This is a genomic window from Nocardia sp. NPDC056952 (assembly GCF_042674185.1).
GTDB lineage: Bacteria > Actinomycetota > Actinomycetes > Mycobacteriales > Mycobacteriaceae > Nocardia.
This window is the reverse complement of the sequence record NZ_JBHURA010000003.1, coordinates 115,344-173,014: the sequence shown is the minus strand read 5'-3', so window position 1 is coordinate 173,014 and position 57,671 is coordinate 115,344. Positions and strand designations below refer to the sequence as shown.

Below are 57,671 nucleotides of genomic sequence, written 5' to 3'. Positions count from 1 at the left end.
CGTAGAACCCCGAGTACAGCCATGCGGCGGTGGATGATTGGTTGACGATCGAGCCGCCGCCTGCCGCGATCATCGGCTGCCAGACCGCGCGCGTCACATTGAGCGCGCCGTCGAAGTTCACGCCCATGAACTTCTTGTAGTAGTCCCACGGCACGGTGAGCAGCAGATCGAGCTTCATCTCGCCGTAGATGGCCGCGTTGTTGACCAGGTGGTTGATCGCGCCGAACTCGGCGACGGTGAACTCCGCCAGTGCGACAGCGGATTCGGGATCGGCGACATCGACGCGGCGGAAGGCCGCGACCCCGCCGTCGGCGACGATCTGCTTGGCCACCTCCTCGCCGCGCTCGGCATTGAGGTCGGCGACAACGACATTGGCGCCTTCGGCGGCCAGTGCGCTCGCGTAGACCGCGCCGATGCCCTGCGCGGCGCCGGTGACGATCGCGGTGCGACCGGTGAAACGTGCCATGGTGTTCAGCTCCTGAGTGTGGACGGTGTCGGTGAGGTCAGGCGGGGGTGGCGATCAGCTTGGTTTCGAGGTATTCCTCGAAACCGGCGACGCCCATCTCCCGGCCGATGCCGGACTGCTTGTAGCCGCCGAACGGCGCGTCCGCGTGGTACCAGAGGCCGCCGTTGACGCTCAGGGTCCCGGTGCGCACCCCCGAGACGACCCGGTCGAGCCGGTCGGGGTCGGTGCCCCACACCGAACCCGACAGTCCATAGGGCGATTCGTTGGCCAGCCGGATCGCGTCGTCGTCGCCGTCGTGTGGAATCACGACGAGCACGGGCCCGAAGATCTCCTCCTGCGCGACGGTCGCGGTGTTGTCGAGTCCGCTGATCAGCGTCGGTTCGATGAAGTACCCACGTTCCTTGTCCGCGGGCCTGCCGCCGCCGACCTCGATCCGTCCACCTTCGGCGCGTGCGATCTCGAGGTAGCGCTCCACCCGCGCCCGCTGACGCTCGGAAATCACTGGGCCGCACACGGTTCCGGGGTTGGTCGGGTCGCCGGCAGCCAGCCCCCGGAGCGCACCGGCCGCGGCGGTGACCGCGGCGTCGTAGGACTCGCGCGGCACCAGCAGCCGCGTGGTGAGGGCGCACCCCTGGCCCGCGTGGACGGCGACGGTGAACGCGGTGTAGCTCGCGGCGGCCGCGATGTCGGCGTCGTCGAGCACGATCGCCGCCGATTTGCCGCCCAATTCGAGGAAGGTGCGCTTGAGCGTGGCCGACGCGCCGACCATCACCGAACGGCCGGTCTGGGTCGAGCCGGTGAAGGTGATCATGTCGACCCGTGGATCGAGGACCAGCTGGGCGCCGAGGCCGTGATCGGAGGAGGTGACGATATTGATCACCCCGGCCGGGATGTCGGTGTGCTCGGCGATGAGCGGGCCGAGCACCGCCGCGCACCAGGGTGTGTCCGGGGCGGGCTTGAGAACCACGGTGTTGCCCGCGGCCAGTGCGGGCCCGATCTTGGCCAGGTTGATCTGGTGCGGGAAGTTCCACGGCGTGATGGCGCCGACGACACCGACCGCCTCGCGCCGGATCACCCGGCGACTGGCGATACCCATCAGGTCCCTGGTGCCGAGATCGGTTTCCCACGTGTAGTTCTCGGCCAGGTCGGCGGCGTAGGACAGATCCGCGATCGGCCCTTCCAGTTGCGGTCCGCTGGTCAGCATGACCGGTGTGCCGACCTCGGCGATGGTGATCGCGCGCAGTTCCTCGAGGTGCTCGCCCAGTACGTCGCGCAGCTGGCGCAGGCAGTGCGCGCGAAACTTCGGGTCGCGCGACCACTGCGTCTCGTCGAAGGCGGTGCGCGCCGCGGCGATGGCCGCCTCCATGTCGGCGCCGGAGGCGTCGGCGGCGTAGCCGAGCACCTCCTCGGTGGCGGGATTGATGGTCGCGAAGACACCGGAGCCACCCGGGATCAACTTGCCGCCGATCAACAGTGGTGTGCCTTCGGCGGGGACGAGGCCGTTCATAGCGAGGCTCCGATACGTGTCTGGACAGGTGTACGGAATATAGTTCGGTTCATCGATCAGACGCAAGACCATGGTTCGTTCATTGGTCCGTACACCAGGCTGTAGTACCATCCAGACACATGTCCGAAATCGCGCCTACCGGCATCGAAGCAACTCGCCGACGCTTGACCGAAAAGCAGGCCGATACGGTGGACCGCCTGACCGTCGCCGCCGTCGATGTGCTGTCACGCGAGGGCTATTCGGGGACGACGATCCGGCTCGTCGCCGCGTCGGCCGGCGTCGGCACCGCCACGGCCTACACGTATTTCTCCTCCAAGGAACACCTGATCTCCGAGGTGTTCTGGCGGCGGCTGGTCGCCATGCCGCCGCTGGCGACCGGCGAGGCCGACCGGACCGCGCGCGTGGTCGCCGTTCTTCGCCAGGTCTCGATGCTGGTGGCCGACGAACCCGCCCTGGCCGGAGCGGTCAGCAGCGCCATGCTCGGCGACGATCCCGATGTGCGGCACCTGCGGGTGCGCATCGGCCGCGAGATCCGCCACCGACTCGGCGAAGCCCTCGGCACGAAGGATCCGGAGAGCCTGGCCGCGCTCGAACTGCTGTACTCCGGGGCGCTTCTCCAGGGCGGGATGGGCCTGCTGTCCTACGCGCAAGTGGCCGATCTGCTCGAGATCTGCGCGCGCCGATTACTGGCCGCGCCCGCCACGGACAGCTAGCGCACCGTCCGTCGGATTCGGCCCGAACCTTGTCGCACATCCGGAAGCCGTAGTACTGTCCAGACACATGTCCATTTAGTGTCTGGACAGTATTCCGGGAAGGACTTTCCAATGACGCTGGTCAAACCGCAGCGCGTGTCCGGAGGCGAGGACGAACACGGGCACCTGGCCGAGTTCCGTACCGATCCGATCGCCCTGATGCGGCGCGTTCGCGCCGAGTGCGGCGATGTCGGATCCTTCGAGCTCGCCGGACGTGATGTCGTCCTGTTGTCCGGCGCCGAGGCCAACGAATTCTTCTTCCGGGCCGGCGACGACGATCTCGACCAGGGCGCGGCCTACCCGTTTATGAAGCCGATCTTCGGTGAGGGCGTGGTGTTCGACGCACCCCCCGAGCGCCGCAAGGAAATGCTGCACAACCAGGCGCTGCGTGCGGATCACATGCGCGGGCACGCGGGCACCATCGCCCGTGAAGTGGATCAGATGGTCGCGCAGTGGGACGACGAGGGCGAGATCGATCTGCTCGAGTTCTTCGCCGAGCTGACCATCTACACCTCTTCGGCCTGTCTGATCGGGGTGAAGTTCCGCAATCAGCTCGACGGACGTTTCGCGCATCTCTATCACGAGCTCGAGCAGGGCACCGACGCTCTGGCCTACGTGGACCCGTACGCGCCGATCGAGAGTTTCGTCCGGCGTGACGCGGCGCGCGCGGCGTTGGTCGAGCTGGTGCAGGCGATCATGGATCAACGCGAGGCGAATCCGCCCACCAGCAAAGACGATCGCGACATGCTCGATGTCCTCATCTCGGTGAAGGACGAGAACGGGGCGCTGCGGTTCTCGGCCAGCGAGATCACCGGCATCTTCATCTCGATGATGTTCGCCGGCCACCACACCACCTCGGGCACCGCGGCCTGGACGATCATCGAACTGCTGCGCCATCCCGAGACGCTGGCCGGGGTGGTCACCGAACTCGACGAGCTCTACGCCGACGGCGCTGACGTGAGTCACCATGCGCTGCGCCAGATTCCGAATCTGGAAGCGGCACTGAAGGAGACCCTGCGGCTGCATCCGCCGCTGATCATCCTGATGCGACTGGCGCGCGGTGAGTTCGAGGTGTGCGGGCACCGCATCGAGCCGGGCGACATGGTGGCCGCCACCCCCGCGGTCTCCAACCGGATTCCGGAGGACTTCCCCGACCCGGACGCCTTCGATCCCGCGCGCTATCTCGACCCGCGCCAGGACGACATCCTCAACCGCTGGACCTGGATTCCGTTCGGCGCGGGCAGGCACCGCTGCGTCGGCGCGCCGTTCGCGCTCATGCAGCTCAAGGCGATCTTCTCGATTCTGCTGCGGGACTGGGAGTTCGAGCTCGCACAGCCGTCGGACACCTACCGCAACGACCATTCCAAGATGGTGGTGCAGTTGCAGCAGCCCTGCCGCGTCCGCTACCGCCGCAGGCAGCGCTGAGCGCGAGCGGAGGTCACTGTGTCCGCGACATCCATCCCTGCCGGATTCGATTTCACCGATCCGGCCCTGTGGGAATCCCGCAACCCCGTCCAGGAATTCGCCGAGCTCCGCCGGACCGCACCGGTGTGGTGGAACGCCCAGACCGACGCGCAGTCGGGCGGCTTCCGCGACGGCGGCTACTGGGTGATCACCAAACACGAGGACATCAAGGAGGTTTCGCGTAATCCGGAGCTGTTCTCCTCCGAGCGCAAGGGCTCGGTCATCCGGTTGCCCGGCGAGGTGACACCCGAGCAGATCGAACTCACCGGCGCCCTGCTGCTGAACATGGATCCGCCCAAACACACCAAGATCCGGCGCATCATCGCCAAAGGGTTCACGCCGCGCGCGGTCGAGGGGTTGCGCGCGGCGTTGACCGAACGGGCAGGGGCGATCGTGGCCGCGGCGCGTGCGGCCGGTAGCGGTGATTTCGTCGAACAGGTGGCGTGTGAGCTTCCGCTGCAAGCCATCGCCGAACTCGTCGGCGTCCCCCAGCGGGACCGCCGCAAGCTGTTCGACTGGTCGAATCAGATGCTCAACTACGACGACCCGGAGTACGGCGACGCCACGACCACCGACGCCTCGTCCACCGCGGCGATGGAGATCCTCGGCTACGCCTGGAACATGGCCGAGCAGCGCCGCATCGAACCCAGCGACGACATCGTCAGCAGGCTCGTGCACGCCGATCTCGACGGGGAGGCGCTCGGCTCCGACGAGTTCGGGTTCTTCGTGATCCTGCTCGCGGTCGCGGGCAACGAGACCACCCGCAACGCCATCACCCACGGGATGAAGGCGTTCATCGACAATCCGGATCAGTGGGAGCTCTACAAGCGACAGCGGCCACGGACCGCGCCCGACGAGATCGTGCGCTGGGCGACGCCGGTGACGGTGTTCCAGCGCACCGCGACCGCCGACACCGAGCTCGGCGGACAACTCATCCGCGCCGGTCAGCGCGTCGGATTGTTCTACAGCTCAGCCAATTTCGACGAGGACGCCTTCGAGAGCCCGTTCCGCTTCGACATCTCGCGCGACCCCAATCCGCATCTGGGCTTCGGCGGTACCGGCGCGCATTTCTGTGTCGGCGCGAACCTGGCCCGGCTCGAGATCGAGCTGATCTTCAACGCCATCGCCGACGTGATGCCCGATTTGTCCCAGGTTTCGGAGCCACAGCGGCTGCGATCGGGTTGGATCAACGGCATCAAACACTGGCAGGTCAGCTACGAGTCGGGAACGGTGCACTGATGCGGATCGCGCTGCTGTCATATCGGAGCAAGGCACATTGCGGCGGGCAGGGTGTCTATGTGCGGTACCTGAGTCAGGGACTCGTCGATCTCGGCCACCAGGTCGAGGTGTTCTCCGGCCAGCCCTATCCCGAGGATCTCGACCCGCGGGTGCGGCTCACCGAGGTGCCGAGCCTGGACCTGTATCGCGACGAAGACCCTTTTCGCACACCGCATCCCCGCGAGATCCGGGATCGCGTCGACCTGCTCGAGCTCGCCACCATGTGGACGGCCGGGTTCCCCGAACCTCGCACGTTCAGCTTGCGCGTGGCCAAGCTGCTGGCCGCGCGCGCCACGGAATTCGATGTGGTGCACGACAATCAGTGCCTGGGCTACGGCCTGCTCGCCATCGCGGAGCGGTTGCCGCTGGTGGCGACCGTGCACCATCCGATCACCCGCGACCGCGCGGTGGACCTGGCGGCGACGCCGTGGCGGCGCAAACTGCTCGTGCGGCGCTGGTACGGATTCCTCGGCATGCAACAGCAGGTGGCACGCCGGATTCCGGATCTGATCACCGTCTCGTCGTCCTCGGCCGCCGACATCGCCGAGGACTTCGGAGTGCGCCCGGGGCACCTGCACACGGTCCCCCTCGGGGTGGACACCGAGCTGTTCCGGCCGCGCTCGTCACCACGGGTGCGTGGGCGGATCGTGGCGGTCGCCAGCGCCGACAAACCACTCAAGGGCATCGCGCATCTGCTCAAAGCCGTTGCCCGGCTGCGCCATACCCATGAGGTCGAGCTCCGGCTCGTCGCGAAGCTGGAGCCCAACGGCCCCACCGAGAAGCTGATCGCCGAACTCGGCATCGCCGATATCGTCACCCCGGTCAGCGGAGTCAGCGACGAGCAGCTGGCCGAACTGCTCGCCTCGGCCCAGATCGCCTGCATTCCCTCGATGTACGAAGGGTTCTCGCTGCCCGCCGTCGAAGCGATGGCGAGCGGCACACCCCTCGTCGCCAGCCGAGCCGGGGCACTGCCCGAGGTCGTCGGCGACTGCGCCGAACTGGTCGCTCCCGGCGACGTGGACGCCCTGACCCGGGTGCTCGGCGAGCTGCTCACCGATCCCGACCGGCGCGCCCGTATGGAAGCGGCCGGGCGTAGCCGCGTACTCGCGTTGTTCAGCTGGGCGGCCGTCGCGGCGCAGACCGTCGCGATCTACGAGCAGGCCGTCGCCCGGCGTTTCCCGACCACGATCCCTTCCCACCCCTTTCCGGAGGCCCCATGTTGACCGTCGATTTCGACCGCTTGGGCGTCGGCCATGGATCACGGGTGATCGACATCGGCTGTGGTGCGGGCAGACACTCCTTCGAGGCGTATCGCCGCGGCGCCGACGTCGTCGCCTTCGACCAGAACGCCGCCGACCTGGCCGACGTGGACGTGATGTTCCAGGCTATGGCCGAGGTCGGCGAAGCCCCCGAGTACGCGAAGGCCGAGACCGTGCGCGGCGACGCGCTCGACCTGCCCTACGGCAACGACGAATTCGATGTGGTCATCGCCTCGGAGATCCTCGAGCACATCCCGCAGGACAACCGCGCCGTCATCGAGCTGGTGCGGGTGCTCAAACCCGGCGGCGCGCTGGCGGTCACGGTGCCGCGCTGGCTGCCCGAACGCATCTGCTGGGCGCTGTCGGACGAATACCACGCCAACGAGGGCGGCCACGTGCGCATCTATCGCGCCGACGAATTGCGCGACAAGATCACCGCGCGTGGCCTGCGCTACCACCACCAGGACTTCGCGCATGCCCTGCACTCGCCCTTCTGGTGGCTCAAATGCGCTGTCGGCGTGCGCAACGACGACCATCCGCTGGTGAGCGCCTATCACCGCATGCTGGTGTGGGACATGATGTCGGCGCCCGCGCTGACGCGCACGGCCGAACGTCTGCTGAACCCACTGGTCGGCAAGTCCGTCGCCCTCTACTTCACCAAACCGGCGGTGCGCAGTGATGCCCGCTGACCTGCCCACCGTTGCCGGGGTCGTCTCCGCGAGCGAGATCCGGCGCACCGCCGAATCCATCGCCGCCGCACAGGAACCCGACGGTGCGATCCCCTGGTTCAGCGGAGGCCACACCGATCCGTGGGATCACATCGAGTCCGCGATGGCGCTCACCGTGGGCGGATTGTGGGACGTGGCCCGTGAGGCCTACATCTGGTCGGCGAAATCGCAGCGGTCCGACGGGTCGTGGCCCATGCAGGTCCGCGCGGGCGTGATCGAGAACCACGACTCCGACACCAATTTCTGCGCCTACCTGGCCACCGGTGTTCTGCACGCCCTCACGATCACCGGCGATACCGGGTTCGCCGCGGAGATGTGGCCGACAGTCCGCGCCGGCATCGACTTCGTCCTCGGGCTGCAACGGGGCGCCCACGGCGAGATCCATTGGTCGGCAAACGAATACGGGTCGTCGGGGGAGGCTCTGCTGACCGGCTGCTCCAGCATCTTCCACAGTCTCGGCTGTGCGGTGACCCTCGCCGAGCGGGTGGGCGACCCGCGACCGGATTGGGCGGTGGCTCGCGGCCGGCTCGGCAACGCTCTGCGCCGTCATCCGGAAGCGTTCCTGGACAAGAGCCGTTACTCCATGGACTGGTACTACCCGGTCCTCGGCGGCGCGGTGCGCGGCGCGGCGGCCGCGGACCGGATAGCGCGGCACTGGAACGAATTCGTGGTCCCCGATCTCGGCATTCGCTGCGTGTCCGACGCACCGTGGGTCACCGGCGCCGAGACCTGCGAACTGGTGCTCGCACTCGATGCCATCGGCGACACCGCCGCCGCGAGCACGCTGTTCGCCGCGATGCAGCATCTGCGCGAATCGGACGGATCCTATTGGACCGGACTCGTTTTCACCGACGGCAAGCGCTGGCCCGAAGAGCGCACCACGTGGACCGCGGCGGCGGTCGTGCTCGCCGCCGACGCCCTCAGCCGCACCACCGCGGGCAACGGCATCTTCCGCGACGCACTCCCCCGGTGATCCGGCTCAGTTACATGCGGCGGTTCGCTGCAGGATGCGCAGCGAACCGGTGACCGAGAGCTCGCGGAATTTGCCGCTGTCGATCGCGCGTCGATAGATGTTGAACGGCGCGCGACCACCGTCGGCGGGATCGGGGAAAACGTCGTGGATGGCGAGCAGCCCGCCGCCGGCCACCCAGTGCACCCAGTTGTCGTAGTCGCGCTGGGCGGCTTCCTCGGTGTGGCCGCCGTCGATGAACAGCATGCGCAGCGGGGCCCGCCAGAGGCGTGCGGCGGCACTCGACGAGCCGATGATCGCGGTCACCGTGTCGGTGAGATCCGCGCGAATCATGGTGCGCCGGAACGTGGTCACGGTGTCGAAGACGCCGGTCTCCGGGTCGATCATGCTGGTGTCGTGGTACTCCCAGCCCGGCTGATGTTCCTCGGAGCCACGGTGGTGGTCCACGGTGCACACGGTGGCACCGGTTTCGCGGGCCGCGGCGCCGAGATAGACGGTCGACTTGCCGCAGTAGGTGCCGATCTCCATGATGATTCCGTCACCCGCGTACGCGCGGGCGGCCGTGTAGAGCGCCTGTCCCTCCTCCGGCGGCATGAATCCGACGGTCTGTTCGGCGAGGGCGAACAGGTCGCTGGTACCGGCGGAGATCTCGTCTACAGCTCCCATGCGGGTGACGCTAACACATGACCTGGAATACAATCCGGACTACTGTCCGGAAACATGCTCGGATAGCCGGAACCCAAGGAGAACACCGATGAAGACTCGTCTCAACTGCCCCTGCGGCGTCAGCATTCGCGGCACGGACGAGGCCGATCTGATCAAGCAGACCCAGGAGCACCTGGCCGCGAACCACCCCGGCCACGACTACACCCCGGACGAGATCCTCTTCATCGCCTACTGATCATTTCGTCGGCAGGGCGTTCTGCAGGCCACCCACCTCGGTGATCTGCCAGCCGGAATTCCGGTCGACGGTGAGCGAATAGGTGACGGTGGTCCGCGTCCTCTCGGGCGTCTGGGCGCTGGTGGAGACCACGTCGAGGTAGGCGTTGACCTTGTAGATGCCACCGGCTTCCGAGATCACCTTCGCCGACAGCGGGTTCGCCTTCGACGTCCACTGCAGCGGGAGCAGGATCTGCTCCAATTGCGGTGCGGTGGCGTCGAATTTGGCGGCCAGAGACCCGGTGGTGCCGGTCTTGAGCCGGACGAACCAGGCAGGCACGTCGCGGTAGTCGATCGTGGACGCGCCGACGCCGTAGCCGGTCGCGATCTGCTCCACGCGCTCGGCATCGGCCGCGCGCGCGTCGCGCTCGGCGATCGTCGCCCGCGCCGAGAAATACAGCGCCGCGAACGTGACGACCGCGGCGACGAGCACCCCGATCGTGCCGCTGACCAGAACGGCCGAGAGCCGGACGGAGACGGTGCGCGGCGCCTGCTCGCCGGTAGCGGTGGCTTCTGCTTCGGTCGCTGTACTCATGGTCAGTTCCTTTGTCCGGCTATTTGACGCCGAGGCTGAAGTGCACGGTGCCGTCGGCGTCCACGTTCTGCAGTGCTTGGTCGATCAGGGTGCTGATGTCGATGGCCGGCGTCTGATGTACCGCATCGGTGACCACCGGGCCGAGAATCTGTCCCAGCGGGGCGATACTCGGGCCGATCTCGGTGATCAGGGCGGTCAGGTTGTCGAGGAAGGGAACCAGGCCGTCGCCGGTGAAGTAGTCGTCGACCGGACGGCTTTCCACGAGCTCCGAACCGGACTCGACGATCGCGTTCAGCGTGACACCGAACTCGCCGAACAGCGGGCCCGCCGTAGCGAGGGACGGTCCGAGCCACGCCATGTCACCGCCGAGGGCTTGGATGTCGGCGAACAGCTGCCGAATCGCTTCGGTGCGGCTGAGCAGCGTCGCCGCGAGCAGCGTCGATGACCGCTGCAGGGTCCCCATCGCGGCATCGGTCCCGGCCAGCGCGCGATCGAAGGTGTCGACCAGGTTCGCGATCACCTCGGGACGGATCTGGTCGAGCAGCTCGACCAGCCGGGCCGAGAGTGCGGTGATGGTCGTCGGCAGGTGAACGCGGTCCGCCGCGACGACCTGGCCGTCCTCGAGATACGGGCCTGCCCCCGACTCCGGTGCGAAGGCGATGTAGGGCTCGCCCAGCGCCGACAACTGCTCGATGCGGACATCGCTGGACACCGGGACGCGGTAGCGACTGTCGATGCGCAACCGGACGAGCACACCGTCGGCCTGTTTTCGCACCGACTCGGTGCGCCCGACCTGGACACCGGAGAGCAGGACCGGTGAGTTCGGCGCCAGCCCGCCCGAGTTCGCCAGCCGCAGATCCGCGGTGCGGTAGCTGATTCGCGGATCGAGCCGCAGCACACCGAGCGACATGTACCCGACCCCGAAGATCAGCACCGCCATGATCGCCGAGAGTGACACTGTCGCACGAAGATTCATCGCACCAGGCCGATCATTCGCAGGGAGTCGACGATCCGCTCGGTGTGTTCGCCGGGGGTGATCGACAGGTCGACCTTCGGTCCGTGTCGCGCGAACGGGACCAGGTCGGTGTTGATCAGGTCGATGAGCGCTTTCATGTTCGAGGGCGCGTCGGTGTCGAGGGGGTGGCTGCCCAGCAGCATGGGGACCACGGCGCGGGTGGTGTCGTCCAGGGAGGACAGCAGCGGGCCGAGCCACTGCACGCTCGGCGCGACCGGGCCGAGCGCGGTCAGCACGAAGATGACGCTGATCTGGGTGTTCACCGCATCGGTGGTGTGTTGGACGCCGTAGGGGGTGAGCAGCTCGTCGAGAATCGGCACGTTGTGCCGCATGCCGTCTTCGACGGTGGCTTCCATGCCGTCGAGCAGGGCGTCGACCGAGTTCAGGTGGCTGCCGAGGTCGGCGATATCGGCGCCGAGAATGTCTGCGATTCTGGCTGTTTCGCGCGGATCGTCGGGAAAGACCCCGTTCATCGTGCGCACGATGTCCTGGAAGTCGGTCACCGCGCCGCTGCCGATGAAGGTGGACAGCCCGGCCAGGATGTCCTCGATCGGCGGCGACTGGGTGGTGTCGGCGAGCGGAATGGTCGCGCCGGCTGTCAGCTCGCCCGCGGTCGTGTCGGCGGGATCGCTCAGGGCGATGTGGACGTCGCCGAGCGGCGTCTCCTGGCGCAGTTCGGCGGTGGTGCCCACCGGGAGCCGGACCGACTGCTGGATCTCGACATCGACGACGGCATATCCCGGCACGGCCGCCCGATCCGCCGTGGCGGGGACGGGATCGACCAGGGTGACCCCGGTGAGCCCGCCGACGCGAACACCCGCCGCGATCACCTTGGCCCCCTGCGGGAGATTGAGGACGTCGGCGAATTCGATCCGTAGCGGGTAGGTGGGTCCGCCGACCTCGGCGCCCGGCACGGGCAGATCGGCGGGCTGGAATCCGCAACCGGTGGCGGCGAGCAGCACCGCGAGGACGAGCAGGGCGGCACGGTTCATCGGGCGCTCACCGCTCCCAGCAGGACGGGCATCGCGGGAATCGTCATCGCACCACTTTCCGAAGGAACGCACACCTGCCCGGTGACCACCTGCACGGCCGCGCAGATCTGGGCCGAGTCCTGCTGGGCGAGTGCGAGTTTCGGTGGCGCATAGCCGATGGTCAGTGCGCCGGTGGCCGGGTCGACGGCGCCGGCGAAACCACTGGCGACAGCGGGCGCCATCGCGATGACGTCGGCCAGCGAGCCGACCCCCGCCGCGATCATCCGCGACAGATCGGGTACCGCGTCCAGTGCGCGCAGTCCGGGCGAGCCGAACATCATGATCACGTCGTTGAGCTGGGGCAGCAGATCGGCGAGGGTGGCGACGATCGCGATGACCGGGGGAAAGGCGATGGTGACGATGTCGTCGAATGTCTGCGGCAACCCGGTCACCGTCGTCTCCACCTGCGACCAGCCGCCGCGCGCGCGGTGCGCGAGCTCGGTGAGCGCGTCGAGCAACTGCCCGAGGTGACCGATCGCCGCATCGGGTGCGGCCAGTGCCCGGCTCAGCGCGACGATGATGTCGTTGATCTGCTCGCCCGTTCCCGCGGTGGCGCGATCGAGGGCAGTGATCCCGGCGCCGAGGGCGGTCCGCTGCGCCGGATCGCCCGTGCCGTTGAGCTGGTCGGCCAGACCGGCGAGGGCGTCGAAGGTCTGCGTGAGGCTCTTGGGCGTCAGGGTTTTGGTGATGCACGCGCTCGAATTCCAGCCCGGCCCGACAGGTTCGTTGCCGATGAGGGCCAGTCGGCGGTCGGCGATCAAGGTGTCGCTGACCGTCACCGCCCCGACCTCGAGCGGCAGTTTGCGGTCGGCGCGGACTGTGAATTCGACGCGCGCCGAAGCACCGGCGATGCTGATGTCGGTGACCCGCCCGACCGGCACCCCCAGCACCGTGACCGCGCTGCCTTCGTACAGTCCGATGCTGTCGGGCATGTCGGCGCAGTAGGCCCGCATCGGCGGGTTCGGTGTGCTCAGCCGCAGGCCGAGCGCGCCGGCGAGGACGAGCGTCAGGACCACCGCGACCGACATCAACCCCCGCGATCCGAGTACCTGTTTCGATATCAACAGCCACCCCCCGGCAGTGGCACGCAGACCGCGGGTAACTGGATCGCCGCCCCGGATTGATCGACGCTCACCCCGCCGCCCGGCGGAAGCAGCGGGAGCAAGCGCTGCTCCAGCGCGCGCACCGAATCGAACAGGGCGCCCAGGCGCGTACCGAGCTCTTCGAGCGCGGGGACCGCCGCGGCGAGCGGGGCCACCCGCTGCGCGATCGAGGCGTCCCACGCGCGCCCGAGCGGCGTGACCTGTTTCAGGACGACCGACAGATCGATCAGGGAATCCGCGACCACCACCTTGTTGGTCTGGATGATCTGCTCGAGCGTGCCGAGGGTGATGATCAGGTTCGCCAGCACCTCGGCGTTGGCCCGCAGTGCGCTGAGGTACTCGTCGGCGATGGACAGGGTGCGCGAGATGTCCGCGTTCTGCTCGTCCAGGATCGCGACCACGTCACCGGCGGCGCGCACGGCCGACCGCACCGCGTCCGGGCTCTTGTCGATCGCGGTGGACAGCGCGGCGAGGTCGCGTCGGAAGACCTCGCCGTCGATGCGGCGCACCGGCTCCACCGCGTCCTGGAATGCCCGGGTCAGGTTGTAGGGCACGATCACTCGCTGCGCGGGCAGCACCGCATCACCCAGCGGTCGCGTGCCCGCGGGCAGCACCGCCACGTAGTAGCCGCCGACAAAGGTCAGCATCCGGATATCGAGGGTGGTCTGATCGCCGATGAACGCGTCGGCGGCGACGGTGAACTTCATCCTGACCCGGTCGGGCAGCAGGTCCAGCGAGGCCACTTTCCCGACGGGGATCCCGGCGAGCCGCACATCGTCGCCGACGCGGACCGAACCTGCCTCGGTCAGGTCGGCGGAATAGGTTCTCTGCGCGGTGGTTCCGGTGACATAGACGAGACCGATCGCGACCAGGAGCAGTACCGCGGCGCACATTCCCGCTATCCCCCAGCACAATTCACCCACGCGGGGGTCGTTGACGACGCGTCGGCGCGTTATCGGTGACACAGCACGATCCCCTGTCCGGCGATGAGCACTTGCAGCGGTGGCGGTGCGGTGGCGTCACCGTGCGAGCAGGTGAGGTCGGGCCCGGTCTGGGGAATCGCGCGCGTCATCGACTGGATGAGGCCGGGCAGGCTCTCGAACGCGGCCACCGCCTCGTACGGATCGGGAAAGGCTCTGGTGAGCGCCGCGTCAAGATCGCTGTTCGGCTCGCCGGTGACCCCGAAGACGGTCAGCATGCTGCGCAGCGGTTTCAGCACACCGGGGATACCGATCGAGAAGTCCACCAGCCCGGGCAGTTTCGCGGTGATGGCCATGAACAGGTTGGTCAGATTGGTCAGCAGCGTGATGGCGTTCCCCGACTTTCCGTCGAGATGATCGGCGACCTCGGCGAGGTTGCGCGCGAGCGTCGACAGGACCACCTGACGGTCGGAAGCGAAGCGGCTGAGCTTGTCGATGGCGCCCAGTGCCTGCCCGAGACCTGTGCCGTCGCCCTGGATCACCGCGAGGATGCTGGTCGCGAACTGGTTGAGATCCTCGGGAGAGAGTTCGGCCAGCACCGGCTGCAAACCCTTGAACAGACGGGTGATGTCGAAGTCCGGCACCGTCTCCGCGGTGCTGAAAACCGACGCCGGATCACGTCGGCCCGTCGGCTGGTCGGGTTGTTCGACGCCCAGATACCGGAAACCCGTGAGGTTCTGGTAGCGGATGGCGATCCGGGAGTTGATGAACAGCGTCCGATCCCGCGCGACGGTGAAGCGCACGCGGGCGAGCGCGCCGTCGAGTTCGACGGCCACCACCTTGCCGACCTGCACCCCGTAGAGGCGCACGTCGTCACCGCTGCGCAGCCCGTTCGCATCGGTGAACAGCGCTGTATAGGTGTCGGTTTCGCCGTCGACGGGTCGCTCGATCACGCGCAGGACGCCGACCAGCACCACTGCCATCAGCGCGACCGCGGTGGCTACCCGGATCAGCAGGGCACGCGTTGTCATCAGTGCCCGCCCCCGAGCATCGCGGCCAGCGGCGCGGCCAGACCCGGCACACCGTCGAGCGCGACGTCGGCTCGGAGCACCGGGCCCTCGGTTGTGTCCTGGAAGGCGGTGTCGAGTCGGGTGAGCAGCTCGCTCAGTTGCTGCGCCGAGCGCTGCGGGGTGCTGACCGAGGCGGCGAGGCGGTCGAGGACAAGGCTGAGCATGGGCAGGATCTCCCCGAAGTACTGTTGAGAGGTGCTGAACAGTCGCGTGACCGTCGGCAGCAATTGGTATTGGACGCCCTCGAACATCCGGCCGAACCGCTGGAGCTGATCGGGGACCGCCAGGTATTTGTTCGTGTACTCCGCGTTCAGCAGCGTCAGGCCGCCGGTCAGCATCGGCGGCAGACCGGTCAGCGCCGAACCGAACTGCTCGAACAGCACCGAGGGCGGTAGCTGCCTGGTCTCGGCATAGGAGCGGGCGGTCGTGCCGATGGCTTCCAGCAGCGGGGTGAACGCCGTCAGATCGCGGGAGACGGTACTGAGCAAGGCGACGAGTTTCGGTGTCAGCACCTCGTCGGTGAGCTGTCCCGTTGCTTTCAGCAAGGCGGAGAGCGTGGCGTCGTGGACCCGATCAGCGTCACGACCGGTCAAGTCGACAATCGAACCGTCGACCAGCTCAGCACCGCCCACCGTCGAGTGCAGCTCGATGGCGCTGATGCCGAACAGGTTTCCCGGCGCGTAGTCGACGGCCAGCGCGTCGGTCAGGCCGAACAGCTGAGACCCGCTCAGCGTGAGCTCGATGCGCTGCTTGCTCCGGCCGGCGAAGTCGATCGTGTCGACCGAGCCGACCCGCACACCGTCGAGCCGGACCTCGGTGCCCTCCCCCACTCCCTCGCCGACCTCGCCGACCAGCAGCGCGACCCGGATCTGGTCGGCGGGCACACTGTCGGGGACCACGCGCCAGACCAGCACGGCGAGTAGCGCGAGCGCGATGGCGAGCGCGCCGAGGATCCGGGCGCGCAGCGGCCCGACTTCGGTTCCCGGCAGGGCGTAGGCAGGCATGGCATCACCCGGTGAACGTGACGGGGGATTGAAATCCCCACAGTGCGATGGTGGCGACCATGTCGAGCGCGATGATCGCCACCAGGCTCGCCCGAATGGCGCGCCCGGAACCGATGCCGACGCCTTCGGGGCCGCCCGTGGCGAAATAGCCCTGATAGCAATGGATCAGCACGACGGCGATGGCGAACACCATCACCTTGACGGTCGCGGCGAACACGTCCCACCCGACCACGAACTGATCGAAGTAGTGGTTGTAGGTCCCGGTCGGTGTGCCGTGGATGGTCGTCACGATGAAGGCGCAGGAGGCGTAGCTCAGAATCAGCGCGACCACGAATGCGGGTGCGACGGCGAAGATCCCGGCGATGACCCGCGTCGTGACCACAAAGGGCACCGACCGGATCCCGAGTGATTCCAGCGCGTCGATCTCCTCGGAGATGCGCATCGAACCGATCTCGGCGGTCATCCGGCACCCGGCCTGGGCCGCGAAGCCGATCCCGGCCGCGATCGGCGCGAGCTCGCGGGTCACCCCGAAGGCCGAGATCAGACCGCTGAGCTGACCCAGCGACAACAGGTTCAGCGCGCTGAACGCCTCGATGCCGATGGACGCGCCCATGGCGGCGCCGAGCAACAGCATCAGGGGCACCACGCCGCCGCCGATGATCACCGACCCGCGACCCCACGTCATGTCCGTCACCATCGTGACCGTCTGCCGCCGGTAGTGCACCAGCGTGTAGGGCACCGACGAGAGCACCTGCCAGCCGAAGCCGATCACGAAGCCGATCGACTCGATCGGACCGAGCGGCCGGATACCGCGGCGCCGGAGTCTGCCCACCCAGCGCAGCCCGGCGGGATAGTACGGAGCGGCGCTCATCAGGCCATCCTCACCGGGAAGAACACGGTGACCACCTGGGTGATCACGGTGTTCAGCACCACGGCCGCGGCGATCGACATCACCACGGCCGCGTTGACCCCGTCGGCGACACCGCGCGGTCCACCCTTGGCCTCCAACCCGCGCTGACAGGCGATCACGACGACCAGGAACCCGAAGATCAACGCTTTGACCAGCGAGACCCACACGTCGATCGAGGTGGTGAAGGAACCGAAGGACTGCCAGTAGCTGCCCGGGGTGACGTTCAACGCCGATACCGCGACCACGAACCCGGAGCTGATACCGACGAAGATGATCAAGATATTGAGCAGCGGCGCGACCAGCATCATGGCCGCGATGCGGGGCACCACCAGCCGCTGCACCGGGTCGATGCCCATCACCCGGAGCGCGTCGACTTCTTCACGGATGGTTCTCGCCCCCAGATCGGCGGCGATCGCGGCGGCGCCCGCACCGCCGAGCAGCATCGCGGTGGCCATCGGCGCGCCCTGTTTGATGACGCCGAGACCACCCGCGGCACCGATCATCGAATCGGCGCCGAGTTCGGACACGATATTGCCGACCTGGGCGGAAACGATGACACCGAACGGGATGGCCATCAAAATGCTCGGCACCGCGGTAACTCTGATCAGAAACCAGGCCTGCGCGAGAGTTTCGTGTATCTGGAATCGCCCGCGAACGGCGTCGTTCGCCCCGAGATAGACGGCGCCGGCGCCCATCCGCAATGCCCGGCCGAGCGTTGCCACGCTCGAAAGGACGGTCTCGGAGAAGTTGCGTCGAATTATCCGGGCCGCACTCGCCTGTTCCGCCTGCGATACATCCGGGTCGCCCGTGTCCGCCGCACCGACCCGAGCCGGTGCGACTTCGCCGTCTACCCCTGCCATGGCGGTGACCGTACCATATGATTTGGACCACATTCCAGACACTGGTCCAGATTTCTGACCAGCCTCGAAATCCGCCGACAACGGCCGGTCGAGGCCCTCCTTCGGCCTGGAAACCGTTGTGCCGAACTTGTGTCGATGGTACCGTCCAGACACATGTCCAGCTACCTGTCTCCCTCGGTGCGATCGACCCCAGCACCCGGTGGCGACGACCTATCGAAACCGGGGTATTCACGATGACGAGCGCTGCTGTGCAACCCCTGACTTTCGACCCGTACGACTACGGATTCCACGATGATCCGTATCCGACTTACCACCGCCTGCGCACCGAGGCGCCGCTTTATCACAATCCCGATCTCGATTTCTGGGCGCTTTCCCGGCATTCCGATGTGATCGCGGCTTTTCGCGACAGCAACCGGCTCTCCAGCGCCAATGGCGTCTCCCTCGATCCGGCTGCCTGGGGTCCGCATGCGCATCGGGTGATGTCGTTCCTGGCGATGGACGATCCACGGCATATGCGGATGCGCAGGCTCGTCTTCAAGGGATTCACACCGAAACGCGTCGCCGAGATGGAAGTCCGCATCCGAGAGATCACCCTGGAACATCTCGAGCCGGCCCTCGCGCGCGGCAGCTTCGACTGGATCGACGAGGTCGCGGGCAAATTGCCGATGGACGTCATCTCCGAACTGATGGGCGTGCCCGAGCCCGATCGCGCCGAGATCCGCCGGCTGGCCGATCTCGTGGTGCACCGCGAAGAGGGCGTCCTCGATGTACCCGTCGACGCGATCGACGCCTCGATTCGGCTGTTCGGCTACTACGCCGACATGGTCGCCCAGCGCCGTGCCGCGCCCGCCGACGATCTCACCTCGGCGCTGCTGGATGCCGAAATCGACGACGACACCCTCACCGACGAGGAGATCATCGGCTTCATGTTCCTGATGGTCGTCGCCGGAAACGAAACCACCACCAAACTTTTGGGCAACGCACTCTACTGGGCGGCGGCCAATCCCGCGGAATACGCCAAGGTGGTCGCCGAGCCGGAACTGGTGAGCGACTGGGTGGAGGAGACGCTGCGCTACGACACCTCCAGCCAGATCGTGGCCCGCACCGCGGCGGTCGACCTCGACTACCACGGCGGCACCATCCCGGCAGGCGCCAAGGTGCTGCTGCTGATCGGCTCGGCCAATCGCGACGCGACCGCCTTCGACAACGGCGACAGCTACGTGATCGACCGCAACGACAGCAGCGCACTCGCCAGTTTCGGTGCGGGCGTGCACTTCTGCCTCGGCGCGCACCTGGCCCGGCTCGAAGCCACCATCGTGCTCGGCGAATTCGCCTCGCGCGTCACCGGATACAACGTCGACGCCGACGGCATCGAACGGGTGCACTCCACCAACGTCCGCGGCTTCGCCAAACTCCCCATCACAGTAGAGGTGAGCTAGTGCCCCGATTCGAACCCCATCCCGACCGCAGACCCGCGCTGATCGCCGGCGCGTCCTCCGGAATCGGCGCCGCGACGGCCGTCGCGCTCGCCGAACTCGGCCATCCGGTGGCCTTGGGCGCGCGCCGGGTGGAGCTGTGCGAGGAGATCGCGGCCAAGATCCGCGCCGGTGGCGGCGAGGCGTACGCCCACCGTCTCGACGTCACCGATGCCGACTCCGTCGACGAGTTCGTCACGGCCTCCGAGCGCACGCTCGGCCCGACCGAGATCCTCGTCTCCGGCGCGGGAGATATCGAATTCTCCCTGGTCGGGGAGATGGACCCGGAACGCTTCCTGTTCCAGGTGCAGGTCCATCTCGTCGGCGCGCAACGTCTCGTGCACCGGGTACTGCCCGGGATGACCACGCGGCGGCGCGGCGATCTGGTCGTGATCAGCTCCGATTGCGCCGACAACCCGCGGCCACGGTCCGGCGCCTACAGCGCCGCCAAGAACGGGCTGGAGGCGATGGTCGGTCAGTTGCGAATGGAACTGGAGGGCACCGGAATTCGCGCCTCGCTGGTACGCCCCGGTCCGACCCTCACCGGAATGGGCATGGATTCGACTCCCGAGATCGTCGGGCCGGTACTGCAGGACTGGAAGAACTGGGGCTTGGCCCGCCACCCCTACATGCTGCGACCGCACCACCTCGCCGACGCGGTCGCGACGGTGGTCTCGGTCCCGCGGGGCGCGCACATGGTGCTGGTCGAGGTGCAGCCCGAGGCACCGCTGCGGCCGACGCCGGACGGAGGAGCGTCATGAGGATCGTGGTCGACCTGGACCTGTGTCAGGGACACGGCGTCTGCCAGGACGAGGCGCCCGCGGTCTTCACCGTGCCCAAGCGCGGCCCGGTCCAGATCACCGACGCCACCCCGGGCGCCGCGGAGCACAAGGCCGTCGAGGCCGCGATCCGCTACTGCCCCACCCGAGCTCTGTCGATCGCCGACGGTGGCGAATCCGACTCCCCTGCGAAAGGCACAGACTGATGGCAAGTTTCGAGCGGGCCGAACTCGACGAGATGATTCGGCGCTGGGTCGTGGAGAACCAGCGATGTGAGGAGAAGGGTGACTGGAAGCCCCTCGCCGAGATGTACACGGCCGATGCCACCTACGGCTGGAACTATGGCCCCAAGCAGGAGTTCATGGCCGTCGGCCGCGACGAGATCCGCGACTACGCACTCGGCCAGGAGATGCTCGGCCTCGAGGGGTGGACCTACCCGTATCAGGAGTTCGTCGTCGACGAACGCAGCGGCACCGTCATCGGCTTCTGGAAGCAGATCAACGAGGGCAAGCGCGCCGACGGACGCCACTACTCCCCCGAGGGCATCGGTGGCAGCTGGTTCCGCTACGGCGGCGACTTCCAATGGTCCTGGCAGCGTGACTTCTTCGACTTCGGCAATGTCTCGGCGATGTTCCTCGACATGATCACCGACAACGCGCTGTCGCCGGGCATGCACCAGCGCATCGAGCGCTCCGTCTCGCGTGACCCGCTGCCCGGTTGGTACCCCATCGGCGAATCGCCTGCTTCCCTGTGGTGACGTCGATGAGCAGGTACTCGGAACTGTCCCGAGACCAGCTGGCCGCGCTGGTCCCCGAACTGCTGCTGTGCGGTCACCTCATCGACCGGTCCGGGATGGCGCACACCATCGCCGCCTTCGGCCGCGAGGGAATGACGGCGGTCGCGATCGAGGAGTGGCAGCTGGCCAGTCCGATCTACACCCGCCGGATGCAGCGAGCGTTGAGCTTCACCGGCGACAGTGTCGAAACCATCTTCAAAGGGCTGCAACTCGACATCGGCGCGCCACCGCAGTTCATGGACTTCCGGTTCCGCGTGGACGACCACGATCACGGGGAGTTCTGGCTCGATCACTGCGGGGCGCTGGCCGATGTGGAGCCGATGGGCGAGGAGTTCGTGGTGGCGATGTGCCACGACATCGAGGACCCCACCTTCGATGCCACCGCCCTGGCCACCAACCCGCACGCCCAGGTGCGGCCGGTGCACCGCCCACCGCGCATGCCCGCCGACCGGACTCCGGTGTGCGCGTGGACGGTCGTCATCGATTCCGCGCACGTCCCGCCCGAGGTCCCCCGCAACGCCGCGCTGCTCGCGAATTCCGTTGCCGCGGGGCTGGAGTTGGCCGAGATCGACGCGAGCGAGGAGGGCCTGTCCGACTACACCGGTCCGCTCCTGAGCGATCTGCGGTTCGCCGATTTCTCCCATGCGGCGTTGCGGCGGATGGCCGACGAGATCTGCCTGCAACAGCACCTGCTGACCCTCGGGTTCATGGTCGCCATCGGGGAACGCGCCGATGCGGCGACCGCCCTCGGCATCGGGCGCAAGCAGTTCGCCGGGATCGCCGGGCTGACCTCCGAGCGCATCCGCGACTGCCTGGATCTCGGCCGCGATCCCGCTGCGCTGGCCAAGATTCTGCGCGTGCATCCGGCATTGAACCCGCTGGGCTACACGGGAATCGATATCGCGGTAGTGGACTCTGTGGTGCGTCTGCGGTTTCCGCATTCCAGCGGGGCGCGGACCGACGGTGCGTGGCCCTCGATGCTGACGCCCGAGGACCTTCGCCCGCTCGATGCCCTTGTGCGTGGAGTCGACCCGCGATTCGTCGCGCGGGTGGCCGCCACCGACCAGCACGGCTGGACCGTCGAGATCGACCGGGCCGAACAACCCTTCCGCGAAGCGTCCGAGGTCGCGGTGACCCGCTTCAGCACCGGTGCGAGCTTCGCCTTCACCGACCGGGGCAAACCCCTGCCGCTCACCGTCGTGTGAGAGATCGTCGAGAGATGGATTGACATGGCCAACAACTTCGCCGACCTGTTCGAACACTCCGTCGACGCCATGCCCGATCGGATCGCGCTGATTCAGCGCGATCGTCGAGTGACGTTCCGGGAACTCGATATTCGTGCCAACCGGCTCGCGCACCAGCTCGCCGAGGCGGGCGTCGGCCACGGCACGCACGTCGGATTCCAGATGCACAACAGCATCGAGACCATGGAGACGTTACTCGCGTGCTTCAAGCTGGCCGCCGTCCCGATCAATATCAACTACCGGTACGGGCCGACCGAGCTGGCCTATGTCTACAACAACGCCGACCTCGAAGTCCTGCTGTACCACGCCTGTTACACCGAGACAGTCCGCGCGGCCCTCGCGCTCGCTCCGGAACTGCGCTTGTCGATCTGTGTCGACGACGACCGCGACGTCGGTACCCCCGAGACCGGCGCGGTCCTGTACGAGCAGCTTGTCGAGGCGGGAAACCCGATCCGCCCCTCGGTCACTCGCACCGCGGACGACCTGTTCATGATGTACACCGGCGGCACCACCGGCATGCCGAAAGGCGTCATGTGGCGTCAGGAGGACATGTGGCGTGTGCTCGGTGGCGGCGTCGACTTCTACAGCGGTGAACCGGTGCGCGACGAATTCCAGCAGTCCGCGACCGGCGCCCAGGGTGTGCCCGCCATCTGGTTCGTGCTCCCGCCGCTGATCCACGCCGCGGCCATGATGCCGACCTTCAACGCGCTGTGGTCGGGCAACAGCGTGCTGTTCGAGCCGCGCTTCGACCCGGAGCGGATCTGGCAGTCCGTGGCTACCCACAAGCCGCACGTCATGGTCATCACCGGCGACGCGATGGCCCGCCCGCTCATCGACACCTACAGCGAGAAACCGGTGGACGCCTCCTCGCTGCTCGTCATCGCCTCCGGGGCCGCGCTGCTGTCCCAGCCCGTGAAGAACGCGCTGCTGGAGCAGTTTCCGACGTCGATGGTGTCGGACTCGATCGGCTCGTCCGAAACCGGTTTCGGCGGTATCGGTTTCGCGCAGAAGGACGACGATCCGGCACGCGGACCACGAGTGCAGACCGGGCGCGGGGCGGTGGTCGTCGACGAGGACGGACGGCCCGTCGCCGCCGGCGAGGAGGGTTGGCTGGCCAAGACCGGCGCGGTCCCGCTCGGCTACTACAACGACCCCGAACGCACCGCCCGGCTGTTCAAGACGGTGGACGGTGCCCGCATCGTGGTCACCGACGACCGTGCCCGCGCCGAGTCCGACGGCTCGATCACCCTGATCGGACGCGGCAACATGGTGATCAACACCGGCGGGGAGAAGGTGTTCCCCGAGGAGGTCGAAGCCGTCGTGAAGTCACACGACGCGATCTACGACGCGGTCGTCATCGGTGTCGCGCACGAACGGTGGGGCCAGCAGGTGGCGGCGATCATCTCGATCGCCCCCGACCGCACCCTGGACTTCGACGCCGTGCGCACCCATCTGCGCCCCCACCTCGCCGGGTACAAGATCCCCAAACGCATCTGGATAGCGGACACGATCTCCCGCTCCCCCAGTGGCAAACCCGACTACCGCTGGGCCAAGGACTTCGTCGCCGGCCGAACCCCCGACCATCAGTCCGAGTGAGGCATCGCCGCGCTCGTCAGATGATCTTGGCGTCGATCAGCAGCTTCCAGATCTCGCCCTGGTCGACGACCTCGACCCCGAGCTTCTCGGCCTTCGCCAGCTTGCTGTCACCGACGCCCGCTCCGGTGATGAGCAGGTCGGTGTTCGCCGAGACCGAGGAGGCCGCCGTCGCGCCCGCCTGCTCGCACAGGCGCTGGAACGTCGGGCGGGCAACCTTCTCGCCGGAGCGTGGGTCACTGATCGCACCGGTGATCACCACTGTTTTGCCTTCGAGGGGTGCGCCTGCCGCGATGACCGGCGGCAGGTCCTCCTCGCGCACATCCAGGGACACACCGAGCTCGCGCAGGCGGTCCAGTTCCGGGCGCAACCGCGTCAGGTGGGCGACCAGGGAGGCGGCGACCTTCGGGCCGATGTCCTCTACCGCGACCAGTCGTTCCTCGCCCGCGTCGGCGACCTCTTCGAGGGAGCCGAAGCCCGACCGGGCCAGGCGCGCGGCGGTGCCGTCGGAGGCCATCGGGATGGCGAGGCCGATCAGGGCGCGGCGCAGGCCGACCTGGCGGCTGGCATCGATCGAATCGATCATGCGCGCGGCGGAGACCTCGCCGATGCGATCGAATTCGAGCAGCCGCTCCTTGGTGAGCGTGTAGAAGTCCGACGGGCTTTCGAGAATGCCTGCCTCGGCGAGGCGTTCGATCCACACTCCCCCGATGGCGTCGATGTCGGCCGCCGCGCGCGAGGCCCAGTGGATCAGCCTGCGCACTGTTTGGGCGGGACAGGCGACGTTGGTACAGAACAGCTCTCGGCTGTTGCCCTGCTCGATGACCGGCTGAGCGCACGAGGGGCACTCGGTGGGCGAGATGATCTCGAGTTCCTCGCCCGTGCGCTTGGCGGCGTCGAGCACACCGGCCACGAACGGGATGACATCACCGGCGCGGCGCACCAGCACCGTGTCACCGACCTTGATGTCACGGGCGCGGATCACCTCTTGGTTCGCCAGCGTCGCCTTCGTGACCGTTGTGCCGCCGACGAACACCGGCTCGAGCCAGGCGACGGGGACGATCTTGCCCGTCTTGCCGACATCCCAGATCACCTCGCGCAGCAGCGTGGTCTTCTCCTCGGCGGCGAACTTGAACGCCAGCGCACCGCGCGGGGAGTTCGACCGGGTTCCGGCCGCCGCGTAGGCGTCACGATCGGCCAGCCGTAATACCGCGCCGTCGATGTCGTAGTCCAGATCGTTGCGGCCCTGCTCGATCTCGGTGATCGCCGCCTGGGCCTGCGCGGCGTCGGCGCACAGCCGCATCTGCGCACCCGCGACCCCGATCGCCCGCAGTCCTTCCCCGAGGTCGTGCGCGGCGTCGTCGGCGGCGGTATCCAGGTCGAAGCCGAAGAACTGCAAGCGCCGTTCCGACACGGTCGCCGGGTCTTTCGCGCGCAGGGTGCCCGCCGCGGCATTGCGCGGATTGATCAGTGGCTTGTCGGGGTGTGCGGCGTTGTAGGCCAGGAAGGTCGAACGCAACATCACCGCCTCCCCACGCACCTCGACGCGGCCCGGCAGGTCGATCCGCTCGGGGACCCCGTCGACGAGGGCACGGACCAGTGGGGTCACGTCGTCACCGGTGGTGCCGTCACCGCGGGTGACAGCACGCGCCAGCCGCCCGTTCTCGAAGACCAGCGCCAGCGACAAGCCGTCGAGCTTGGGCATCACGACCACCGACTGACCGGGGAATCGATCGAAGAACGCCTCGACCTGCTCGGGCTTGGTCGCCTTCTCCAGCGACAGCATCGGCCGCGAGTGCCGGACCGGGGCGTGCAGCACCGCGGGCGCACCGACCTGCTCGAGCGGATTCGGGTCCGGTGCGAGGTCGGGGTGCGCCTCGATCAGGGCGCGCAGCTCGTCTTCGATCGCATCGAATTCCGCGTCGGCGACCAGCGGCGCTCCCTGGTAGTAGGCGTCGCGCAGCGCCACCATCCGGTCGGCGAGTTCTTGGATACGTTCCCCTGTTTCCACGGGCAAGACGCTACCGATACCCACCGACATCTACGGACCGACATTCTCGAGCTGTCAGGATCGGGGGAAGCTCACCCCGTTCGGCCGAATCCCGTGAGCGGCAGGTGTCGCCGTTCGAACTGGTCACAACGCTACTTCGCATGGTTGCCGGTGAACGCCACCGAGACGCCGAGCCCGATCATCGACAAGCCCCCGACGGTCCCGAGCGTCTCCTCGCGTCGCGGCGACCGGCTGAACCAGTCGCGCAGCCGTGCGGCCAGCACCGCCCAGAGGCTGTCCGACACCAAGGCGATCGCGACCGCGATCAGGCCGAGCAGCAAGATCTGAAGCTGGACTTGCCCGGCGCCTCGATCCACGAACTGCGGTACGACGGCGGCGGCCAGGATGAACGACTTCGGGTTCGACGCGCCGACGACGAAGCCCTGCCGCACCGAGGTCCGCCACGGCAACGCGGAGCGTTCCGGGTCCAGGTCACCCGCTCCGAACGCCGCGCGGTGCCGGATCGCGTTGACCCCGAGGTAGACCAGGTAGGCCGCGCCGGCGATTTTCACGATCCAGAACACCGTGGCCGACTCGGCGACGATCGCACCGAGCCCGACCGAGACCAGCGCCAGCACCGTGAGCAGGCCCAGGGTGTTGCCTGCCACGCTGGCCAATGCGACGGACCGGCCGTGGGCGAGAGCCCGGCCGATGGCGAAGACCACACTGGGGCCGGGAATTACGATGATGATCAAGGCCGCCACGCCGAATGTGACCAGCTGTTCGAGACTGAGCATGCGACCACGCTAGACCCCGTCTGGGGGACGTACTGATCTGGCGGCGTTCCTACTTGGCATCGCCGTAGCACTGCACTACGGCGGTGGTGAACGGGAAGCGGACCGGCGTCTGCCCGAAGGCGATCCGGCCCGCGGTGTCTGCGGCGGTGGTGATCGCTTCGGCCACCACAGCGGCCTCCTCGGTCGGGCAGTGCACGATCACTTCATCGTGCTGGAAGAAGACCAGTTCCGCACGGAGGTCGCGGATCGCGTGCCGGATTCCGGCCAGGACCAGCAGGGCCCAGTCGGCGGCACTGCCCTGCACGACGAAGTTGCGGGTGAAGCGGCCACGGGCACGGGCGGCGGAATCGGCGCCGAACTCGGTGCGGGTGTCCTGGGGCGGGTCCGCGTCGTCGAGCGCGACCGACAGCGGTGTGCAGGTACGCCCCAACCAGGTGCGGACGAGACGGCCTTCCTCGCCGGCGCGCGCGGCGTCGTCGACGTAGGCCACGGCGGCGGGATAGCGCCGGCGCAGGCCCGCGAGGTGGGTCAGAGCGTCGCCGGAGGTCTGGCCGTAGATGGCGCCGAGTAGCGCGATCTTGGCTTGATCGCGATCGCCGCCGAATCCGCGGGCGGCCAGGTCCGCGTAGAGGTCCTCGCCACGACCGGCCACTTCCATCAGCCCTGGGTCGCGCGAGATCGCCGCGAGGATCCGCGGCTCCATCTGGTCGGCGTCGGCGACCACCAGCGACCACCCGGGGTCGGCCCGGATCGCTTGCCGGACGATCTTCGGAATCTGTAGTGCGCCACCACCGTTGGTGGTCCAGCGCCCGGACACTGTGCCGCCGGGTAGGTATTCGGGACGGAAGCGTCCGCCGTGCACCCACTGTTCGAGCCAGGACCAACCATGCGCGGTGTAGAGGCGATACAGCGATTTGTAGGCCAGCAGCGGCGCGACCGCCGGGTGGTCGATCCGCTGGAGCTCCCATTTCCTGGTGGAGGACAGCAGGATTCCGGCGCGACCGAAAGCCCTGATGATGTCGGCGGGCAGGTCGGGCCGGACTCGGACTCCTGTCCCGAACGCCCGCGACACCTCCTCGGCCAGTTCCGCCATCCGCCGCGGTTCCGATCCCCCCGGAAAGCGCTCTCCCAGCATCGAATCCAGGAGTTCGCGGTGGACGTCGGCGCGCCACGGAATTCCGAGCTGCCCCATCTCGACGGCGACGAGCATGCCCGCCGATTCGGCGGCGAGCAGCAGTCGCATCCGCTCGGGATGCTCGGCACGAGCGGTGCGCGCGACCTGTCCCGCGTACACCGCCAGCAGGGCGGTGAACTCGTCGATCCCCGGCGGCAGTGGCACCGGGCCCGACTCGAACAGCGACGGCTGCGTCTCGGCGGCCCGCACCGGCGCGTCCGGCGGGACGGCCAGGTTGTGCAACCGTGCCCAGCCCGCCGCCAGCGAGCGCGCCTGCCCCGCCTGTCCTTCCTCGTGGCCGATCAGCAACGACTCCGCCGCCTGGACGTCGTAGCACCGTTCGACCCATACGCCCGCTGCCGGCAACGCGCGGTAGATGTCGGCCGTGGACCGCCAGACCCACCGCTCCACGTCCGGGCGGGTGCGCACCGCCTCGACGAGCGAGGGCTCGTCGAGCACCGGTCCCGCCGGGTGACCGTCCTGATCGAGCGGACACAACCGAGCGCCACCCTCGCCCGTCTCCGCTATCGCCCATCTCACCTGCCAGAGTCTGACACCGGGGTCCGACAACCAGCGGCACCCGCACGCCGACGACCAGCAAAAACCCTACGAAACGCCGACCGCGGCCTGTTCTCGACGCTCGCGCGAGGGCATCGCCAAGGTGAGCACCGCCAGCACCAGCGCCACGGCGGCGATGGCGCCCATCATCATGATGCTGCCGCCGAGGCTGTGCGAACTGAAGAACACTGTGGTCAGCACCGCGAGTCCGACCGCATTGCCGACCTGTTCGATGGTGGGCAGCACACCGGAGGACTCGGCCATCCGATTCGCGTCCAACCCGGACAGCATCATCGGCTGCAACTGCACGCCGAACAGGCCGACACCGAACCCGGCCGCGAACACCGGACCGGCGCAGAGCAGCGCATTCGCCACCCCGTCGACCAGATACAGGTACACCCCGCCCGCGCCGATACATCCGCCGAACAGCGCGATCCCGGCGGCCAGCGCCCAGATATCCCAGCGCGGCACCAGAATCAGCGAACCGAGAGCCCCGGCGCCCGCACCGAGGGCGAACAGGGTCATCACCATGCCGGTGAGCAGCGGCGAGTAGCCGAGCACATCCTGCATGGTGATCGAGGCGGCGAACACGAACGCGGTGAACAGCCCGAAGAACGCGCCGACCAGCACCGAGCCGATCCGGAAGCCGTGGTTGCCGAACAGGTCGAGGCGCACGAGCGGGTTGGCGCCGCGGTCGGTGCGGGTGCGTTGCTGGGCGAGGAACGCCGCCGTCAGCACGAGCCCGGCACCGGTGACGGCGAGCAGGTCGAGCCGCCACCCGTGCTCCTGGATCTGAGCCAGGCCCGCGATCAGCGCGAACAAGCCGAGCCCGGACAGCGCGGCACCGACCAGATCGAGTTGGTGACGACCGCCCGGGCTGCTCCGGTCCAGGAATTTCCAGGCCAACGCGAACGCGAACAGCCCGATCGGCAGGTTGATCAGAAAGACCGACCGCCACCCCCACCCACCGATATCGATGGTGAGCAGCACGCCGCCCACGATGGGTCCGAGCATCCCGGCGAATCCGGCCACTCCCCCATACAGCGCGAAAACCAGGGGATGGCGCTCGCGCGGAAAACCGGCTGTGAGAATGGCGATCGTCTGGGCGGCCATCCCCGCCCCCGCCGCACCTTGGACCACCCGCGCGAGCACGAGTTCGGTAGGGCCGGAGGCCAATCCACACCACACGGATGCCGCGGTGAAAGCGACCACCGACACCAGGAACATCGTGCGCCGACCGACCATCGCACCGATCCGCGCGGCGGTGAGCAGGGTGCAGGCGAACGCCAGCGCGTACCCGGAGATCACCAGCAGCTGCGCCGACCTGGACGCACCGAGGTCGGCGGTCAGACTCGGCAGCCCGGTGTTCACGATCGTCACGTCGATCATCTGCATGAACACCGCGATCAGACAGGCGCCGAACGCCAGCCACGCGCCGAGCTCGGGCACCCGAGCCTTCGCGACCCCGGTGGTCTCGCTCACGAGACCAATTCCATCGTGGCGCGCGGGGCCGACATCGACATCTGGGTCGGGAAACTCAACTGCACCATCCGGTGCGGCGCCGCCACCTCGAACAGGGCGATGAACGGCGGCACGACCGAGCCGACCATCTTGTCCAGCATCCCGTTCACCTGGTCGAAGCCGGGCCGCAACCGCACCTGCCAGCACGGGAACACCCCGGCCGGTCCCGCGAAGACGACCTGCTTCTCCACCCGGACGAGCAGTGGCCAGTGCACCGACGCCGCGAGCCACACGTCGACCGTGTCGACCAGCCCGTCGGCGAAGTCCAATCCGCGCAGCATCGTCAGCCCACCGGCGATCGGCATCACATTCGGCGGGAACGGACCGGGCAGGCCACCGAATTGCAGATGCACGGTGTCGACGAAATTCACTTCCTCGCGCGAAACCACCGTCGATCCCGACCGGGTCTGCGCGCGATAGCTTTCCGCGTGCAGTCGCCCGCCGATGCGCCCTATGCGCTGCTCGACGGTCATCACCAGTTCGCGGTCGCGCCCGCTCTTGTCCTCCGGGCTCGCCTCGAGTGTCGTGTGGTAGCCGCCCCGGTCGTGCACGACGACGTGCGATATCTCGAAGCCGCCGGGCTCGCCGGTGATGCCGACGCGGTATCTCGACTTCTCGCCATCGGGAATGCCGGGGTCACGAAAGATGGTCGGGACGAATTCTTCTCGGATCATGGGTGCTCCGCGGCGCTGTCGATGATGGCTTCGAATACGGACTTCATGGTGGCCAGGTAGCGGCGCACCGACTCCTGCGCGATCGCGGTGTCGGGGAAGATGACGCTCAGCGACGTCCGGCCCGGTAGCCGGTTGATCCAGATGAGTGCTTCCTCGGAGGCAGCGCGGTTGGCGAAGACCCCGGCGTTCATGCTGTCGAACAGCTCGTTGCCCAGAAAGTCCCTGGCGTCGATGAACGAGATCATCGGGGTGACCCACCCCGGCTCGGCCTTGATCTCGGAATCGGGGGGCAGCAGATCGAGAACACGGTGAAAAGAAGTGGGCGCCAGCAGGAGTCCGCTGTCGTAGGCCCGCTGCGCGAGCGCTAGCGCGCGGGCGACCGTGGTGCGTTCGCTGAGCGGGAACGCGACCGGAACGAGCGTCACGTACCAGCCCACCGAATTGTTCTCGGCCGCCGAGGTCCTGGTGCTCACCGGGGTCATGCCGAAGTAGTAGTCCGAGCCGACCAGCTCGCGTTCGGCCAGTGCGGCCGCGGCGAACACACCGCCGACGAATTCGGCGCCGTTGGCACGGCAGACCTCTTCGAATCGATCGGCCTCGTCGTCGTCGAACAGCACGACGCTGCGGTGGGCGCTGCGATGGTATCCGTCGGTCTTCTTGCCGAGGTCGAGGGGGAAGACCGGAAGCTTGTTGTCGTTGCCGCCCAACAGTGCCAGCCATTTCTTCACACCTGGCGAAGACAGGCTCTGCTGATCGCTGAAGAACCGCTCGTTGCGGCAATAGTCGAGATAGCTCGCCGCGGGCGCGAGCGGTTCGGCCTCGTCCCACAGCTGCGCGGCGTAGAGCTGGGCGAAGTCGGCCGCGGACAGGTACTGCCCGAGACCGTCGGTGTGCAGGTGGTCGACGGCCAGGTACACGGTGGTCGAATCGCCGTGCTCGATGGTGCCGAACGTGAAGCAATCCCACTGGAACGGGCCGGGTGTCGTTTTCTCCACGTGCCGGCAGATCGCCTCGGGGTCGTCGATGGAGCCGTAGTCGACCGGCACGAACTCGACATCGGCTTCGGGCACCAGATGTCGCCGCACGCTGCCACCGGCTTCGACGGCGAACCAGGTGCGAAAGGTGTCGTGGCGCAGCAGGAATGCGTGGATCGCCCGGGTGATCGCGTCGCGGTCGAGGTCACCGGTGGGGATCTCGGCGGTGACCAGGCACAGGCCCGAGAACCGGAAGTCCGCGCCAGCGTGCCGGTCGGCCAGGCGCAGGTACTGCTCCTGCTGGAGCGAGGGCGGTGCCGGATGGACCGGCGCCCTGGCCGCGCGCGCGACCGAGTCCGCCGAGGCGAACCAGGTGACGAGCCGACCGGGCGCCGGGCGCCATTCGTCGATCAAACCGAAGTCGACCATCAGTGCGATCCCGCCATCGAGACTTCCGCCGGCCGCTCGACGGTCCACTGGTCGGGCACCTCGACGATCGGCGGGGCGGATTCACCGGGCGCCACCTCCGGAAGTGGCGGTGTGACAGCGGGTTCGGAGGCCAGGATCAGCTCCGCGACCTTCGGGCCGGCCTGTTCCAAACTGAACGATCGGCCCATCTGCATCGACATCAGGTCGATGCCGAGCGTCTTGGTGACCCGCGCGCCCAGTTCGACCGCCATCAACGAGTCGAGCCCCAACTCCGGTACGGGCACCGTCATGTCGATCGACTCGACCGGCACCCCCATGACCACGGCGAGTTCGTCGGCCATCTTGCGGGCGATCGCGGGTCCGCGCTTGGCTTCGTCCATCGCGGCGAGTTCGGCGCGGAGCTTGGCCAATTCGGAGGTGTCCTTGGCCGAGGATTGCGCCAGCGCGGCGGTGCGGCCGGTGCGCACCAGCTGCGGGAAGGTTCCGGTCAGTTTCGCCCAGTCGGTGGGAATGATCGCCGCGTTCGTCACGCCGAGGCGCAGGGTCTGTTCGAGGTAGGCGGTGGCGTCGGCCATGTCGATCGGACCGAAACCCACCAGGTCCAGATACTTTTCGGCGGTTTCATCCGATGCCATGCCGCCCGAGGCGCCGGACAGGTGGCCCCAGCCGATGCACAGTGCGCGCTCCCCCGCGGCGGCCCAGCGCCGGGCCAATGTTTCGACGGCGACGTTGGCGGCGCAGTAGTTGTATTGACCGTAGATCCCGTACATCGAGCCGCCCGAGGAGCACAGCACGAACATGTCGAGGGTGATACCCGCGTCCGCTACCGCCTGGTGGATCACTTGTGCGCCATGGACTTTGGGACGATAGACCCGGTCGAGCTCGTCGCGCGCCATGCTGGCGAGCCGGTTGTCGGCGACCGCGCCCGCGGCGTGGAACACCCCGCGCAACGGGTGTTGTGCACTGTGCGCGCGGGCGACGATCGCGGCGACGGCGGCGGCATCGGTGACGTCGGCGTGTTCTTCGATCACCTCGATGCCCACCGCGCGCCACACCTCGAGCTGGCGGCGCGCCGTCTCGGTCGCGGCGCCGCTGCGCCCGACCAGCACCAGCCTGCGCGCACCGCGCAGCGCCAGCCAGCGGCCGATCGCCATCCCGAATCCACCGAACCCGCCGGTGATGAGATAGTTTCCGGCACTGTCGATGTCGAGCGGCGGCAGCGAGGGCCGCACGGGCGGCAGCGGGTCGTCCATCCGCAGGGCGACCCGGCCGACACGCGAGGACCGCAGTGTCTCCTCGAACGCCTGGCTCACCTCGTGTGTCTCGAACATCTGGTACGGCAGCGGGGTGTAGACGCCTTCGGTGACCTTCTCGAACACCCGCTCCAGCAGTCGCGACAGCCGTTGCGGGCGCACCGCGACCAGGCGATCCAGATCCATCGAGTAGTAGGCGAGGTTCTTGTCGAAGTTGGCCAGTTCCAGCAGACCACCGGTGTAGATGTCGGCCTTGCCGACCTCGACGATGCGACCGAATTCGGCGGCGGCGTTGAAGTTCTGGCGCAGGATCTCGCCGGGTGCGCTGCTGATGATCACGTCGGCACCGGCGCCGCCGGTCAGCGCGAGGACGTCGTCGACGAAGTTGAGCGAACGCGAGTTCACCGCGAAATCCGCGCCCATGGCCAGGACGTGTTCGCGCCGCTCGGGCGAGCTCGCGGTGCCGATGATACGGGCGCCGATGGACTTGGCCACCTGGATGGCCGCGGTGCCGACGCCGCCTGCCGCACCGTGGATCAGCACGGTCTCGCCCGGTTCGAGGCGGGCCAGGTCGTGCAGGGCGTATTCGGCCGTGCCGAAGGCGATGGTGCTGGTGCAGTAGCCGGGATCGGTGTCGGCGGGCACGATCACCGCCAGCGCCCGATCGACGACGGCGAATCGGCGCATCATGCCCTTGGATGCCACCGCGACCTTGTCGCCGACCGCGACGTCGGTAACCTCGGCGCCGACCCGGACCACGGTGCCGATGCCCTCCATACCGGGCACGGTGCCGAAATAGGTCGGCGCGAGTTCGCGTTCGCCGAGCAGGCCGATGACCTTGAGCGGATCCTTGTAGTTCAATCCGATCACCGCCATCGCGACCTCGATCTGGCCCGCGGCCGGCTCCGGACGTGGGCATTCACGCCATGCCACCTGCGAGAGCACCCGCGTACGTGGCATATCCAGCTCGAAGTTCGCCGCCGGATCGGCCAGCGGGTGCGACGTCTCGAGCTCGTCGATCCGCTCGGGTAGCGGCTTGGTCACCATCGGCGCCCAGCGCCGGCCGTCACGCAGCAGCACCTCGTCGCTGTTGTCGAAGGTGAAGGCACCGGGCACACCCAGTTCGGCGACGAGTTCGGCGACGGTGGTGCCGGGTTCGGTGTCGACCAATCGCCAGCGCAGCGGGGTCTGCTCGTTGAGCAGCACCCGGCGGCCACCGGCGAGCGCGGCCTGGCGCGGGTTCGGTGCGACATCGCTGCCGGGAACCGTGAAAGCCGATTCGGTGACCAGCGTGGCGTGGACGTTGCCGTCACCGAAGCTGATCTGCGGCGGGGCCCCTTCCACGGTCGGGGTGACGTACTCCGAGACCGAGACCGCGACGCGCTTGAGCGTCCACAGGTCGGCGACATCGTCGGTGCCCGCACCGACCACGACACAGACGTGGGTGCGCTGCGTCTCGTCGGCTTTCGCCGCCTCCAGATTCGCGACGAGCTCCGATTCCAGTTCGTCACTGTCCGGGTCGACGAGCAGCACCCGCGACCCCGGGATCGCGGCGGCCAGTTCGGCGGTGCGCGGGCTGTCACCGAGCGCGACGATCACCGTCGACACCGACCCGGCTTCGGCCAGTGCCGCGGGGTCGATCGGGTCACGCTCTTCGAGCACCTCGGTGTAGTAGAAGTCGGCCATCCGGTGCAGCGGGCTGTCACCGGGCTTGAGCGCACCGATCTGCAGGCCGGTCAACCGTGCCACCAGGTTTCGGTCCCGGTCGAGCAGGTCGACATCGGCGCGCAGGCGGGCGCCGGGGTCACGGCGGGCGATGACGGTGATCTCCGCGGGGAGTTCGGCGAGCAGCCGCACCGCGTTCACCCCGACGGGCACCATGACGCCCTCGTTGATCCGTTCGTCGGTGAAAAGCATGGCCGCGCACTGCATCGCGGCGTCGACGACGGCCGGATGCGCCAGATGTCGCGAGTCTTCGGCGATGCTCCCGTCGACGGTGGCCAGCACCACGTCGCGTCCCACCCGCACGGAGGTCACCCGCTGGAACGTCGGACCGTATTGCAGCCCGGCCGAGGCCAGGCCCGCGTAGAACATCGCCGGGTCGACATCGACACCGACCTCGATGGTGGGCACCTCGACTTCGGTCTGCTCGTGGCTGCCGGTCAGCGTGCGCCCGGTCGAGTGCACCGTCCACGCTGTTCCGGTCGCGCTGCGCGATCTGATCATGAAGCGACCGCTGGCCTCCTCGACGCTCATCGCGACCAACGGCACATCGGGGGCACCCATGATCAGCGGCGCGACGAACCGAACGCCCTCCAGCGCAACCTGTTTGCTGCCGATCCGCGCGGCGGTGGCACTCAGCGCGGCATCCAGGTACGCCGCGCCGGGCATGATCTTGACGCCGTTGACGACATGGTCGGCCAGCCACGGCAGCAATTCGGTGCCCACCTGCAGCAGCCACTCGGGGCGGCCCTCCACATCGGGGTCGCCGAGCATCGCGTGCCCGCCGGGTGTGCCGAGGCGGGCCTGCTCGAACAGTGGCAGCGCCGAGTGCAGGCGGGTGCGCTGCCAGGGATAGCGCGGCAGCGGTACGTGCGCGGTGACGCCACGCTCGGCGGGGAACAGCAGTTCACGGTCGAGTACCCCGGCGGCATGCAGGCCGATGAGGGTGCGCCGGATGCTGTGCGAATCGGACTGCTCGCGGTCGAGGGTGGGCACGGTGGTGCCGTTCACGTCCGCGTCGACCAGGGCCTCGCGGATATTGCCCGACAGCACCGGGTGGGGGCCGACCTCGAGGAAGATCCGGTTGCCCGCGGCGATCAAGCTCCCGACCGCGGCGAAGAACCGCACCGGCTGACGGACATTCGACCACCAGTACTCGGCGTCCCAGTCGCCGTTGGTGACGAGTTCCCCCGTCACCGAGGAGTACAGCGCCACCGTGGGCGCCTGCGGCGCCAGATCGGCGAGCGCCGTGCGCAGTTCGTCGTGGATCGGGTCCATCAGGCGACTGTGATACGGCACCTCTACCCGCAGCCGACGCGCGAATATGCCGTCCTCCGTGAGCTTCTCGGCGATCTCGTCGAGACGGTCGACGTCGCCGGACAGGGTCAGGGAGGTGGGGCTGTTGATCGCGGCGATGTCGACGCGCGCATCGTCGGCGACGAGCGCGTCGGCCTGTTCCTTGGTCAAGCCGACGGCGAGCATCCCGCCGGTCCCGGCGGTCGTGGCCTGCAGTCGCGCTCGGTGATAGGCCACCCGCACCGCTTCGCGCAGTGTCAGCATGCCGCTGACATACGCCGCCGACACCTCACCCACACTGTGTCCGACGATGGCCGCGGGGACGATGCCGTATTCGGCCAGCTCGCGTACCAGACCCACTTGGACGAGGAAGTTCGCGGGCTGCGCGACCTCGGTGCTGGTCACCCGGGACTCGTCCTCCGGCTTGCTCAGCTCCTCGATGATCGACCAGCCCGCGATCGCGCGGAATTCCGCGTCGATCTCCTCGGCGGTCTCGGCGAACACCCCACCGGCGGCGAGCAGACCGCGAGCCATCTTCCAGTGCTGCGGTCCCATACCGGAGAAGACGAACACCGGCTCGGCGGCGCTGGAGGACACCGTGCGGCCGGCGTCGCGCCCGGTACCCGATGCGTACTCGTGCAGTTCACGGACCAGGTCGTCGGTGGAACCGTCGAGGAGTACACCGGTGCGGAACGGGTGGTGCGCCATCCGGGTCCACGCCGCTTCGGCCAGCCGGTCCGGGTCGGCCCCCGCGGAGATCAGGTCGGCGAACCGGCCGGCCAACGCACGCGCGGCACCCGTACTGCGGGCCGAGATGGGCAGAATGCCGAGGTGGCGGGCCGGTTCGGTCGGCGTTTCGGGCGCGCGGAACTCCTGCAGGATCGCGTGGGCATTGGTCCCGCCGTAGCCGAACCCGTTGACCGCCACCGACATCGGCGCGGCGTCGGCGGGCAGCGGTTGCGCCTCGGTCTGGATGTGCAAGCCCAGCTCGTCGAACGCGATGTCGGGGTTCGGATCGTTGAGCCAGCCCTGCGGCGGCAACGTGCGATGCCGCAGTGCCAGTGCGGCTTTGATCACGCTGGCCACGCCCGCGGCGGCCTCGGTGTGACCGATCGTGGCTTTTACCGAGCCGACGCCGATGGTGCCGCTGCGCCCGGACGCGGCACCGAAAACCCTGCCGAGAGCGCGCAATTCGACCGGATCACCGACCAGCGTGCCCGTGCCGTGCGCCTCCAGATAGGTGATCTCGTCGGGCGCCAGGCCCGAGCGTTCGCACACGGTGCGGGCCAGCGCCTCCTGCGAATCGGCGTTCGGCACCGTGATCGCGGTCGTTCGCCCGTCCTGATTCGACCCGGTGGCCTTGATCACCGCGTACACGCGATCACCGTCGCGGACAGCGTCGTCGAGCTTCTTCAGCGCCACCATTCCCGCGCCTTCACCGCGACCGTAGCCGTCGGCGGACGCGTCGAAGGACTTGCAGCGGCCGTCGGTGGCCAGGAAGCCGCCTTTGCACATGAGCACGAACGTTTCCGGCTGCAGCATCACATTGACCCCGCCCGCCAGCGCGACCTCGCAGTCGTCGTTCTCCAGCGCCTGGCAGGCCAGGTGCAGCGCGACCAGCGACGACGAGCACGCGGTGTCGACGGTGATCGCCGGACCGATCAGGTTCAGCGCGTAGGCGATGCGGTTGGACAGCATCGTGTAGGAGGCGCTGGCCGGGGTGTGCATGTCGGTGTGGAACAGCGCGGGGCCCACCACGCCGATCACCGACTGGTCGACGACGAAGCCGCCCACATAGACCCCCACCTGCGCGCCGGCGGAGCGCCCCGCGATCCCGGCATCGTCGAGGGCCTCCCAGGTCACCTCGAGCATCAACCGCTGCTGCGGGTCGAGCACCGTGGCCTCACGCGGTGAGATCCCGAAGAAGTCGGGATCGAACTCCCACGGATCGTTGGTCATGAAGGCGCCGTGTTTGGTGTAGCTGCGCCCCGGGGTCCGCGGTTCGGGGTCGTAGTAGCGGCGCCAATCCCAGCGATCGGCGGGCATCTCCACGACGCCGTCGCGCTTGTCGACGATAAAGTCCCAGAACGATTCCGGGGAATCGATTCCGCCCGCGAACCGACATCCGATTCCGACAATGGCAATATCCGACACGCAATTTCCTCCGGCTCGACCGGCCTGTGGCATTTGACCGTTGGTGTCAACGTAGAAGCCCACCACCGCGGCGATCGTGGCGATTACCGACCTCTGGAATTTCGGACGGGTAATCGCGCGGTCTCCTGTGATCGGACCCAGAGCGCGAAGTCATGGCTCACAACAGGATTCCGAGAATCGTTGTGACCGGCCGCAACATTGCGCGGTAGCGACCGAAAAGGCCGGCGACTCCTGACAAGTTCGACCACATCGCGAGCAGTTGGGAGGCGAATGTGTTCGCCGAGTTGACACAATGGGCAGACACCGTCGTGCGGCGGCGATATCTGGTGATCTTGATAATGGTGACCGGATTGCTGGCACTGGGCACCTACGGGCTCGGACTCGGCGCGGATCTCAGTTCGAAGGGGTTCGACGATCCGTCCTCGGAATCGGTGCGCGCGGCGCACGTGCGCGACAACGCGTTCGGCCGTGACCACAGCAGCGACGTGATCCTGCTGGTGCGGGCGCCCGAAGGCACCACCATCGACGATCCGGCTTTCGCCGCGACGGTCGTGGCGGGCCTGAACACTCTGCCGCAGCGGTTCCCGAACGAGATCGACCGCGTCAACGGCGCGTATTGGCCGACCGATACCGGCGTGGCCATTCCCGAGGTCTTCGGGTCCCCCGACCGTGACTACGCGTTCGCCTCGGTCGCGGTCAGCGGCCTCGACCCCACCGAACAGGGCCGCAATTACCGCAAGGTCGCCGAGGAGTTCGTGATCCCCGGAGTCGAGGTCGAGCTCGCCGGCGGACAGCCTGTCGCACTCGCGTTGAACGACACCATGGTTCAGGATCAGCGCCGCGTGGAGTTGTTCGCCGTCCCCGCGGTCGCGATCCTGCTGTTCTTCCTGTTCGGCGGCGTCGTCGCCGCGGCGCTGCCGCTGATCGTCGGCGGACTCACCATGCTCGGCGCGTGGGGACTGCTGCGCTGCCTCACCGCGGTCACCGAGGTGAACTCCTTCGTCTCCCCGGTCGTTTCGATGATCGGGCTCGGCCTGGCGATCGACTACGGACTGTTCGTGCTCAGCCGGTTCCGCGAGGAACTCGCCGACGGACGCACCGTCGACGACGCGGTCCGTCGCTCGGTGACCACGGCGGGACGCACCGTGTTGTTCTCCGCCTTGATCGTCGTGGTCGCGGCAGCCGGGATTCTGGTGTTCCCGCAGGGCTTCCTGCGATCGTTCGCCTACGGCGCGATCATCACCATCTCCCTGGCCGCACTGACCTCGATCACCCTTCTCCCCGCGATGCTGGCTGTCCTGGGCAGGCGCGTCGACTGGCTCGGCGTCGACTGGTTCCGCAAACCGGTCGCGAGAGATCGTGTTACCGGCAACGGCTGGGGCCGATTCGCCGCGGGAGTCATGAAACGTCCGCTGGTGGTGGCCGTTCCGATCTGCCTCGGTCTGCTGCTGCTCATCGTCCCGATCCAGCATCTGGCCTTCGGTTCCATCAACGAGCGGTTTCTCCCGCCGTCGCATCCGACGCGCCTGGCCCAGCAGCACTTCGACGAACTGTTCCCACTGCGCCGGATCGACCCGATCGACCTGGTCATCGTCACCTTCGACCCCACCACCGCCGATACCGTGCGCGCCGACGCCAACCACGCCCCCGGCCTGGCCGCGCCGTTCGCCGAACCGATGCAGTCGCCGTTCCAGCCCCAGGTCCTCACCACCCAGACCGTGCTCGCCGAATCCGGCGACGCCGAGGCGACCATCGACTATCTGCGCTCGATGCCGTTGCCGCCCGGCACGACGCTGATGGTCGGTGGGCAGCCCGCCGTGGAGAAGGACAGCATCGACGCGCTGGTCGAGCGCATGCCGCTGATGATCGCGTTCGTCTTCCTGGCCAGCACGCTGCTGCTGGCGCTGACCTTCGGTTCGCTGGTGCTGCCGCTCAAAGCAGCCGTGCTGAATCTGCTCGGGCTCGGCGCCACCCTGGGCGTACTCACCTGGGTCTTCATCGACGGGCACGGCGCGGGAGTGTTCGGCTTCACCCCGCAACCGATCATGTCGCTGGTCCTGGTCGTGATCGTGTCGGTGGTCTACGGGCTGTCGACCGATTACGAGGTATTCCTGCTGTCGCGCATCGTCGAAGCCAGAGCCGCGGGCGCTTCCACCGCCGAAGCTGTGCAGGCGGGTATCGCCCGGACGGGCCGCATCATCACCGCGGCCGCGTTGATCCTGCTGGTGGTCACCGGCGCGTTCGCGCTGTCGGATCTGCTGATGATGCAGTACATCGCCTTCGGCATGGTGACCGCGCTGTTCATCGACGCCACCATCCTGCGGATGCTGCTGGTCCCCGCGTCCATGCGGCTGCTCGGGGACGCCTGCTGGTGGGCGCCGGCGTGGCTCGAACGTTTGCGGCCCGCGCCGGAACACGAAACCCTCGCCCACCCGACACCTTCCGGAGCTGCTCCGACGCCAGTCCGCGGCGACCGGGACTGAACCCGCGGAGTACCACCATGAACGTCCGGAGCGGCACCGTCGAGGTGCCCGCCGCCCCCATCCGCACGCTGCCCGCCTTCGCGTGGCGCGAGGTATCGATCGTCGCCGCCGTGGCCGCGACGCTGTTCCTCGCCAGGATCGACCGCTATCGGATCGGCGGTGACGAACTGTATTTCCTCGCGGCCGGACGGCATCCGTCGGTGAGCTATGCCGATCAGGGCCCGCTGGTTCCGCTGCTGGCCGCACTGTCGGACCACCTCGCACCGGGATCCACGCTGGCGCTACGGGTACCCGCGCTGCTGTTCACGGTGCTGGCCATCGTGCTCAGCGCGGTGATGGCCAGGGAGTTCGGCGGCGGCCGACTCCCCCAGACCGTCGCCGCGCTCGCCTACGCGACCACCCCGATGGCGGTGATGCAATCGGCGATGCTGAGCACCTTCGCCCTCGACATCACCTTGACGGCGGTGCTCGCGTGGCTGCTGATCCGCTGGGTGCGCACGCGCGAGGACTACCTGTTGGTCGCGGCGGGGTTCGTCGCCGCCGTCGACTTCCAGGTCAAGTGGCTGATTCCGATCATCTGGGCGGTGCTCGCGCTCGGCGTGGCCGTGTTCGGGCCGCGGGAGATGCTGCGCAGGCCCGCGTGGTGGCTCGGCTCGGGTCTGCTCGCGGGGTCGGCGGTCCCGATTCTGTGGTGGCAGCACAGCAACGGCTGGCCGCAGCTGGCGATGGGTGCGATCGTGCGCGATGAGCAGCTCGCCACCGCCGGGGTTCTCGCGGCGCCGTGGACGATGATTCAGGTCACCGGTGCGGCCGGTCTGCTGTTGCTCGCCGGGATGTGGGCCGGGCTGCGCGCGCAGCGGTTCCGTCCGTACTGCTTCCTGATCCCGATGATCGCGATCGGGCTGGGCGCGGTGGTGCTCGCGGGCCTGCGCCCCTACTTCGTGGCCGGTGCCTTTCCCGGCCTGTTCGCCGCGGGCGCGGTGTATCTGGCGGACCGGGGTATCACGCGACGCGGCGCGATCATCGGCGGCGGCTTGGGCGCGCTGGCTACCGCGATCTGCGTCGCGCTCGTCGTCGCGCTGCCCCTACCGGAGTCGGCGTTGCGGCAGTCGACGACCGACTATTCGCAGATCCACTCGCGCAGTGTGCTTTTCGGTCCGAGCGGCTGGGACGACCTGGTCACCGCGGTTACCGAGAGCTATCACCGGATACCGCCGCGACAGCGCGAGGGTGTGGTGATCGTGACCCAGAACTATTGGCAGGCAGCGGCACTCGAGGAATTCGGGCCTGCCGCCGGTCTTCCCGCGGTGTTCAGTCCGAACCGCGGCTACGGCTACTTCGGCACCCCACCCGACACCGCGACCACGGTGCTCTACATCGGGGTCGACGGTCCAGACACCGCGCTGCGTACCCGTTTCACACAGACGACGCTGCTGACCCGCGTCGACAAACCCCTCGGCTTTCCCGGCGTGAACCGCGGCGTCGCGCTGTGGCTGTGCGACGGACCGAGCGAATCGTGGTCGGCCCTGTGGCCCGACGCCAAGGAACTGCGCCTGGTCGACGGGACGAGTCGGCATGGGCGATAACGACGCAGCAGTGAACGGAGACAAGACAGTGCGCAATTCGATGGTGCGACGGCTCGCGCTCACGGTGGCGGTCGCCGCCGCGGGCCTGCCTGTCGTCGCGACGGCGCAGGCGGCCCCGGATCTGGTAGCCGCCCGTGCCATGGCGGCGGCTCTGCCCGCGCCGAACGGGTCCTACGCCGTCGCGGCCGCGGCGAACGGGCCGGGCAAGGTGATCGATGTGACCGTGCACTCCGCGGCGATGAATCGACCGGTCACCGTCGCGGTCATTCCCGCCGCCGACCCCGAGGCGCCCGCCGGCTCGCTGTATCTGATCAACGGCGTCGACGGTGGCACCGACACCCCCGACTGGCGCGAAGGCAGCAACTGGTTCACCAAAACCGACGCACTCGACTTCTTCGCCGCGAAACAGGCGAACATCGTGATGCCGATCGGCGGTGCGGGCACCTTCTACACCGACTGGCAGGCCGACGATCCCGGTACCGGACGCAACCGCTGGCTCACCTTCCTCACCACCGAACTGCCGCCGATCATCGATTCGGCCTTCCACGGCACCGGCCGCGACGCCGTCGCCGGACTGTCGATGGCCAGCTCGGCGGTCTTCCGGATGGCACAGCAAGCACCGCTGCGGTTTCAGATGGTCGGCTCGTTCAGTGGCTGCATCCAGACCAGCAACCCGGCCGGACAGGCGATGGTGGCCTCGATCGTCACCGCGCGCCGCGGCAACCCACTCAACATGTGGGGACCACCCACCGATCCGGCCTGGACGGCCAATGACGCCGCCCTCAATGCCGAGAAGCTACGCGGGGTGCAGGTGTATGTGAGCACCGGCAACGGCCTGCCCGGCCCGCTGGACACCTTGAACGGCCCTGGGATCCAGCGTAACCCGGTGAAACTGCTCGATCAGCTGCTCATCGGCGGCGTGCTCGACGGGATCACCGTGGTGTGCACCGCGCTGCTGCGCGACCGCCTGGCCGCCCTGGATATCCCGGCGACCTTCGACTTCCGCCCTGCGGGCACGCATTCGTGGGGCTACTGGGAGCAGGACATGCACACCTATTGGGAACGCGCCGCCACGCTGCTCGTCCCCTAGACACACGAAAATCGGGTGCATCGCGGCCAAGCCGTGCCGCGATGCACCCGAATCGTCCGCTCGTCTACAGGGAGCCACCACCCCCGATCAGCCACGGGTTGAACGTGCAGGTCAGGTTCGGGTTCTGCACCGGGTCGAGCGCCCGCAGCGCGATCGACAAAGCACGCGGCGAGTACATCATCGTCAGGTGATCGGAGATGTCCTGCTCGCACCCTTCCTGCAGCACTACGTTGTTGACCGTCGAGCCGGGGCCCTGGTCGAGGAACGTCAGCTCGTACGGGTTCGTCACCTCGTCGTAGCGCGTGCCGACCACGGTGTAGTCGACACCGGGAACGGTGTCACCGTTGGCGTTGAGCGTCTTGACGAAATCCGAACCGACGGTCTGCTGGATACCGGCGTGGCCGACGAAGATCTCGATCGGTCCCAGCACATCGATGCCGAGGTTGTTGACCATGCGGCCCAGGGCGCCGATGCCGTCGAGGCTGGTGCCGTGGTGGGTGGCACCGAAGGTGATCAGGTTCTTCACCTTGGCCGCACCGCCCTCGTACTTGGTGTACCAGTTCGCCATCGACCCACCTTGGGAGTGCGCGATGATGTCGACCTCGTCGGAACCGGTAGCCGCGAGGACCCGGTCCACGAACGCCGCGGTCTGCTTGGCCGAATCCTGGATGTAGCCCGTGCCCATCACACCGGGCAGGAACGAACCGAGCCCGCCGCCTTCGACGATGCTGGAACGGCCGTAGTTGAACGTGAACGTGCAGTAGCCGGCGTCCTTGATGGGCTGGCCCATGTAGGCGTAACCGTTGTAGGCGTTCATCCAGGTGCCGTGCAGCAGCACGACCGGGCGAGGGTGCTCGGCGGTCGGCTTGCAGTTCCAGTCGTTGGTGCCGGGAGCACCCGCGTCGGGGTTCAGCAGGCCGTACCCGAACGCGGGCAGGAACGCCGTCGACGCGGGGCCGATCGCGCCCGGGTCGGAGGAGTAGCCACCCGAGGAGCCCGAGCTGGAGCCGGAACCACCGAGGCAGTCGCCGGAGCCGTTACCCGAGCCCGCACCGCTACCGGAGGTACAGGCCGAACCCGTGCCGCCGAGCCCGCCATCGGTACCCCAGGCCACATCGCGGCCCTGGTAGATGATTTCGGCCAGCTGCTGTTCGGTGGGTTCGGACGCCGGGTCAGCCGCCGCCCCCGCCCCGGAGAGGGCGACAGCAACAACGCTGACGCCCATCAGTATTGCCGCACGCACCGAGCGTGTGCGGCCACGAGTAATGGTCATGCAAGGTCTGCCTTTCCGAATGCGAAAAAGGAATCGGCTCGTAAGCCGCCCCGAACGTATGCCGGAACAACCGGCACGGAAATCGCTTCCGGTCAGGTGTGTGCACCTCACCATTCACTGTCGCAGAACCCCATGGCCGCGCACAGGAAATATTATTCACCGTTGCGCCGCAGCCTTTTACGAATAATCCGGCGGGAATCGAGGCGGCACACCCAGATCACACAGAATTACGTATTCCATTGTGCCGGCACCTAGCCGGCGCATGCCGCGGACAGCGGTGAAAGAATTCGCCGGATCAGTTGCTGACCGCGGAATTCCGTCTGGTGGCAACCCAGGTGGCGATCTGTGCCCGGTTCGCGGAGTCGAGCTTGGTCAAGATATTGCCCACATGGGTGTCGGCGGTGCGCGGCGCGATGACCAGCCGTGCGGCGATCTCCTTGTTCGTCAGCCCGCTCGCCACCAGGGCCGCCACTTCGTACTCGCGCGGGGTCAGCGGAGCGATCGTGGATCCGGCATCGGGGCAATCGAGCGCCATCGCGACCGCTTCTTCCAGTGGCATCGCATGCCCCTTGCCGAAAGCGGCGGCGAACCCGCCGGCTCCCAGTGCCCGCTCGGTCGCGTCACGGAACAGCGTGTGCGGATGGACGAGAATGATCCGCGGGTCGGTGCCCAGCCGCTCCCAGCCGGCCGCCGCGACACCGAAAAGCGTTGCCGCACGGTGGTGCCGGTCGCGCGCGGACGCCACCCAGGCCAACGATTCGATGTGGTAGGCATCGCCGAAGGTGTTGCCCCATCGGCGAGTGATGCCCAGCGCGGTGCGCGCGCAGGTTTCAGCGGCATCGGGATGCCCCACCAGCACCTCGATCAGGCTGATCGTGAACAGCAGCATCGTCTGGTAGTAGTAATCACCCTGTGCCGCACAGGCTTTCACCAGTTCACGCAGTTCCGGGAGCCGGTACTGCGGATGCGCGGCCGCGGTCGCCAGCGCGTAGGTGTTGCGCGCGAACACGGTCTCGCGCAGGCCGCTGCCGGGGGGCATGCCGCTCAGCGCGGCACCGGCCAGTTCCGCCGCGAGCACATTGTTCAGTTCGACCTTGGCCACCGTCGCCCGAATGGTGAGCACGCGTGCCATCGCGAGCGGGTCGGTCCCCGCGGCGGTCTCGGCCAGGTCGAGCTCGCGGTAGGCGCTGTCGCGATCGGTCAGCCACAGCGAGTGCATCGCCAGCATCGACCACCCGCGTGGCGCGTGCGGCGAATCCGGTGCCAGGCCCAGCGCCCGTTCCAGCCAGGTGTGCGTCTCGTGGTTGGCGCCGGCCATCGTCCAGAATTCCTCGACACACGAGGCCATCTCCAGCGCGGTGCCCGCCTCACCGTCGGTGGACAGCGACCACTCCATCGCGAGGCGCAGATCCAGGTGCGCCAACTGCAGTCGCCGCACCAGTTCGTATTGGCGCGGGCCGAGAAACTCCCGGTCGGCCAGCAGGAGCAGCTCCCGGAACCAGTCCCGGTGCCGCCGGGCGACGCTGTCCGACAGGCGCGCGGCGGCGAGTTGCTCGGCACCGAATTCGCGCACGACCTGTAGCAGCCGGAAGTGCACCACCTCGTCGCCGCGGCGCTCGAGGATCGACTTGTCCACCAGCGAATCCACCAGGTCCACCACGGGGACACCGAGATCCGCACCCGCGCAGACGTATTCGGCGGCCTCGAGCTCGAACCAGTCCTGGAACACCGACAGGCACGCCCACACCCCGCGCTCGTCATCGCCACACAGGTGGTAGCTCCAGTCCACGGTCGCGCGCAGGGTCTGGTGGCGATCCGGCACGCCGTGCGACCACGCTGTCGGCAGCGTGAGGCCGCCGGGCCAGCGCGACACCACCTGGCCGGGCGAGAGCGAACGCAGGCGGGCGGCCGCCAGTTCGATGGCCAGCGGGATGCCGTCGAGCAGCCAGCACAGCCGGGCCACATCGGCGGAGTTCGCCGCGGTGATCCGGAAGTCCGACCGCACCGCGCGGGCCCGATCGAGCAGCAATCGCACCGCGGGATATTCGGCGATGCGCGCCGGGTCGTCCTCGCCCGGCGCGGGCACGGCCAACGCTGGCATCCGGAACACCTGCTCGCCCGCGATGCTCAAAGTCTGCCTGCTGGTGGCGAGCACGGTCACGCCGGGACAGTCCGTGAGGATCCTCGCGACCAGGTCGGCGCACCCGTCGAGCAGGTGTTCGCAGTTGTCCAGGACGAGCAGAGGTGCTTTGCGCCCGAGATGGTCGAGTACCCGTTCGACAGTCGCTTCCCTGGCGCCGACCCGCAGCCCGAGCTCGCCGGCCACCGCGACGGCGACCTCCTCGGGATGTCGCAGCCCGGCGAGTTCCACGAAGAAGACACCGCACTCGTAGGCCGCGACCAACTCGGCGGCCAGCCGCCTGGCCAGCCGCGTTTTGCCGAGACCGCCCGCACCCGTGATCGAGACCAGACAGCTGTTGTCGAGCAGCTGTCGCACGGTCTCGATCTCGGCATCACGGCCGAGGTAGCTCGTCGCCGCTGGGTCGAGCGCGTTTCGCACCATCTATCGCTTCGGGTCCGGCCGGTCGAGGCGAAGGCTGTGCCCATCCGGATCACGGGTGTGCTGGGTCACAGGTGATGGTACTGCGCACCAACGAAGCAGTGGCCGGACCGGCGCAAGCGAGCAAATCAGCCCAAGGTCGTCGCCTTCTCGTTGTGATCCACCCTGGTCCACGCCGAATCGGTGCACAGACCGCAGGTGGCGCCGACGAAGCGGGCGCGCGCGGCCGCTTCGTCGAGCAGCTGATATTTCAGCCAGTCGGTCATCACGTCCACATATTCTCGGCCGTCGAGATGCCCCGCACCGCCCAGCTCGGCGAAGATCGCGGGTACCTGATCGGCTTTGTCGAACAACGGCTTCACGATGAGATCGGTGTCCACGATCCGGTCCTCGGCACCGGCGAGGAACAATGTCGGCCCGAGAATTCTGCCCGGGGACGCGAGTGGGCCGGGCTGCAGCGCCAGTACGGTTCGTACCATTCCGTCGGCACCGGCGTTGATCGCGCCCGCCCCGCCCTGGGAATGTCCGGCAGCCGCCACTCGGTCGGTCGCGATCTTGCCGTAGTAGACGCTGTCGGACTTGTCGTTTCGCCGGAGAAGTTCCCGGCCGCCCGCGAGCATTTCCGCGCCCGAATTCGACATCGTGGTATTCGCGGCCACGACGACGAAACCCGCCGCTGCCCAGTGCTCGAGCAGCCATTCCTCGTAGTAGCCCGGACCCACCCCGGTGCCGTTGCCCCAGATCACCACCGGGTGGCGGGTCGCGCCGAGGTCGGCCGGCCGATACACGGTGTGGTCGGCCCATTTGTCGATGGTCACGGCGGCCGGGGCCTGCGACTCGGAACTGCCGGTACCCGATCCCAGCGGCCCGTTGCGCAGGACCACCGAGCCCGCATCCGACGGGCTCGCCGTCGCGGGCGCACCGGCGAGAACGCCCGCCAGCGACACAGCAGCGACCGCGATGCACGGCAGGAGACGTACGTTACTGCTCATTTCGCTTTTCCTTCGATCGGCATGCCCGCGACGACAAGCGCGGAGCGTAGATACCACAGGTCCGGGCACCGCTTGGCGTCGAAGCCCGTCAAGGCCGCGATGCGCCGAATTCGGTAATCCACGGTGTTGGTGTGCAAGTGCAACATTCGTGCGGTTTTGCGCCGGTTCAGATCATTGGCGATATGACAGCGCAGCGTTTCCAGCAATTCGGGATGAACAGCGAGCGGTTCGAGCACGGTGCGCAGGTATTCCTGTGCCGGACCGGGGCGGCTGAGCTGATATTCGAGTGCGAAATCGCTGAACCGGTGCACCCCACCGACCCGGCCGATCCGCCGGACGATCTCGAGCAATTCGTGCGCGCATTCCGCGGCGGCGGGAATGTCGTCGAGCTCCGCGCGCACCACCGTCACGGTGATCCGGCGACCCGCGGCGCGCGACAGCGCGGCCGCCACGGTGTCGACGTGGTGTTCGGGCCGATCGGCGGTCGGTATCAGGACGGTGCCGCCCTGCGCTGACAGCGCCGCGAGTGCGTCACCGTCGCACGCCCGATCGAGTTCCAGCCGGATACGGGTCATCGCACGGCGCGCTCGCACCCGTTCGTCGAGTCCGTCGGTGCTGTCGTCGCGCGACTCGTCGCCGATGTCCATCGCGAGAACCCAGTACTCGGCGGCCAGCACGACCCCGCAATCACGGGCCGCGATGCGGGAGCGACTGCCCACGATCAGCTGCTCTGCGAGGTTGTCCCTGGCGTGGTCGCTGTGCCCGGTCACGTCCAGCGCATACCGCACATAGGCGGCGGCGACCGCCGCGGAGACGCTGCCGAGCAGGTCGACGAGCTCGGATGCGCGGATATCGTCGCCCGGTTCCAGGATGACCCGCACGCACGGGTGCACCATGTCGAGAACGGCGTCGACCGCGATGCCGTCGCGCGCCCATTCCACCGCGCCGCGTTCCAGCTGCCCGATCGCCGAGTCCACGGATCTGTCCGCCCGCAGCGCGGCGACCAGCTCCGAGCACAGACCCGCTATCGGCCCGATCTCGTGCCGCCGGAGAGTGCTGGGCCCACGGTCGGCGGAACCCGCCAGCCGCACCACCCGATCGAGCTCGGACTCCCGCACTACGCACACCGTCTCCGGCCTGCTCAGCAGGGCGAGCCCGGATTGTGGTCTCTCGCTCATTGGACGCTCCTCACGCGCTTCGAACCGCGATCCAGCGTGCCGCGCCGACCGGTGTGGCGGCATCGGTAGAACTGCGTATCTGTGGGCCGAACATCCGCGCTCGGATCCGCACGCGCAGGTCACCGATTCGCCGCCGATACCGGAGCGATGTCGCCGAGAAGTTCGGCGGGAATGAGGACGACGGCACGAACTCCGCCGTAGTCGGACTCGTTCAACCGGACCGAGTTTCGCCTCCGGCGGCGAGAACGCGGTGGCGTTGTCGACCAGTTCGGCGATCAGGTGGACCAGGTCGGCGACCACCGCACCGATCACGGCGATCTCCGGTATCGCGGCGACGCGGACCCGCGCATACTCGGTGGTCTCCCCCACCGCGCTGCGCACGACATCGGCCATCGGAATCGGTTGGCGCCATTGCCTGCCGGGCCTGCTGCCTCCCAGGATCAGCAGATTCTCGGCGTTGCGCCGCTCACGCGTCGCCAGATGATCGAGCCGGAAGAAGATCTCGAGCAGTTCGGGATCCTGCTGTCCGCGTTCGGCGTCGTCGAGAATCTCGAGCTGGCGGTGCGCGAGGACCTGGCTGCGGTGGGCGATATTGACGAACACAGTGTGCACACTGTCGCGGAGCCGGGCTTCGTCGACCGCCGCGGTGAGGGCGACCGCGGCAGCATGCTCGAACGCCTGTGCCACCTCACCTATTTCGTCGCGCCCGAAGTCCAGCGTCGGCGCCGCGTCGTCGATCTCGGGTTGCGCTGTTGCCGAGCGGATCGCGCTCGGCAGCTGCTCGTCGGCGAGGACCAGGGTCGCGGCACGCAATCGCCGGAGCCGCCGAATGATCCTGTCCGCCAGCACAACCGCGATCAACAGGGCAACGACACTGCCGATCAGGACGATGCCCCCGGTCACCAGACCCGAACGTTCGGAGCGTCGCGCGACGTCGACGGCACTGACTCGGGCGTATTCGTGTTGACCGGCGTACGCGGCGAAGAGACCACCGGCGACAGCGTCGGCAACCTGCTGCCATTCGAGAATCGACATCGGCATTTCGGCATTACCCGACACCGACCGCGACGCGAAACGCTGATTGACCGCGGATTCCATCGCCGAGAGTCGCCGCCAGGATTCGCTCGCCAGGAGATCGAGCAACGCCTGCTTCTGCGGCGAGCCGGCTTCGGCCGCCAGATTTCTGATCTCGGCGTGATAAAAGCCTACTTGCGTCGTGAATTCGTCGAGCCCGAACGCGCTGCCCTGCGAGCTGACCAGGGCGAGGGCTACCGCGTTACTGCGCGACATCGCCTCGGTGGCACTCAGCAGACGGACAGCCTCGGAAACTCTCGTCGCGAGAATCGGATCCGGTGCGGATTGCTGTGCCCGGCGGAATCCATCGCCGAACATCGAGTACGGCGCGTTGAAGAAGGTGTAGGCGTCGCCGACCGAGATCCGGCGGCCGTCGACCCCCGCGCGCAGAGCAGCGATGGCCTCCGCGAGTTTCGCACGCCGAGCGGGCAGGTCCGCCGACGGCTCGTGCCGCGTGGCGTCGACTCGCACGAGCATCTCGAAAGCCCGGTCGACGCGCCCCCGCGCCACGGCCAGTCCGGAAATCGCCTCTTCGCCGGTCAGCAGTCGCAGGGAGAGCAACCGCTCGGCTTGCATAGCCGCCAACACCTCGGTGGCGACCGGCCGTATTCGCTCGAGATCGTCGATCCAGTTCCGGATCCGGTAACTGTCACGAACCAGATTTCCCGCCGTCAGCATTCCGAGGAAAAGCAAGGTGAGACTGGGGACGAGCGCGATCGCCAGAATGCGGGTGCGAACGCCGAGCCGAGCTGAGAACATCGGCCCAACCTAGGACCACGCCGGGAGTTCGACTCGCACTCGGACGCCTTTTTGTGCGGGAAACGCACGTCCGAGCACAACCCTTGATGAGCCGACTCAATACCGAACCGCCGAGCGGCGAAAAGCGGCTCCCGCTATCTACCCTTCGCCCATGACAACTCCACGACCTCGCCGAACAGCGACGGTGGCTCTCGTCATCGCCGCCGCAGTCGCGACCGGCACGATGACCGCACTCGGCACGGGAACGGCGACAGCGGCGCCGGCCTGTGCCGACGTCCACCTAGTTTCGGCTCGCGGCACCAACGAGCCAGGCGGCATGTGGAGCAAGTTCCATCTCGGCACCGTCGTCGGCAACCCGGTGTACGCCGCGATCGACGACGCGGCGTCCGGCACCGTCGACGCGTACCGGGTCGAGTACCCGGCGAGCCTCGAGCAGCCGGCCTCGGTGCAGAAGGGCAATCGAGACCTGGTCGACCATGTGGTGCGGCAGGCCGCCGCCTGCCCGAACCAGCGCTTCGTGCTGGTCGGGTACTCGCAGGGAGCGAACGTGGTGGACAACGCGATCGGCATCAGCAGCGAGGGCGCCAAGGTCGGCGGTCCGATCGTCGCCACGCTGCCGGCGCAGCTCGACGGGCGGATCGCCGCGATCCTGTTGTTCGGCAACCCGATTCGCGGTATCGGCAAGGAAGTCACCGGCCCCTACACCGAACGCACCTTCGATGTCTGCAACGACAACGACCCCGTCTGCGACCCGGACGGCACCGACTGGAACGTGCACACGCGCTACGCCCGCCATGCCGACGCCGCAGCCGATTTCGTCACCGCTCGGATCTGAGCTCGGCGTGGCGCCACTCCTCGATCGCGCGACCGATGTCGGTGGTCGGGGCCTCGTGGTGCAGCCACTCCCGGGCGAGGCGATGCCAGTTGTGGGTCGCCTCGATCCGGCCGAGCGCGGTCAGCGTGAAAAGGTCGGCGCGGCGGGAGAATACGTGTTCCGGCGGCAGCAGCAGATGCCGCACGCCGCGGTGGTCCGCGGAACGCGGATCGAGTGCGAGGACGACGGCACCGGTGGCCAGCTCGGGAGTCACCGTGATCTCCTCGTCGAGCAGGTGCCAGCCCGCGGCCGACCACACGTATTCCAGGCAGTCCTGCGCCCGCACCCGGGATCCGGGCTCGACGATCCCGCGCTCGGCCCACAGCCGGTAGACCTCGTCGGCCCGGTACTGTTCGGCCGCGCACAGCACCTGTCGTTCCAGCTCGAGATGCTCGCGTTCGATCGTGTTGTACAGCCCGAAATCGACGAAGCCGACGCGCCCGTCATCGGCGACCAGCACATTGCCCGGATGGGGGTCGGCGCAGTACTCGCCGTCGGTGAACATGGCGGTGATATAGAACCGGTACACCAGCTCGCCGACGTGATTTCGCTGCGCCGCGGGAAGTCCGCGAATGGTCTGAAATGGTCTGCCGTCGAAGAATTCGGTCACCAGTACGTTGTCGGTACAGAATTCGCCGATGCTGTCCGGGACGGTGATGTACGGATGCCCACGATAGCGCGAAGCGACCCGGTGCTGGTTGCGTGCCTCTTGCCGATAGTCCAGTTCCGCGGTGATGTTCCGGGCTATTTCCTCGAGCACATCGTGGTCGCCTGCCGACGGAAGAAAAGACTTCCACAGCAGGCTGAAGAACTGCAGATTGCGCATATCCGCCTGCACCGCACGGTCCACGCCGGGGTACTTCACCTTGACCGCCACGTCCCGGCCGTCGTGCAGTCGCGCGCGATAGACCTGACCGATCGATGCCGCGGCGACGGGGACCGGGTCGATATCGGCGAACACTCGACCGGCCCGGCCGAGATCGTGCTCCAACACCGCCATCATCTCCGCGAACGGCACCGTCGGCGCACTGTCGAGCAGTGTGGCCAGCTTCGTGCGGAACATCTCGCGATAGTCCGCCGGGATCAGGTCCAGGTCCAGGACCGATGCCATCTGTCCCAGCTTCATCGCCGCGCCCTTCATCCCGCCGAGCACGGTGACGACCTGTTGAGCGGCCTGCAGCGTAGATCGCTCGGCCAGCACTCGACGTGCCTGCTCGGTGCGCCCCAGCATGGCCAGTTTGGTGCCCGCGCCGCGCGCCGCCTGACCGGCCGCCAACCGTCCCAGCCGCGCTCCGCGCACGAGCCGGCCTGTCGGTATCTGCCGGTCTGCCATCGTGGCCTCCTGCGAGTGTGGTCGATAGGCGAATTGTCGACAGCCGCCCGGATCTCCACAGTGCGCCCGGCCCCGATCTGTGCGAATTCACCATTGCCGCTGTGATCGACAACAAGCGGGTAGCACCGACTCGCCGAAAGGAATACCGATGCCACCGAAACCCGTCGACCGGCGGATCCGGCCGAAGCAGGAGCGGGCGAAGGCGACCCGGGAACACATTCTCGACACCGCCGCCGAACTGTTCGGGCAGCGGGGAATCGACAACACCTCCACCAATGTCATCGCGGCGCAGGCGCACGTCAGTATCGGAACGCTGTACCGATACTTTCCGGAGCGGTCGTTTCTCGTCGACGAACTCCTCGATCGGCTCATCGCCGATGTCGAGCAGGAGTTCACCCAGCGGGTATTCAGCCTGCCCGTGGCGACGTCGCCGAAGAGCAGCGACGACTATGTCGCCGTCGCGTCCGAGATACTCGATGTCTTCGCCGAAGTACTGATCGCGAAGTCGGATCTGGTTCGCGCGCTCGTCGGCAGTGTGCAGTTCTACAGCAGCGGGCTACCCGAATTCGAGCCGCGTCTGCGAATGCTGGTGAAGCTCATCGTGATCCAGTTCGTCGGGCCCGGCGACGACCGTGACAACGACATGATGTCCTGGGTTCTGGTCAACACCGGATTCGCCGCGGTCTTGCGCGCTTCGGCCGACGACGTGGCCGACGGCGACCGCGCCGCCGCCATCGCCATGACCGCGCGGATGATCGGCACCTGGCTGTACGGCGAGATGCGGGGCCGCGACTAGCACTGGGCTCACACCGGCACCTCGTCGCGGGACTGGAGATCGGCGAGAACCAGGCGCAGCAGCTGTTCGGCACGGATACGCTGCCAGCCCAGCATGGCGTGCGGACTGAACCTGGCTTCCTCGAACAGCGCGACCAGTTCATGCGCGCCGTCGTCGTGCAGCACGCCGCTGTCGAAAGCCCGCTCCAGCACTTCCCTCGGCGTATCCGAGATCAACGGCGCCGCGGCCCGATCCGCGGCCAGCCCGGCCTCCATGGCCACATAGCAGGCGATCACCGCCGTCCGCGGATCCTGACCTGGCGCGTTCATCGCGGCCAGTCCCATCTCGGCGGCCCTGGTCAGCGAGTCGACTGTGTTCGAGACCTCTTCCTCGGTCAGTTCCACGCTGTCCACCAGCGGCGCCCGGCCGGCGACGGCGACGCCGACGAGACCGGCCACCGCGATGCCGATCAGCACGATCGCCAGGCCCGCGGCTCCCAGCAACGCCATTCCGCTCAGACGCGACGAGTCGACCGCCGAATCGACCACCTGCACATCGACAGCGGCGGGCGCACCGGGCTGTCCCGCTTCCGCCGGTGTCACCGAGGCGACCGGTGTCGGCTGACGCCGTGCGCCGGGCAAGACGAACAGCATGGTGATGCCGACCGCGAACGTCAGCGCCACGGTACTGAGCGCGATCGGGGCCAGCACCGCGAACCGCGTGAACGACAGACGAACCCGGAGACCGTGCTCGACCGCGGGCATCGCCAACGGCAGCCGATGCTGACTGACAATGACGCCCGCGAGCAAGATCACCACCGATACCAGCAGCAATACCGGCATCAACGCGACAGCGACCGGCGAAGTCCCACCGGTTTCACTGGGAACAACGGTCCCAGGTAAACGCCCGTGCAGCGCGATAATCGCCGCGACAATCAAAACGACCGCCGCGACCAGACGACCTATTGGCGCCAATATTTTTCCCACAGCCCTACCGCCGAACCCCTGGAAGCCACCCGAAATGCCCACATAGTGGCATTTCGCCCGGCAATCAGGAACCGACCGAACAAGATTTGGTCGAACTCCCTCGAGGCCCCCGGATTCCTTGTCTCCGACAACATTTCCTACCCCGAGGCAATGAATATTCCGGTGTGGTCATCGCTGCTCGGGGCGTCCCCATACCGTCGGATCCGGTGGAGGCCAGCCTTGCGCCCCCGGGAGCGGAAGGTCTGGGACCGCACTCGATCGATCGGGGCTCGACGGATCGGCAATCCGACGCCAGCCACCTCGAAGCGGGCGCGGTGTCGGCGACGGAGGCGTCGCCGAGCTCGGCGCAGGCGCCACGACAGGCGGGGCCACGACCGGTGGCGGTGTCGGGCGCGGGTGCTGGCTCGGCTCGGTGCGGCGCGACCGCGTCACCCGCACGATCACGATGACAACGATGATCACGAGCACCGGGACCAGCAGGAGCGCGAGCCACGACAAGTAGCGCACGAGTTGCACATACTTCGCGGATCCTGGCGGCGGCTCGGGCGTCGGAGCCTGTGCGAGCACGGGACCCACAGCGTCGTGTACGGCGAGAAGGACAGTGCTCACCGGACCCCCTCCCGGAAAACCAAGCGCCGCAATCGGATACCCGACCAGTGTGCACCCCGTCCGCCGCCTCCGCATCGTTTCCGTGTCCGGTTTCCACGATGGCCGCGGCCGCGTGCGTGTGTCAGTCGGCGAGAAACCGGGCAGCGTTCGCGTGCGCCCAGCGATCGAACGTGGTGGCGGGGTGGCCGGTGATGTCCTCGACACTGGTGGTGGGCAGGGATTCCGGCGGCGGGGCGAAGTCCAGCAGGACGTTGTCGACGTACCAGGCGGTGTTGTCGCCCATGGTGGGTCGCAGCGCGGTGATGGTCTCCTCGCGGGTGGAGGTGCGAAAGGTGATCTCGCGGTCGAGGGCATCGGCGAGGTGCGCGACCAGGTCCGCGCGAGTGAGGATCTGCGGGCCCGCGAGGGAGTGCGCGCGGCCGAGGTGACCGTCCTCCAGCAGAGCGGTCGCGGCTACGGCGGCGATGTCGTTCATGGCGATGGGCGCACTGGCGGTGCCGGGGTGCGGCTCATGAACAGCACCGGTGTCACGGATCTGCTGAGACCACGTCAGGGTGTTCTCCATGAAGTCGGCGGGCCACAGATGAGTCCAGTCCAAGCCGCTGCCCTCGACGGCGTTACACACACTGCCCCACCAGCTTTCGGGCTCACCCGACAGGTCAACGACATGCCGCACCCCGGCTGCCCGCGCCAGCTCGAGGACCTCGGTGACATTGTCCGGCGAAGGCGCGAGATACATCCGGTCGACGCCCTCGAATGCCGCGGACAACCCCGCCGGTCGTCCCAGATGCCCCCGCGCCACCTGAACGCCTGCGGGCAGCGCCGCCTTGGTGGGGTTGATGGTCAGCGCGCGAATGTCGGTCGCACCGCGCGCGATCAGCTGGTCCACGACCATGCGCCCGATATTGGCCGTCGCCCCGGTAACCAGGATTGTCATCGGTTTCCCTCCGTCTCGGTTCGTTGGACCACACGATCCTGCCAACGAAATCCGAGCGGCGCACATGGCAATTTCGGGCGGCTCGTGATGGTCGGGTTCCTGCTCGGCATGGTGTTCTACTTCGAGTCCTGCGGACAGACCTTCGACCCGAAGTTCGGCTGGCCGATCATCGGCTACCACCTGCTGGAGGAAATACTCGGTCTCGCCACAGTGATCGGAATCCTGGTGCTGATCACCATCCGACAGCGCAACCACCCCCGCCGACCCGAGCGCCTCTCCCTGTTCAGCGGGTCGAATCTCGTTGCCGTGTACGCCATCGATCCCGAGGTGTTGTGGTCGTGCACGACCTGTGGTGCCTGTTCGGAACCGTCTGACGTCCCGTAGTACCGGAATATTTCCGGTAACCGTACCGATATCTATGGTGTGGCAATGTAATTCACCATTTATGTCGAAGTGATGATGTTTTTCCGGTATCACCGCTGGTGGGTTCCACGGAATCGCCGTCGATGCGAAAATGTCCTCGGACCGAGATCCGGTCCGGCAGAGGATGTTCCGCCGGATCTGGCGGGCAGACTGGAGGGGCAGGATGCATTTCTCGTCTCGAACAACTTCGGGCGCACAACGACTCGGCGTGATCGCCGTTCTCGCGGCAGGTGCTGTCGGCCTCGCGGCGACCACCACCGCGCAGGCCGCACCATCAGCCGCGGCTCCGATCGTGCAGGGCGTCGACAGCGGCGTGGCGTTCACCGCGAGTCCGCTGGCCGATGGCTCCGGGCTCACGGTGTCCGCCCCGGACGGCACGTTCCGGGTCGTCGGCGGTGCGGTCACGCTCACGAACAGGGAGGGCAACGTGGTCGCGGCCGTGCCGACCCGCATCATCACCGGAGCAGGCGACTTCGACCTGGTCGCGGGCATCTCCGCC

At 67.8% G+C, this 57,671-nt stretch carries 45 protein-coding genes and 1 pseudogene (2 of these 46 cut by a window edge); 20 read left to right on the top strand and 26 right to left on the bottom strand.

All coding sequences use genetic code 11. From position 1 onward, the window contains the following. On the bottom strand, positions 1-466 hold the 5' portion of the coding sequence (locus ACFTS5_RS12425) for an SDR family oxidoreductase (protein ID WP_378630328.1). 284 nt of this gene lie to the left of the window's left edge; the window shows 466 of its 750 coding nt (coding positions 1-466); its start codon is at positions 464-466; the stop codon falls past the left edge of the window. A 37-nt stretch (positions 467-503) separates the two neighbouring features. Next, the gene (locus ACFTS5_RS12420) at positions 504-1,973 is read right to left on the bottom strand and encodes an aldehyde dehydrogenase (RefSeq protein ID WP_378630326.1); all 1,470 of its coding nucleotides are present in this window, start codon (positions 1,971-1,973) and stop codon (positions 504-506) included. A 119-nt stretch (positions 1,974-2,092) separates the two neighbouring features. On the opposite strand from ACFTS5_RS12420, the gene ACFTS5_RS12415 reads away from it, so the two are divergent. From ACFTS5_RS12415 to ACFTS5_RS12390, 6 genes are all read left to right on the top strand, one after another. Further along, positions 2,093-2,686 (top strand): TetR/AcrR family transcriptional regulator, encoded by a 594-nt coding sequence (locus ACFTS5_RS12415; protein ID WP_378630324.1) that lies wholly within the window; start codon positions 2,093-2,095, stop codon positions 2,684-2,686. A 111-nt stretch (positions 2,687-2,797) separates the two neighbouring features. Continuing rightward, on the top strand, positions 2,798-4,150 hold the full coding sequence (locus tag ACFTS5_RS12410) for a cytochrome P450 (RefSeq protein WP_378630323.1): 1,353 nt from the start codon (positions 2,798-2,800) through the stop codon (positions 4,148-4,150). Between the two features lie 18 nt (positions 4,151-4,168). Continuing rightward, positions 4,169-5,428 (top strand): cytochrome P450, encoded by a 1,260-nt coding sequence (locus tag ACFTS5_RS12405; RefSeq protein ID WP_378630321.1) that lies wholly within the window; start codon positions 4,169-4,171, stop codon positions 5,426-5,428. Continuing rightward, the gene (locus ACFTS5_RS12400; protein ID WP_378630320.1) at positions 5,428-6,690 is read left to right on the top strand and encodes a glycosyltransferase family 4 protein; all 1,263 of its coding nucleotides are present in this window, start codon (positions 5,428-5,430) and stop codon (positions 6,688-6,690) included. Before ACFTS5_RS12405 ends, ACFTS5_RS12400 begins: the two co-directional genes overlap by 1 nt. Then, on the top strand, positions 6,684-7,415 hold the full coding sequence (locus ACFTS5_RS12395; protein WP_378630317.1) for a class I SAM-dependent methyltransferase: 732 nt from the start codon (positions 6,684-6,686) through the stop codon (positions 7,413-7,415). The genes ACFTS5_RS12400 and ACFTS5_RS12395 overlap by 7 nt, the downstream gene beginning before the upstream one ends. Then, on the top strand, positions 7,405-8,427 hold the full coding sequence (locus tag ACFTS5_RS12390) for a prenyltransferase (protein WP_378630315.1): 1,023 nt from the start codon (positions 7,405-7,407) through the stop codon (positions 8,425-8,427). The genes ACFTS5_RS12395 and ACFTS5_RS12390 overlap by 11 nt, the downstream gene beginning before the upstream one ends. Positions 8,428-8,433: 6 nt before the next feature. Here the strand turns inward: ACFTS5_RS12390 and ACFTS5_RS12385 are convergent, their stop codons facing one another. After that, entirely contained in the window at positions 8,434-9,090 is a 657-nt protein-coding gene (locus tag ACFTS5_RS12385; protein WP_378630314.1) for a class I SAM-dependent methyltransferase, read from the bottom strand. An 88-nt stretch (positions 9,091-9,178) separates the two neighbouring features. Here ACFTS5_RS12385 and ACFTS5_RS12380 point away from each other — a divergent pair, with 88 nt between their 5' ends. Continuing rightward, positions 9,179-9,325: a DUF1059 domain-containing protein gene (locus tag ACFTS5_RS12380; RefSeq protein ID WP_378630312.1), complete on the top strand. Its 147-nt coding sequence runs from the start codon at positions 9,179-9,181 to the stop codon at positions 9,323-9,325. On the opposite strand, the gene ACFTS5_RS12375 is transcribed toward ACFTS5_RS12380, so the two are convergent. From ACFTS5_RS12375 to ACFTS5_RS12335, 9 genes are read right to left on the bottom strand one after another with little or no spacing between them, the layout of a single operon-like run. Continuing rightward, positions 9,326-9,898, bottom strand: coding sequence for a hypothetical protein (locus ACFTS5_RS12375; protein ID WP_378630311.1), 573 nt, complete (start codon positions 9,896-9,898; stop codon positions 9,326-9,328). Between the two features lie 19 nt (positions 9,899-9,917). Further along, the gene (locus ACFTS5_RS12370; protein WP_378630309.1) at positions 9,918-10,838 is read right to left on the bottom strand and encodes an MlaD family protein; all 921 of its coding nucleotides are present in this window, start codon (positions 10,836-10,838) and stop codon (positions 9,918-9,920) included. A 32-nt stretch (positions 10,839-10,870) separates the two neighbouring features. Continuing rightward, positions 10,871-11,905: an MlaD family protein gene (locus ACFTS5_RS12365; RefSeq protein ID WP_378630307.1), complete on the bottom strand. Its 1,035-nt coding sequence runs from the start codon at positions 11,903-11,905 to the stop codon at positions 10,871-10,873. Next, the gene (locus ACFTS5_RS12360; protein WP_378630305.1) at positions 11,902-12,972 is read right to left on the bottom strand and encodes an MlaD family protein; all 1,071 of its coding nucleotides are present in this window, start codon (positions 12,970-12,972) and stop codon (positions 11,902-11,904) included. Before ACFTS5_RS12360 ends, ACFTS5_RS12365 begins: the two co-directional genes overlap by 4 nt. A 32-nt stretch (positions 12,973-13,004) precedes the next feature. Continuing rightward, positions 13,005-14,012 (bottom strand): MlaD family protein, encoded by a 1,008-nt coding sequence (locus ACFTS5_RS12355; protein ID WP_378630304.1) that lies wholly within the window; start codon positions 14,010-14,012, stop codon positions 13,005-13,007. After that, positions 14,000-14,998: an MlaD family protein gene (locus ACFTS5_RS12350; protein ID WP_378630302.1), complete on the bottom strand. Its 999-nt coding sequence runs from the start codon at positions 14,996-14,998 to the stop codon at positions 14,000-14,002. The genes ACFTS5_RS12355 and ACFTS5_RS12350 overlap by 13 nt, the downstream gene beginning before the upstream one ends. Beyond that, on the bottom strand, positions 14,998-16,041 hold the full coding sequence (locus ACFTS5_RS12345) for a hypothetical protein (RefSeq protein WP_378630300.1): 1,044 nt from the start codon (positions 16,039-16,041) through the stop codon (positions 14,998-15,000). Before ACFTS5_RS12345 ends, ACFTS5_RS12350 begins: the two co-directional genes overlap by 1 nt. 4 nt (positions 16,042-16,045) lie before the next feature. Then, positions 16,046-16,912 carry an ABC transporter permease gene (locus tag ACFTS5_RS12340; RefSeq protein ID WP_378630298.1) on the bottom strand — a complete coding sequence of 289 codons (867 nt, stop codon included), beginning with the start codon at positions 16,910-16,912 and terminating at the stop codon, positions 16,046-16,048. Continuing rightward, entirely contained in the window at positions 16,912-17,811 is a 900-nt protein-coding gene (locus ACFTS5_RS12335; protein WP_378630297.1) for an MlaE family ABC transporter permease, read from the bottom strand. The genes ACFTS5_RS12340 and ACFTS5_RS12335 overlap by 1 nt, the downstream gene beginning before the upstream one ends. Positions 17,812-18,044: 233 nt before the next feature. Between ACFTS5_RS12335 and ACFTS5_RS12330 the strand changes: the two genes are divergently transcribed. Genes ACFTS5_RS12330 through ACFTS5_RS12305 form a run of 6 tightly spaced genes read left to right on the top strand, consistent with a single transcriptional unit; the run spans position 18,045 to position 23,701 of the window. Next, positions 18,045-19,250 (top strand): cytochrome P450, encoded by a 1,206-nt coding sequence (locus tag ACFTS5_RS12330; RefSeq protein WP_378630295.1) that lies wholly within the window; start codon positions 18,045-18,047, stop codon positions 19,248-19,250. Then, positions 19,250-20,047, top strand: coding sequence for an SDR family oxidoreductase (locus ACFTS5_RS12325; protein WP_378630293.1), 798 nt, complete (start codon positions 19,250-19,252; stop codon positions 20,045-20,047). Before ACFTS5_RS12330 ends, ACFTS5_RS12325 begins: the two co-directional genes overlap by 1 nt. Continuing rightward, positions 20,044-20,271, top strand: coding sequence for a ferredoxin (locus ACFTS5_RS12320; protein WP_378630291.1), 228 nt, complete (start codon positions 20,044-20,046; stop codon positions 20,269-20,271). Before ACFTS5_RS12325 ends, ACFTS5_RS12320 begins: the two co-directional genes overlap by 4 nt. Further along, positions 20,271-20,822, top strand: a complete 552-nt coding sequence (locus tag ACFTS5_RS12315) for a nuclear transport factor 2 family protein (protein WP_378630289.1) — start codon at positions 20,271-20,273, stop codon at positions 20,820-20,822. The genes ACFTS5_RS12320 and ACFTS5_RS12315 overlap by 1 nt, the downstream gene beginning before the upstream one ends. Before the next feature lie 5 nt (positions 20,823-20,827). Next, positions 20,828-22,066 carry a hypothetical protein gene (locus tag ACFTS5_RS12310; RefSeq protein ID WP_378630288.1) on the top strand — a complete coding sequence of 413 codons (1,239 nt, stop codon included), beginning with the start codon at positions 20,828-20,830 and terminating at the stop codon, positions 22,064-22,066. 24 nt (positions 22,067-22,090) lie between these two features. Further along, entirely contained in the window at positions 22,091-23,701 is a 1,611-nt protein-coding gene (locus ACFTS5_RS12305) for an acyl-CoA synthetase (RefSeq protein WP_378630286.1), read from the top strand. A gap of 16 nt (positions 23,702-23,717) precedes the next feature. On the opposite strand, the gene ligA is transcribed toward ACFTS5_RS12305, so the two are convergent. The 7 genes from ligA to ACFTS5_RS12270 form a co-directional block, all read right to left on the bottom strand. Then, on the bottom strand, positions 23,718-25,709 hold the full coding sequence (ligA, locus tag ACFTS5_RS12300) for an NAD-dependent DNA ligase LigA (RefSeq protein ID WP_378630283.1): 1,992 nt from the start codon (positions 25,707-25,709) through the stop codon (positions 23,718-23,720). A gap of 131 nt (positions 25,710-25,840) precedes the next feature. After that, on the bottom strand, positions 25,841-26,485 hold the full coding sequence (locus ACFTS5_RS12295) for a LysE family translocator (protein ID WP_378630280.1): 645 nt from the start codon (positions 26,483-26,485) through the stop codon (positions 25,841-25,843). Between the two features lie 49 nt (positions 26,486-26,534). Then, positions 26,535-28,199, bottom strand: coding sequence for a bifunctional 3'-5' exonuclease/DNA polymerase (locus tag ACFTS5_RS12290; RefSeq protein ID WP_378630277.1), 1,665 nt, complete (start codon positions 28,197-28,199; stop codon positions 26,535-26,537). A gap of 66 nt (positions 28,200-28,265) precedes the next feature. Beyond that, a complete protein-coding gene (locus tag ACFTS5_RS12285; protein ID WP_378630275.1) occupies positions 28,266-29,699 on the bottom strand; it encodes an MFS transporter in 1,434 nt (477 codons plus the stop codon). Further along, on the bottom strand, positions 29,696-30,412 hold the full coding sequence (locus ACFTS5_RS12280) for a hypothetical protein (protein WP_378630273.1): 717 nt from the start codon (positions 30,410-30,412) through the stop codon (positions 29,696-29,698). The genes ACFTS5_RS12285 and ACFTS5_RS12280 overlap by 4 nt, the downstream gene beginning before the upstream one ends. Continuing rightward, the gene (locus ACFTS5_RS12275; RefSeq protein ID WP_378630271.1) at positions 30,409-31,815 is read right to left on the bottom strand and encodes a condensation domain-containing protein; all 1,407 of its coding nucleotides are present in this window, start codon (positions 31,813-31,815) and stop codon (positions 30,409-30,411) included. The genes ACFTS5_RS12280 and ACFTS5_RS12275 overlap by 4 nt, the downstream gene beginning before the upstream one ends. Further along, positions 31,815-38,240, bottom strand: a complete 6,426-nt coding sequence (locus tag ACFTS5_RS12270; protein WP_378630269.1) for a type I polyketide synthase — start codon at positions 38,238-38,240, stop codon at positions 31,815-31,817. Before ACFTS5_RS12270 ends, ACFTS5_RS12275 begins: the two co-directional genes overlap by 1 nt. A gap of 272 nt (positions 38,241-38,512) precedes the next feature. Between ACFTS5_RS12270 and ACFTS5_RS12265 the strand changes: the two genes are divergently transcribed. Genes ACFTS5_RS12265 through ACFTS5_RS12255 form a run of 3 tightly spaced genes read left to right on the top strand, consistent with a single transcriptional unit; the run spans position 38,513 to position 43,399 of the window. After that, complete coding sequence (locus ACFTS5_RS12265; protein WP_378630268.1) at positions 38,513-40,723, top strand: MMPL family transporter; 2,211 nt, start codon at positions 38,513-38,515, stop codon at positions 40,721-40,723. Between the two features lie 17 nt (positions 40,724-40,740). Continuing rightward, positions 40,741-42,309 (top strand): ArnT family glycosyltransferase, encoded by a 1,569-nt coding sequence (locus tag ACFTS5_RS12260; RefSeq protein WP_378630266.1) that lies wholly within the window; start codon positions 40,741-40,743, stop codon positions 42,307-42,309. Then, a complete protein-coding gene (locus ACFTS5_RS12255; RefSeq protein WP_378630263.1) occupies positions 42,299-43,399 on the top strand; it encodes an alpha/beta hydrolase in 1,101 nt (366 codons plus the stop codon). Before ACFTS5_RS12260 ends, ACFTS5_RS12255 begins: the two co-directional genes overlap by 11 nt. A gap of 64 nt (positions 43,400-43,463) precedes the next feature. Here the strand turns inward: ACFTS5_RS12255 and ACFTS5_RS12250 are convergent, their stop codons facing one another. From ACFTS5_RS12250 to ACFTS5_RS12235, 4 genes are all read right to left on the bottom strand, one after another. After that, the gene (locus tag ACFTS5_RS12250; protein ID WP_378630261.1) at positions 43,464-44,672 is read right to left on the bottom strand and encodes an esterase/lipase family protein; all 1,209 of its coding nucleotides are present in this window, start codon (positions 44,670-44,672) and stop codon (positions 43,464-43,466) included. Positions 44,673-44,967: 295 nt separating this feature from the next. Next, the gene (locus tag ACFTS5_RS12245; protein ID WP_378630259.1) at positions 44,968-47,235 is read right to left on the bottom strand and encodes an ATP-binding protein; all 2,268 of its coding nucleotides are present in this window, start codon (positions 47,233-47,235) and stop codon (positions 44,968-44,970) included. A 125-nt stretch (positions 47,236-47,360) separates the two neighbouring features. Next, positions 47,361-48,224 (bottom strand): acetylxylan esterase, encoded by an 864-nt coding sequence (locus tag ACFTS5_RS12240; protein ID WP_378630257.1) that lies wholly within the window; start codon positions 48,222-48,224, stop codon positions 47,361-47,363. Then, positions 48,221-51,235 carry a nitrate- and nitrite sensing domain-containing protein gene (locus ACFTS5_RS12235; RefSeq protein ID WP_378630255.1) on the bottom strand — a complete coding sequence of 1,005 codons (3,015 nt, stop codon included), beginning with the start codon at positions 51,233-51,235 and terminating at the stop codon, positions 48,221-48,223. Before ACFTS5_RS12235 ends, ACFTS5_RS12240 begins: the two co-directional genes overlap by 4 nt. Positions 51,236-51,386: 151 nt before the next feature. Between ACFTS5_RS12235 and ACFTS5_RS12230 the strand changes: the two genes are divergently transcribed. Then, positions 51,387-52,070, top strand: a complete 684-nt coding sequence (locus ACFTS5_RS12230; protein WP_378630253.1) for a cutinase family protein — start codon at positions 51,387-51,389, stop codon at positions 52,068-52,070. Here the strand turns inward: ACFTS5_RS12230 and ACFTS5_RS12225 are convergent. Further along, positions 52,054-53,442 carry an ABC1 kinase family protein gene (locus ACFTS5_RS12225; protein ID WP_378630250.1) on the bottom strand — a complete coding sequence of 463 codons (1,389 nt, stop codon included), beginning with the start codon at positions 53,440-53,442 and terminating at the stop codon, positions 52,054-52,056. The two genes, ACFTS5_RS12230 and ACFTS5_RS12225, sit on opposite strands and share 17 nt — an antisense overlap. A gap of 148 nt (positions 53,443-53,590) precedes the next feature. On the opposite strand from ACFTS5_RS12225, the gene ACFTS5_RS12220 reads away from it, so the two are divergent. Beyond that, entirely contained in the window at positions 53,591-54,238 is a 648-nt protein-coding gene (locus tag ACFTS5_RS12220) for a TetR/AcrR family transcriptional regulator (RefSeq protein ID WP_378630248.1), read from the top strand. A gap of 8 nt (positions 54,239-54,246) precedes the next feature. Here ACFTS5_RS12220 and ACFTS5_RS12215 read toward each other — a convergent pair whose 3' ends face one another. Continuing rightward, the gene (locus ACFTS5_RS12215) at positions 54,247-55,059 is read right to left on the bottom strand and encodes a DUF4129 domain-containing protein (RefSeq protein WP_378630246.1); all 813 of its coding nucleotides are present in this window, start codon (positions 55,057-55,059) and stop codon (positions 54,247-54,249) included. A gap of 874 nt (positions 55,060-55,933) precedes the next feature. Beyond that, positions 55,934-56,749 (bottom strand): NAD(P)H-binding protein, encoded by an 816-nt coding sequence (locus ACFTS5_RS12210; RefSeq protein ID WP_378630245.1) that lies wholly within the window; start codon positions 56,747-56,749, stop codon positions 55,934-55,936. A gap of 81 nt (positions 56,750-56,830) precedes the next feature. Here ACFTS5_RS12210 and ACFTS5_RS12205 point away from each other — a divergent pair. Together ACFTS5_RS12205 and ACFTS5_RS12200 are read left to right on the top strand one after the other, a co-directional pair. Then, positions 56,831-57,082: pseudogene (locus tag ACFTS5_RS12205) on the top strand (hypothetical protein); the annotation flags it as partial. Between the two features lie 253 nt (positions 57,083-57,335). Continuing rightward, positions 57,336-57,671, top strand: partial view of a hypothetical protein gene (locus tag ACFTS5_RS12200; protein WP_378630243.1) — the 5' portion only. The gene runs 243 nt beyond the window's last position; only the first 336 of its 579 coding nucleotides appear in the window; its start codon is at positions 57,336-57,338; the stop codon falls past the right edge of the window.

Coding starts and splice junctions, on each gene's coding strand:
- ACFTS5_RS12420 (WP_378630326.1), bottom strand. CDS start 1,973: ATGAACGGCCTCGTCCCCGCCGAAGGCACACCACTGTTGATCGGCGGC.
- ACFTS5_RS12415 (WP_378630324.1), top strand. CDS start 2,093: ATGTCCGAAATCGCGCCTACCGGCATCGAAGCAACTCGCCGACGCTTG.
- ACFTS5_RS12410 (WP_378630323.1), top strand. CDS start 2,798: ATGACGCTGGTCAAACCGCAGCGCGTGTCCGGAGGCGAGGACGAACAC.
- ACFTS5_RS12400 (WP_378630320.1), top strand. CDS start 5,428: ATGCGGATCGCGCTGCTGTCATATCGGAGCAAGGCACATTGCGGCGGG.
- ACFTS5_RS12395 (WP_378630317.1), top strand. CDS start 6,684: ATGTTGACCGTCGATTTCGACCGCTTGGGCGTCGGCCATGGATCACGG.
- ACFTS5_RS12390 (WP_378630315.1), top strand. CDS start 7,405: ATGCCCGCTGACCTGCCCACCGTTGCCGGGGTCGTCTCCGCGAGCGAG.
- ACFTS5_RS12385 (WP_378630314.1), bottom strand. CDS start 9,090: ATGGGAGCTGTAGACGAGATCTCCGCCGGTACCAGCGACCTGTTCGCC.
- ACFTS5_RS12380 (WP_378630312.1), top strand. CDS start 9,179: ATGAAGACTCGTCTCAACTGCCCCTGCGGCGTCAGCATTCGCGGCACG.
- ACFTS5_RS12375 (WP_378630311.1), bottom strand. CDS start 9,898: ATGAGTACAGCGACCGAAGCAGAAGCCACCGCTACCGGCGAGCAGGCG.
- ACFTS5_RS12370 (WP_378630309.1), bottom strand. CDS start 10,838: ATGGCGGTGCTGATCTTCGGGGTCGGGTACATGTCGCTCGGTGTGCTG.
- ACFTS5_RS12365 (WP_378630307.1), bottom strand. CDS start 11,905: ATGAACCGTGCCGCCCTGCTCGTCCTCGCGGTGCTGCTCGCCGCCACC.
- ACFTS5_RS12360 (WP_378630305.1), bottom strand. CDS start 12,972: ATGTCGGTCGCGGTGGTCCTGACGCTCGTCCTCGCCGGCGCGCTCGGC.
- ACFTS5_RS12350 (WP_378630302.1), bottom strand. CDS start 14,998: ATGACAACGCGTGCCCTGCTGATCCGGGTAGCCACCGCGGTCGCGCTG.
- ACFTS5_RS12345 (WP_378630300.1), bottom strand. CDS start 16,041: ATGCCTGCCTACGCCCTGCCGGGAACCGAAGTCGGGCCGCTGCGCGCC.
- ACFTS5_RS12340 (WP_378630298.1), bottom strand. CDS start 16,912: ATGAGCGCCGCTCCGTACTATCCCGCCGGGCTGCGCTGGGTGGGCAGA.
- ACFTS5_RS12335 (WP_378630297.1), bottom strand. CDS start 17,811: ATGGCAGGGGTAGACGGCGAAGTCGCACCGGCTCGGGTCGGTGCGGCG.
- ACFTS5_RS12330 (WP_378630295.1), top strand. CDS start 18,045: ATGACGAGCGCTGCTGTGCAACCCCTGACTTTCGACCCGTACGACTAC.
- ACFTS5_RS12320 (WP_378630291.1), top strand. CDS start 20,044: ATGAGGATCGTGGTCGACCTGGACCTGTGTCAGGGACACGGCGTCTGC.
- ACFTS5_RS12315 (WP_378630289.1), top strand. CDS start 20,271: ATGGCAAGTTTCGAGCGGGCCGAACTCGACGAGATGATTCGGCGCTGG.
- ACFTS5_RS12310 (WP_378630288.1), top strand. CDS start 20,828: ATGAGCAGGTACTCGGAACTGTCCCGAGACCAGCTGGCCGCGCTGGTC.
- ACFTS5_RS12305 (WP_378630286.1), top strand. CDS start 22,091: ATGGCCAACAACTTCGCCGACCTGTTCGAACACTCCGTCGACGCCATG.
- ACFTS5_RS12295 (WP_378630280.1), bottom strand. CDS start 26,485: ATGCTCAGTCTCGAACAGCTGGTCACATTCGGCGTGGCGGCCTTGATC.
- ACFTS5_RS12280 (WP_378630273.1), bottom strand. CDS start 30,412: ATGATCCGAGAAGAATTCGTCCCGACCATCTTTCGTGACCCCGGCATT.
- ACFTS5_RS12275 (WP_378630271.1), bottom strand. CDS start 31,815: ATGGTCGACTTCGGTTTGATCGACGAATGGCGCCCGGCGCCCGGTCGG.
- ACFTS5_RS12260 (WP_378630266.1), top strand. CDS start 40,741: ATGAACGTCCGGAGCGGCACCGTCGAGGTGCCCGCCGCCCCCATCCGC.
- ACFTS5_RS12255 (WP_378630263.1), top strand. CDS start 42,299: ATGGGCGATAACGACGCAGCAGTGAACGGAGACAAGACAGTGCGCAAT.
- ACFTS5_RS12250 (WP_378630261.1), bottom strand. CDS start 44,672: ATGACCATTACTCGTGGCCGCACACGCTCGGTGCGTGCGGCAATACTG.
- ACFTS5_RS12245 (WP_378630259.1), bottom strand. CDS start 47,235: ATGGTGCGAAACGCGCTCGACCCAGCGGCGACGAGCTACCTCGGCCGT.
- ACFTS5_RS12240 (WP_378630257.1), bottom strand. CDS start 48,224: ATGAGCAGTAACGTACGTCTCCTGCCGTGCATCGCGGTCGCTGCTGTG.
- ACFTS5_RS12235 (WP_378630255.1), bottom strand. CDS start 51,235: ATGTTCTCAGCTCGGCTCGGCGTTCGCACCCGCATTCTGGCGATCGCG.
- ACFTS5_RS12230 (WP_378630253.1), top strand. CDS start 51,387: ATGACAACTCCACGACCTCGCCGAACAGCGACGGTGGCTCTCGTCATC.
- ACFTS5_RS12225 (WP_378630250.1), bottom strand. CDS start 53,442: ATGGCAGACCGGCAGATACCGACAGGCCGGCTCGTGCGCGGAGCGCGG.
- ACFTS5_RS12220 (WP_378630248.1), top strand. CDS start 53,591: ATGCCACCGAAACCCGTCGACCGGCGGATCCGGCCGAAGCAGGAGCGG.
- ACFTS5_RS12215 (WP_378630246.1), bottom strand. CDS start 55,059: ATGCCGGTATTGCTGCTGGTATCGGTGGTGATCTTGCTCGCGGGCGTC.
- ACFTS5_RS12210 (WP_378630245.1), bottom strand. CDS start 56,749: ATGACAATCCTGGTTACCGGGGCGACGGCCAATATCGGGCGCATGGTC.